Annotated in this window: 58 protein-coding genes (2 of these 58 cut by a window edge); 36 read left to right on the plus strand and 22 right to left on the minus strand. The window is 70.5% G+C overall.

The annotated features are described in order from the left end of the window. Nucleotides 1-1,483, plus strand: the 3' portion of a protein-coding gene (locus tag ABZX12_RS30815) for a heavy metal translocating P-type ATPase (RefSeq protein ID WP_355698874.1). Its footprint begins 653 nt before the window's first position; only the last 1,483 of its 2,136 coding nucleotides appear in the window; the start codon falls outside the window, past its left edge; it ends in the stop codon at nt 1,481-1,483. Here ABZX12_RS30815 and ABZX12_RS30820 read toward each other — a convergent pair. Beyond that, nucleotides 1,422-1,991, minus strand: a complete 570-nt coding sequence (locus ABZX12_RS30820) for a helix-turn-helix domain-containing protein (RefSeq protein ID WP_355698876.1) — start codon at nt 1,989-1,991, stop codon at nt 1,422-1,424. The two genes, ABZX12_RS30815 and ABZX12_RS30820, sit on opposite strands and share 62 nt — an antisense overlap. A gap of 65 nt (nt 1,992-2,056) precedes the next feature. Between ABZX12_RS30820 and ABZX12_RS30825 the strand changes: the two genes are divergently transcribed. Then, entirely contained in the window at nt 2,057-2,356 is a 300-nt protein-coding gene (locus ABZX12_RS30825) for a DUF2218 domain-containing protein (RefSeq protein ID WP_355698878.1), read from the plus strand. 265 nt (nt 2,357-2,621) lie between these two features. Here ABZX12_RS30825 and ABZX12_RS30830 read toward each other — a convergent pair whose 3' ends face one another. Further along, a complete protein-coding gene (locus ABZX12_RS30830; RefSeq protein ID WP_355698880.1) occupies nt 2,622-2,747 on the minus strand; it encodes a hypothetical protein in 126 nt (41 codons plus the stop codon). Between the two features lie 122 nt (nt 2,748-2,869). Here ABZX12_RS30830 and ABZX12_RS30835 point away from each other — a divergent pair, with 122 nt between their 5' ends. The 6 genes from ABZX12_RS30835 to ABZX12_RS30860 all read left to right on the plus strand — a co-directional run bounded on the left by ABZX12_RS30835 (nt 2,870) and on the right by ABZX12_RS30860 (nt 10,750). Beyond that, nucleotides 2,870-4,216: a cytosine permease gene (locus ABZX12_RS30835; protein WP_355698881.1), complete on the plus strand. Its 1,347-nt coding sequence runs from the start codon at nt 2,870-2,872 to the stop codon at nt 4,214-4,216. Nucleotides 4,217-4,228: 12 nt separating this feature from the next. Beyond that, on the plus strand, nt 4,229-5,800 hold the full coding sequence (locus ABZX12_RS30840) for a hydantoinase/oxoprolinase family protein (RefSeq protein WP_355698883.1): 1,572 nt from the start codon (nt 4,229-4,231) through the stop codon (nt 5,798-5,800). Then, nucleotides 5,797-6,870 (plus strand): DUF917 domain-containing protein, encoded by a 1,074-nt coding sequence (locus tag ABZX12_RS30845; protein ID WP_355698885.1) that lies wholly within the window; start codon nt 5,797-5,799, stop codon nt 6,868-6,870. Before ABZX12_RS30840 ends, ABZX12_RS30845 begins: the two co-directional genes overlap by 4 nt. Continuing rightward, a complete protein-coding gene (locus ABZX12_RS30850) occupies nt 6,867-7,976 on the plus strand; it encodes a DUF917 domain-containing protein (RefSeq protein WP_355698886.1) in 1,110 nt (369 codons plus the stop codon). Before ABZX12_RS30845 ends, ABZX12_RS30850 begins: the two co-directional genes overlap by 4 nt. A 168-nt stretch (nt 7,977-8,144) precedes the next feature. Further along, complete coding sequence (locus ABZX12_RS30855) at nt 8,145-9,215, plus strand: DUF917 domain-containing protein (RefSeq protein ID WP_355698888.1); 1,071 nt, start codon at nt 8,145-8,147, stop codon at nt 9,213-9,215. Beyond that, a complete protein-coding gene (locus ABZX12_RS30860; protein WP_355698890.1) occupies nt 9,212-10,750 on the plus strand; it encodes a helix-turn-helix domain-containing protein in 1,539 nt (512 codons plus the stop codon). The genes ABZX12_RS30855 and ABZX12_RS30860 overlap by 4 nt, the downstream gene beginning before the upstream one ends. Here ABZX12_RS30860 and ABZX12_RS30865 read toward each other — a convergent pair. The 3 genes from ABZX12_RS30865 to ABZX12_RS30875 are packed head-to-tail and all read right to left on the minus strand — an operon-like array spanning nt 10,740 to nt 13,764. Continuing rightward, nucleotides 10,740-11,702, minus strand: coding sequence for an aldo/keto reductase (locus tag ABZX12_RS30865; RefSeq protein ID WP_355698892.1), 963 nt, complete (start codon nt 11,700-11,702; stop codon nt 10,740-10,742). The genes ABZX12_RS30860 and ABZX12_RS30865 overlap by 11 nt on opposite strands. Further along, complete coding sequence (locus ABZX12_RS30870; protein ID WP_355698894.1) at nt 11,702-12,451, minus strand: SDR family oxidoreductase; 750 nt, start codon at nt 12,449-12,451, stop codon at nt 11,702-11,704. Before ABZX12_RS30870 ends, ABZX12_RS30865 begins: the two co-directional genes overlap by 1 nt. Beyond that, the gene (locus ABZX12_RS30875) at nt 12,448-13,764 is read right to left on the minus strand and encodes an L-fuconate dehydratase (protein WP_355698896.1); all 1,317 of its coding nucleotides are present in this window, start codon (nt 13,762-13,764) and stop codon (nt 12,448-12,450) included. Before ABZX12_RS30875 ends, ABZX12_RS30870 begins: the two co-directional genes overlap by 4 nt. A gap of 265 nt (nt 13,765-14,029) precedes the next feature. Here ABZX12_RS30875 and folP point away from each other — a divergent pair, with 265 nt between their 5' ends. The 5 genes from folP to ABZX12_RS30900 are packed head-to-tail and all read left to right on the plus strand — an operon-like array spanning nt 14,030 to nt 17,872. After that, nucleotides 14,030-14,842 (plus strand): dihydropteroate synthase, encoded by an 813-nt coding sequence (gene folP / locus ABZX12_RS30880; RefSeq protein ID WP_355699071.1) that lies wholly within the window; start codon nt 14,030-14,032, stop codon nt 14,840-14,842. Further along, a complete protein-coding gene (locus ABZX12_RS30885) occupies nt 14,842-15,567 on the plus strand; it encodes a pyrimidine reductase family protein (protein WP_355698898.1) in 726 nt (241 codons plus the stop codon). Before folP ends, ABZX12_RS30885 begins: the two co-directional genes overlap by 1 nt. 3 nt (nt 15,568-15,570) lie before the next feature. Next, on the plus strand, nt 15,571-16,272 hold the full coding sequence (locus tag ABZX12_RS30890) for a class III extradiol dioxygenase subunit B-like domain-containing protein (RefSeq protein ID WP_355698900.1): 702 nt from the start codon (nt 15,571-15,573) through the stop codon (nt 16,270-16,272). Nucleotide 16,273: 1 nt separating this feature from the next. Then, a complete protein-coding gene (locus ABZX12_RS30895; RefSeq protein WP_355698902.1) occupies nt 16,274-16,891 on the plus strand; it encodes a TetR/AcrR family transcriptional regulator in 618 nt (205 codons plus the stop codon). A 45-nt stretch (nt 16,892-16,936) separates the two neighbouring features. After that, on the plus strand, nt 16,937-17,872 hold the full coding sequence (locus ABZX12_RS30900) for an alpha/beta fold hydrolase (RefSeq protein ID WP_355698904.1): 936 nt from the start codon (nt 16,937-16,939) through the stop codon (nt 17,870-17,872). Between the two features lie 7 nt (nt 17,873-17,879). Here the strand turns inward: ABZX12_RS30900 and ABZX12_RS30905 are convergent, their stop codons facing one another. Together ABZX12_RS30905 and ABZX12_RS30910 are read right to left on the minus strand one after the other, a co-directional pair. After that, nucleotides 17,880-18,524, minus strand: coding sequence for a hypothetical protein (locus ABZX12_RS30905; protein ID WP_355698906.1), 645 nt, complete (start codon nt 18,522-18,524; stop codon nt 17,880-17,882). An 18-nt stretch (nt 18,525-18,542) separates the two neighbouring features. Continuing rightward, complete coding sequence (locus tag ABZX12_RS30910; RefSeq protein ID WP_355698908.1) at nt 18,543-19,520, minus strand: iron-siderophore ABC transporter substrate-binding protein; 978 nt, start codon at nt 19,518-19,520, stop codon at nt 18,543-18,545. 78 nt (nt 19,521-19,598) lie between these two features. Between ABZX12_RS30910 and ABZX12_RS30915 the strand changes: the two genes are divergently transcribed. From ABZX12_RS30915 to egtD, 8 genes are all read left to right on the plus strand, one after another. Beyond that, nucleotides 19,599-20,615 (plus strand): iron ABC transporter permease, encoded by a 1,017-nt coding sequence (locus ABZX12_RS30915; RefSeq protein WP_355698910.1) that lies wholly within the window; start codon nt 19,599-19,601, stop codon nt 20,613-20,615. 32 nt (nt 20,616-20,647) lie between these two features. Continuing rightward, on the plus strand, nt 20,648-21,676 hold the full coding sequence (locus ABZX12_RS30920; RefSeq protein WP_355698912.1) for an iron chelate uptake ABC transporter family permease subunit: 1,029 nt from the start codon (nt 20,648-20,650) through the stop codon (nt 21,674-21,676). Further along, complete coding sequence (locus ABZX12_RS30925; protein ID WP_355698914.1) at nt 21,676-22,449, plus strand: ABC transporter ATP-binding protein; 774 nt, start codon at nt 21,676-21,678, stop codon at nt 22,447-22,449. Before ABZX12_RS30920 ends, ABZX12_RS30925 begins: the two co-directional genes overlap by 1 nt. After that, nucleotides 22,446-23,099, plus strand: a complete 654-nt coding sequence (locus ABZX12_RS30930; protein ID WP_355698915.1) for a (2Fe-2S)-binding protein — start codon at nt 22,446-22,448, stop codon at nt 23,097-23,099. Before ABZX12_RS30925 ends, ABZX12_RS30930 begins: the two co-directional genes overlap by 4 nt. A 160-nt stretch (nt 23,100-23,259) precedes the next feature. Next, a complete protein-coding gene (locus tag ABZX12_RS30935) occupies nt 23,260-24,489 on the plus strand; it encodes a glutamate-cysteine ligase family protein (RefSeq protein WP_355698917.1) in 1,230 nt (409 codons plus the stop codon). Continuing rightward, a complete protein-coding gene (gene egtB, locus ABZX12_RS30940) occupies nt 24,486-25,823 on the plus strand; it encodes an ergothioneine biosynthesis protein EgtB (protein ID WP_355698919.1) in 1,338 nt (445 codons plus the stop codon). The genes ABZX12_RS30935 and egtB overlap by 4 nt, the downstream gene beginning before the upstream one ends. Beyond that, nucleotides 25,823-26,584: an ergothioneine biosynthesis protein EgtC gene (egtC, locus tag ABZX12_RS30945; protein ID WP_355698921.1), complete on the plus strand. Its 762-nt coding sequence runs from the start codon at nt 25,823-25,825 to the stop codon at nt 26,582-26,584. The genes egtB and egtC overlap by 1 nt, the downstream gene beginning before the upstream one ends. Beyond that, nucleotides 26,581-27,546 (plus strand): L-histidine N(alpha)-methyltransferase, encoded by a 966-nt coding sequence (gene egtD / locus ABZX12_RS30950; RefSeq protein ID WP_355698923.1) that lies wholly within the window; start codon nt 26,581-26,583, stop codon nt 27,544-27,546. Before egtC ends, egtD begins: the two co-directional genes overlap by 4 nt. 17 nt (nt 27,547-27,563) lie before the next feature. Here the strand turns inward: egtD and ABZX12_RS30955 are convergent, their stop codons facing one another. From ABZX12_RS30955 to ABZX12_RS30965, 3 genes are read right to left on the minus strand one after another with little or no spacing between them, the layout of a single operon-like run. Continuing rightward, nucleotides 27,564-28,862, minus strand: coding sequence for an extracellular solute-binding protein (locus ABZX12_RS30955; protein ID WP_355698924.1), 1,299 nt, complete (start codon nt 28,860-28,862; stop codon nt 27,564-27,566). Nucleotides 28,863-28,875: 13 nt separating this feature from the next. Beyond that, a complete protein-coding gene (locus ABZX12_RS30960; RefSeq protein ID WP_355698926.1) occupies nt 28,876-29,757 on the minus strand; it encodes a carbohydrate ABC transporter permease in 882 nt (293 codons plus the stop codon). A 10-nt stretch (nt 29,758-29,767) separates the two neighbouring features. Next, nucleotides 29,768-30,670, minus strand: coding sequence for a sugar ABC transporter permease (locus ABZX12_RS30965; RefSeq protein WP_355698928.1), 903 nt, complete (start codon nt 30,668-30,670; stop codon nt 29,768-29,770). Nucleotides 30,671-30,805: 135 nt separating this feature from the next. On the opposite strand from ABZX12_RS30965, the gene ABZX12_RS30970 reads away from it, so the two are divergent. Both ABZX12_RS30970 and ABZX12_RS30975 read left to right on the plus strand, forming a co-directional pair. Continuing rightward, nucleotides 30,806-31,864, plus strand: a complete 1,059-nt coding sequence (locus tag ABZX12_RS30970; RefSeq protein ID WP_355698930.1) for a LacI family DNA-binding transcriptional regulator — start codon at nt 30,806-30,808, stop codon at nt 31,862-31,864. Nucleotides 31,865-31,893: 29 nt separating this feature from the next. After that, nucleotides 31,894-32,616: an alpha/beta hydrolase gene (locus ABZX12_RS30975; RefSeq protein WP_355698932.1), complete on the plus strand. Its 723-nt coding sequence runs from the start codon at nt 31,894-31,896 to the stop codon at nt 32,614-32,616. A gap of 39 nt (nt 32,617-32,655) precedes the next feature. Here the strand turns inward: ABZX12_RS30975 and ABZX12_RS30980 are convergent, their stop codons facing one another. After that, nucleotides 32,656-33,348, minus strand: a complete 693-nt coding sequence (locus tag ABZX12_RS30980; protein ID WP_355698934.1) for a CHAP domain-containing protein — start codon at nt 33,346-33,348, stop codon at nt 32,656-32,658. Between the two features lie 74 nt (nt 33,349-33,422). Further along, nucleotides 33,423-33,881: a CHAP domain-containing protein gene (locus ABZX12_RS30985; protein ID WP_355698936.1), complete on the minus strand. Its 459-nt coding sequence runs from the start codon at nt 33,879-33,881 to the stop codon at nt 33,423-33,425. A 186-nt stretch (nt 33,882-34,067) separates the two neighbouring features. On the opposite strand from ABZX12_RS30985, the gene ABZX12_RS30990 reads away from it, so the two are divergent. Further along, nucleotides 34,068-34,727: an NBR1-Ig-like domain-containing protein gene (locus tag ABZX12_RS30990; RefSeq protein WP_355698938.1), complete on the plus strand. Its 660-nt coding sequence runs from the start codon at nt 34,068-34,070 to the stop codon at nt 34,725-34,727. Nucleotides 34,728-34,867: 140 nt separating this feature from the next. On the opposite strand, the gene ABZX12_RS30995 is transcribed toward ABZX12_RS30990, so the two are convergent. Continuing rightward, nucleotides 34,868-35,788 carry a type IV toxin-antitoxin system AbiEi family antitoxin domain-containing protein gene (locus tag ABZX12_RS30995; RefSeq protein WP_355698940.1) on the minus strand — a complete coding sequence of 307 codons (921 nt, stop codon included), beginning with the start codon at nt 35,786-35,788 and terminating at the stop codon, nt 34,868-34,870. A 178-nt stretch (nt 35,789-35,966) separates the two neighbouring features. Continuing rightward, entirely contained in the window at nt 35,967-36,473 is a 507-nt protein-coding gene (locus tag ABZX12_RS31000) for a MarR family transcriptional regulator (RefSeq protein ID WP_355698942.1), read from the minus strand. 91 nt (nt 36,474-36,564) lie between these two features. Here ABZX12_RS31000 and ABZX12_RS31005 point away from each other — a divergent pair, with 91 nt between their 5' ends. From ABZX12_RS31005 to ABZX12_RS31030, 6 genes are all read left to right on the plus strand, one after another. Then, nucleotides 36,565-37,479, plus strand: coding sequence for an ABC transporter ATP-binding protein (locus tag ABZX12_RS31005; protein WP_355698944.1), 915 nt, complete (start codon nt 36,565-36,567; stop codon nt 37,477-37,479). Next, entirely contained in the window at nt 37,476-39,074 is a 1,599-nt protein-coding gene (locus ABZX12_RS31010) for an ABC transporter permease (RefSeq protein WP_355698946.1), read from the plus strand. The genes ABZX12_RS31005 and ABZX12_RS31010 overlap by 4 nt, the downstream gene beginning before the upstream one ends. Nucleotides 39,075-39,157: 83 nt before the next feature. Next, on the plus strand, nt 39,158-39,538 hold the full coding sequence (locus ABZX12_RS31015) for a PPOX class F420-dependent oxidoreductase (protein WP_355698947.1): 381 nt from the start codon (nt 39,158-39,160) through the stop codon (nt 39,536-39,538). Beyond that, complete coding sequence (gene cbiE / locus ABZX12_RS31020; protein ID WP_355698949.1) at nt 39,528-40,730, plus strand: precorrin-6y C5,15-methyltransferase (decarboxylating) subunit CbiE; 1,203 nt, start codon at nt 39,528-39,530, stop codon at nt 40,728-40,730. The genes ABZX12_RS31015 and cbiE overlap by 11 nt, the downstream gene beginning before the upstream one ends. Next, nucleotides 40,727-41,467 carry a precorrin-4 C(11)-methyltransferase gene (cobM, locus tag ABZX12_RS31025; protein WP_355698950.1) on the plus strand — a complete coding sequence of 247 codons (741 nt, stop codon included), beginning with the start codon at nt 40,727-40,729 and terminating at the stop codon, nt 41,465-41,467. The genes cbiE and cobM overlap by 4 nt, the downstream gene beginning before the upstream one ends. Beyond that, entirely contained in the window at nt 41,464-42,210 is a 747-nt protein-coding gene (locus tag ABZX12_RS31030) for a cobalt-precorrin-6A reductase (protein WP_355698951.1), read from the plus strand. The genes cobM and ABZX12_RS31030 overlap by 4 nt, the downstream gene beginning before the upstream one ends. On the opposite strand, the gene ABZX12_RS31035 is transcribed toward ABZX12_RS31030, so the two are convergent. Next, nucleotides 42,171-42,926, minus strand: coding sequence for a TetR/AcrR family transcriptional regulator (locus tag ABZX12_RS31035; protein WP_355698953.1), 756 nt, complete (start codon nt 42,924-42,926; stop codon nt 42,171-42,173). The two genes, ABZX12_RS31030 and ABZX12_RS31035, sit on opposite strands and share 40 nt — an antisense overlap. A 77-nt stretch (nt 42,927-43,003) precedes the next feature. Between ABZX12_RS31035 and ABZX12_RS31040 the strand changes: the two genes are divergently transcribed. Beyond that, entirely contained in the window at nt 43,004-43,852 is an 849-nt protein-coding gene (locus tag ABZX12_RS31040; RefSeq protein ID WP_355698955.1) for an NAD(P)H-binding protein, read from the plus strand. A gap of 34 nt (nt 43,853-43,886) precedes the next feature. Beyond that, on the plus strand, nt 43,887-44,552 hold the full coding sequence (gene rpe, locus ABZX12_RS31045; RefSeq protein ID WP_355698957.1) for a ribulose-phosphate 3-epimerase: 666 nt from the start codon (nt 43,887-43,889) through the stop codon (nt 44,550-44,552). On the opposite strand, the gene ABZX12_RS31050 is transcribed toward rpe, so the two are convergent. Further along, on the minus strand, nt 44,517-45,728 hold the full coding sequence (locus tag ABZX12_RS31050; RefSeq protein WP_355698959.1) for an MFS transporter: 1,212 nt from the start codon (nt 45,726-45,728) through the stop codon (nt 44,517-44,519). The two genes, rpe and ABZX12_RS31050, sit on opposite strands and share 36 nt — an antisense overlap. 77 nt (nt 45,729-45,805) lie before the next feature. Here ABZX12_RS31050 and ABZX12_RS31055 point away from each other — a divergent pair, with 77 nt between their 5' ends. Beyond that, nucleotides 45,806-46,597, plus strand: coding sequence for an HAD-IIA family hydrolase (locus ABZX12_RS31055; RefSeq protein WP_355698961.1), 792 nt, complete (start codon nt 45,806-45,808; stop codon nt 46,595-46,597). Here ABZX12_RS31055 and ABZX12_RS31060 read toward each other — a convergent pair. From ABZX12_RS31060 to ABZX12_RS31085, 6 genes are all read right to left on the minus strand, one after another. Then, a complete protein-coding gene (locus tag ABZX12_RS31060) occupies nt 46,594-47,331 on the minus strand; it encodes a polysaccharide deacetylase family protein (protein ID WP_355698963.1) in 738 nt (245 codons plus the stop codon). The genes ABZX12_RS31055 and ABZX12_RS31060 overlap by 4 nt on opposite strands. Before the next feature lie 175 nt (nt 47,332-47,506). Beyond that, a complete protein-coding gene (locus ABZX12_RS31065) occupies nt 47,507-47,632 on the minus strand; it encodes a hypothetical protein (protein ID WP_355698965.1) in 126 nt (41 codons plus the stop codon). Between the two features lie 87 nt (nt 47,633-47,719). Then, the gene (locus tag ABZX12_RS31070) at nt 47,720-48,457 is read right to left on the minus strand and encodes an amino acid ABC transporter ATP-binding protein (protein WP_355698966.1); all 738 of its coding nucleotides are present in this window, start codon (nt 48,455-48,457) and stop codon (nt 47,720-47,722) included. Further along, complete coding sequence (locus tag ABZX12_RS31075; RefSeq protein ID WP_355698968.1) at nt 48,444-49,208, minus strand: amino acid ABC transporter permease; 765 nt, start codon at nt 49,206-49,208, stop codon at nt 48,444-48,446. Before ABZX12_RS31075 ends, ABZX12_RS31070 begins: the two co-directional genes overlap by 14 nt. Next, the gene (locus ABZX12_RS31080) at nt 49,208-50,062 is read right to left on the minus strand and encodes an ABC transporter substrate-binding protein (protein WP_355698970.1); all 855 of its coding nucleotides are present in this window, start codon (nt 50,060-50,062) and stop codon (nt 49,208-49,210) included. The genes ABZX12_RS31075 and ABZX12_RS31080 overlap by 1 nt, the downstream gene beginning before the upstream one ends. A gap of 144 nt (nt 50,063-50,206) precedes the next feature. Beyond that, nucleotides 50,207-50,815, minus strand: coding sequence for a DNA-binding protein (locus ABZX12_RS31085; RefSeq protein ID WP_355698971.1), 609 nt, complete (start codon nt 50,813-50,815; stop codon nt 50,207-50,209). Nucleotides 50,816-50,924: 109 nt separating this feature from the next. Between ABZX12_RS31085 and ABZX12_RS31090 the strand changes: the two genes are divergently transcribed. The 3 genes in view from ABZX12_RS31090 to ABZX12_RS31100 are tightly spaced (at most 48 nt apart) and all read left to right on the plus strand, a layout consistent with a single transcriptional unit that may run on beyond the window. Further along, nucleotides 50,925-52,829, plus strand: coding sequence for a VWA domain-containing protein (locus tag ABZX12_RS31090; RefSeq protein WP_355698973.1), 1,905 nt, complete (start codon nt 50,925-50,927; stop codon nt 52,827-52,829). Between the two features lie 10 nt (nt 52,830-52,839). Continuing rightward, nucleotides 52,840-54,132 (plus strand): protein kinase, encoded by a 1,293-nt coding sequence (locus ABZX12_RS31095; RefSeq protein ID WP_355698974.1) that lies wholly within the window; start codon nt 52,840-52,842, stop codon nt 54,130-54,132. A 48-nt stretch (nt 54,133-54,180) separates the two neighbouring features. Continuing rightward, nucleotides 54,181-55,078 carry the 5' portion of an MFS transporter gene (locus tag ABZX12_RS31100; RefSeq protein WP_355698976.1) on the plus strand. 314 nt of this gene lie beyond the right edge of the window, so only the first 898 of its 1,212 coding nucleotides appear in the window; the start codon lies at nt 54,181-54,183; its stop codon lies off the right edge, out of view.

Consider the following 55,078-nt stretch of genomic DNA (forward strand, 5'->3'; position numbering starts at 1 on the left):
GACCGTGGTCGAGGGGCAGGCCGAGGTCGACGAGTCGATGATCACCGGCGAGTCGCGGCCGGTGTCGAGGGCCGTCGGGGACCCGGTGGTGGCCGGAACGGTTGCCACCGACAACGCCCTGCGGGTCGAGATCACCGCGGTCGGCGACGACACCGCGCTGGCCGGCATCCAGCGGCTGGTGGCCGAGGCACAGGCGTCGTCGTCGCGCGCGCAGGCTCTGGCTGACCGTGCCGCAGCGTTCCTGTTCTACTTCGCCTCGATCGCCGGTGTGATCACGTTCGTGGTCTGGGCGTTGCTGGGCAAGCTCGACGACGCCGTGACGCGCACCGTGACGGTGCTGGTGATCGCCTGCCCGCACGCCCTCGGGCTGGCCATCCCGCTGGTGATCGCGATCTCCACGGAGCGTGCCGCGAAGGCCGGCGTCCTGGTGAAGAACCGGTTGGCGCTGGAGCGGATGCGGACGATCGACGCGGTGCTGTTCGACAAGACCGGCACGTTGACGAAGGGGGAGCCGGCCGTCACCGGCGTGGCCACCGTCGAGTCGGTCTCGCAGGACGAGCTGCTGGCGCTGGCCGCCGCGGTCGAGGCGGACAGCGAGCATCCGCTGGCCAAGGCGATCGTCAGGGCGCACGCGACCCAGGCTGCCGGTGCGCGAGCCGGTGGTGGAGCCACCGGCGGCAACGGAAACCTCGTTGCCACGGACTTCCGGTCGCTGACCGGGCGCGGCGTCCAGGCCGTGGTGGACGGATCCGAGGTCGCCGTCGGCGGACCGGCGTACCTGCGGGAGAACGGCCTGGCCGAGCCGGACGGGCTGGAGTCCGAGGTCGCGGGCTGGAAGGACCGCGGGGCCGCGGTGCTGCACGTGGTCCGCGACGGCGAGGTGCTCGGCGCGATCGCGCTCGAGGACGAGGTCCGGGAGGAGTCCCGGCAGGCGGTCGCCGCGCTGCACCGGCGCGGCGTGAAGGTCGCGATGATCACCGGCGACGCGCACCAGGTCGCCGAGGCGGTCGCGAAGGAGCTGGGGATCGACGAGGTGTTCGCCGAGGTGCTGCCGCAGGACAAGGACGCCAAGGTCGCCGAGCTGCAGGCGCGCGGGCTGAAGGTCGCGATGGTCGGTGACGGGGTGAACGACGCTCCGGCCCTGGCGCGGGCCGAGGTCGGGATCGCGATCGGCGCCGGCACCGACGTGGCGATCGAGTCCGCCGGTGTGGTGCTCGCCGCCGACGACCCGCGGGCGGTGCTGTCGGTGGTCGAGCTGTCGCGGGCCAGCTACCGCAAGATGTGGCAGAACCTCATCTGGGCCACCGGCTACAACGTGATCACCGTGCCGCTGGCCGCCGGAGTGCTCGCCTTCGCCGGCGTCGTCGTCTCCCCGGCCGTGGGCGCACTCCTGATGTCGATCTCCACGATCGTCGTCGCCCTCAACGCCCAGCTCCTGCGCCGCCTCGACCTGTCGCCGGAGCGCCTAACCCGTCAAGGGTGACCTTCACCAGGCGCCGTACCGCCGCTTTCGACGGTACGGCGCTTGCGGCTTGCAGCGCGTGGATGCAGTACGTCGCCAGCTCCTTCGCGGGTACGTCGTCGCGCATGGTGTCCAGCCGATCCGCGATGAACGAGACGAGATGTTCGCGCGCGTGGTCGACGTGCGCCGATCGGTGGAGGGATGCGGCGGGCTCGGACGGCGGATGGTCGTGGCAGATGAACGCGTACGCCTCCAGCACGTCCTCGATGCGGTGCGTGCGCTCCCAGATCTCGGCGAGCTGCCGTAGATGGTCCGCAACCTGGCGCTGATGCCAGGCGATCAGGATCGACTCGACGTCCGCGAAGTACTTGTAGAGCGTCGCCCGCCCGATCCCGGACCGCTGCGCGACCTCGGCCATCGTCACCCCGGTCACCCCGCGCTCGGCCACCACCGCGCCGGCCGCGTCGAGCACCGCCGTACGCACAGCCTCCCGGTGACTCGCGACACTGTCGTTCCACAACTTCGGCATGACGTGATCCTAGCTGGACAACCTGCCTATGATCGAGACACTCTGTCTCGAAAAAGGAGGTTCTGATGCCTGCTCTCGAAGCGCGGCTCGACACCGAGCGAGCTGAGCGGTACCTCGGTCAGCTGGCCAGTCATCTGTCGCACGGGCCCGGTGGGTTGACGGTGGTCTCGGCGTCGGCGGAGGAGCTCGTGATCGACCTCGGTACGGCGACGTGGACGATCCGCTCCAGCCCGCGGCAACTGCTCCTGCATCTCCGGGCCGAGGACGCCTCGGTCCTCGAGCAGCAGAGCGCACGCGTCGCGCACCGCGTCGAACAGATCGGCCGTCGCGACGAACTGCACGTCCACTGGAATCCTGCTCGGTAAAGGCAGCCGGGCCGCAAGACTGCTGCGGCCCGGCTGCGTCGAGGGTCAGCTGACGGGGAGGCGGCCGAGCAGGCGTTGCATGGTGGCGATCTCGGTGGTCTGGGCCGTGTGGATCGTCTTGGCCAGTGCGATCGAGGCTGCGTCCTTGCCTGACGTCTCGCGAACTCGACGTCCGCGTCGTTGAACGAGGCTACCGGAGCGGTCGCGCTGGTCTGCTCAGCGCAGTACACCCAACGACGACGGCGTCATCCGGGGCGACGACCGTTCACCCACCACCCGCCGTGCCTTCGCGAACAGCGGGAGGATCGCCGGGGGAGGTGAGGCCGTGCATGGCGAAGACCCCGGCGACCACGGTGAGTATGCCGAGCAACCGCAGCATGCGACCGGCCATCCCGACAAGAGTAGCGAGCTGGGCCGGTTGCACAGTCACCGCCCAGGGAGTGTGCACTCTCCACGGTGAGTACCAGGGACGCCCGTCGTACGTTCGATGAAATCCCAGGGCTGGAGGTTTCGATGGCCGGTACATCTGTAGGTGCGGACGACTACGCGCTCGCCCGGGTCCCCGAGCACGCGCGGTACTCCTGGTGGTCGGTCGCGACCCAGCGCTTCGGGCAGATCTCGGCGCTCAGTCAGTTCCTGCTCGGCGCGACGCTCGGGTTCGGCATGAGTTTCTGGGACGCGTTCTGGGCGCTCACGCTCGGCGCGGTGATCCTCGAACTGGTGGCGATCCTGATCGGCGTCATCGGCACCCGCGAGGGGCTGCAGACGTCGGTGATCGCGCGCTGGACCGGCTTCGGCCAGGCCGGCTCGTCGCTGATCGGGCTGGCGATCGGGATCAGCCTGATCGGCTGGTTCGGGATCCAGTCCGCGGTGTCCGCGGCCGGGCTGAGCCAGCTGATCGGCGTCCTGCCGACGTGGGGCTGGTCGCTCGTGTTCGGTCTCGCGGTGACGCTCGTCGTCCTGCGGGGCTTCCACTCGATGGCCTGGGTCGCGTACGTGACCGTCCCGGCCTTCCTGCTGCTGGTCGGCTGGTCGATCATCAGCGAGCTCTCCGACCACAGCCTCGGCTCGCTGGTCAACGCCGCGCCGGCCGGCCCGCACCTGAGCCTGCTGGAGGGGACGACGCTGGTCGCCGGCGGATTCATCGTCGGTGCCGTCATCACGCCGGACATGACCCGCTACAACCGGACGGTCGGTGACGTGGTCAAGCAGACCGTGCTCGGCATCACCCTCGGCGAGTACGTGATCGGTCTGGTCGGCGTACTGCTGGCGCACGCGATCGGCTCGGCGAACGTGGTCACCATCGTCACCTCGTCGGTCGGCTGGGTCGGCACGCTGGTGATCATCCTCGGCACGATCAAGATCAACGACTGGAACCTCTACAGCTCCGGCCTCGGCGTGGTGAACTTCATCGGCACCGTCTTCGGCCGGCACGTCAACCGGGCCGCCGTCACGCTCGTCGTCGGTGTGCTCGGCAGTGTGCTCGCGGCCGGCGGGATCCTGGACAAGTTCACCGACTTCCTGATCCTGCTCGGGGTCGCGTTCCCGCCGATCGCCGGGATCATGGTCGCGGAGTACTTCGTCGTGAAGCGCTGGCGCCCCGACCTGGACGCCTCCCGGCCCAGCGGCGCGCTGCCCGCGACCGCACCGACCTGGGTGCCGGCGACGATCGTGATCTGGATCGGCGCCGCGCTGATCGGCAAGTACGTCGCGTGGGGCCTGCCGAGTATCAACTCGCTCCTGGTCGGCTTCCTGGCGTACGTCGTCGCGGGCAAGCTCGGCCTGATCCGCGGCGTCGGCACGAGCCGCACGATGGACAGTGAGACCGCCGGCGTCACCGCCGTACCCGCGACAAGCTGAGAGGAACTGCAGATGCGAATCGGCATCGATGTCGGTGGCACCAACACCGACGCCGTGCTGCTGGACGGCACTGGAGCCGGCATCAACGTGCTGGCGGCCAACAAGTCCGCGACGAGTGCGGACGTGACCGCCGGCATCATCGACACGCTGGACCGGCTGCAGGCGGAGCGATCCTTCGACCCAGCACAGGTGCAGGCCGTGATGATCGGCACCACGCACTTCATCAACGCTCTCGTCGAGGCCAGGCGGTTGGCGCCGACCGCGGCGTTGCGGCTCGGGCTGCCCGCCACCGCTTCGCTGCCGCCGCTGGTCGACTGGCCCGAGCGGCTGGTCGAGGCGATCAGCGGCCGCAGCTACCTGGCGCACGGCGGTCACGAGTTCGACGGCCGGCACATCGCCGAGCTGGACGAGGACGAACTGCGCCGGCACGCGGGCGACATGGTCAGTCACGGCGTTCGGTCGGTGGCGATCTCGTCGGTGTTCTCTCCGGTCAGCAACGAGTTCGAGCTGCGCGCGGCGGAGATCCTGCGGTCCGAGCTCGGCGACGACGTGGCGATCTCGCTGTCGCACGAGATCGGCCGGATCGGCCTGCTGGAGCGGGAGAACGCGACCATCATCAACGCAGCGCTGCGCGAGCTGGCCGCTTCGATCGTCGATGGACTGGCCGGCGCCGTCGCGGGTCACGGCATCTCCGCGCCGCTGTACCTGAGCCAGAATGACGGCACGCTGATGGACGTCGACTTCGCCCGCCGGTACCCGGTGGCCACGTTCGCGTCCGGGCCGACGAACTCGATGCGCGGCGCCGCGCTGCTGTCCGGTCTCGACACGTGCGCGGTCGTCGACGTCGGCGGTACGACGAGTGACGTGGGTGTCCTGACGCACGGCTTCCCGCGGGAGGCGACGACCGAGGTCGACGTGGCCGGCGTCCGGACCAACTTCCGGATGCCCGACGTGCTCAGCATCGGGATCGGCGGCGGCAGCCTGGTGGCCGACGGCGGCGACCAGGTGACGGTCGGACCGCGGTCGGTCGGATACCGGCTGACGGAAGAGGCGCTGGTCTTCGGCGGCAAGACCCTGACCGCGACGGACATCGCGGTCGCGGCGGGGCGGGCCGAGGTCGGCTCGGCGGACGCGGTCGCCGACTTGGATCCCACGTTGGTGAAGGCTGCGCTGGCCCGGGTCGCGGCGGACATCGCGGACGCGGTCGAGCGGATGCGGACGTCGCCGGACCCGTTGCCGGTGGTGGCGGTCGGCGGCGGCTCGATCCTGCTGCCGGACGACCTGCCCGGCAGCCTCGCCGTGCACCGGCCGGACAACTTCGCGGTCGCGAACGCGATCGGCGCCGCGATCGCGCAGGTCGGCGGCGAGGTCGACCGGGTGTACGCGATCGATCCGGGCCGCCGGGACGCGGTGGTGGACGAGGCGCGGCAGGAGGCCGTCGACCGCGCGATCGCGGCCGGCGCCGATCCGGCGGCCGTGCGGATCGTGGACTTCGACGAGGTCCCGATCCCGTACCTGCCCGGCAATGCGACCCGCATCCGCTGCAAGGCGGTCGGCGACCTCCGGCTGGGGGAGACCCGATGAAACTCCGGGCCGAGGACCTGGGTGCGCTGGCCCGCGGTGCTGCGGTGCTGGGGACCGGTGGTGGCGGGGATCCGCACATCGGGCGGCTGCTGGCGGAGCAGGCGCTGAAGGAACACGGGCCGGTCGAGATCGTTGCCGTCGGCGACCTTCCCGACGATGCCTGCGTGCTGCCGGTGGCGATGATGGGCGCGCCGACGGTGATGGTGGAGAAGCTGCCGTCGGCGGACCAGATCTCGGTCGCCGTGCAGACCCTGGCGAGGTACGTCGGGAAGACGCCGACCCACCTGGCCTGTATCGAGGCCGGCGGGGTCAACTCGACCGTCCCGGTGATCGCCGCTGCGCAGCTCGGGCTGCCGCTGGTCGACGGCGACGGGATGGGCCGCGCGTTTCCCGAGCTGCAGATGGTGCTGCCGACGCTGGCCGGGATCGAGGCGACGCCGATGTCGATCGTGGACGAGAAGGGCAACCGCGGCGTCTTCGACACGATCAGCAACGAATGGGCCGAACGGCTGGCCCGCTCGGCGACCGTCGACATGGGCTGCTCCGCAATCGTGTCGCTGTACGCGATGACCGGCGCGGACGTCCGCGGATCGTTCGTCGCCGGCACGCTGAGCAAGTGCGTGACGATCGGGCGCGCGATCGAGCATGCGCAGCGAGCCCATTCCGATCCGGTCGCGGCGGTGGTGGACGAGCTGGGCGGCCGGCTCCTGCACGTGGGCAAGGTCGTCGACGTGCAACGCCGTACGACGACCGGCTTCGCGCGCGGTGACGCGGCCGTCGACGGCCTCGACGCCTCGCACGGCCGGCTGCTGGTGCTGCGCTTCCAGAACGAGCACCTGGTCGCGGAGCTCGACGGTACGGCGGTGGCGACGACGCCGGACCTGATCATCGTGCTGGACACCGAGTCCGGCGAGCCGATCACCACCGAGGCGCTGCGCTACGGCCACCGGGTCAGCGTGCTCGCCGCCCCGGCCGACGAACGCTGGCACTCGCCCGAGGGCATCGAACTGGTCGGCCCGCGGTACTTCGGCTACGACCTCGACCCGATCCGCGCCCTGGAGACCGTATGAGCTGGGAGTTGGGGATCGAGCACCTGAGGGATCTCGCGCGCGGCGCCGCGATCCTCGGGACCGGCGGTGGCGGCGACCCGCTGATCGGGCGGCTGCTCGTCGAGCAGGCGATCCGCGAGCACGGCCCGATCACCGTTCTCGACCCGGACGAGCTGGCCGACGACGCCTTCGTGATCCCGACCGCGCAGATGGGCGCGCCGACCGTCATCGTCGAGAAGATCCCGCGCGGCAGCGAACCGGTCGGTGCGCTGCGTGCGCTGGAGAAGCACCTCGGCAAGCGCGCCGACGCGACGATGCCGATCGAGTGCGGCGGCATCAACTCGATGATCCCGCTGCTGGTCGCCGCCCGGACCGGGTTGCCGGTGGTCGACGCGGACGGGATGGGGCGTGCGTTCCCCGAGCTGCAGATGGAGACGTTCTCGGTGTACGGCGTCCCGGGGTCGCCGATGGCGATCGCCGGGGAGCACGACGAGACCGTGGTGATCGACACCGGCCATGACAACCAGCAGATGGAGTGGCTGGCGCGCGGCATCACCATCCGGCTCGGCGGCGTCGCGCACATCGCGGAGTACTCGATGACAGGTGCCGAGGTGAAGCGGACCGCCGTACCGCGGACGCTCTCGCTCGGGCTGTCGATCGGCCGGGCGGTCCGGGAGGCGCGGGCGGCGCACGAAGACCCGATCGAGGCTGTCAGGGCAGCACTGGCCCCGACGCTCTACAACCACCTGCGGGTACTGTTCCGCGGAAAGGTCGTCGACGTCGAGCGCCGCACCGTCGAGGGCTTCGCGCGCGGACGGGCCCGCTTCACCTCGTACGACGGGGCGTCGCGGCTCGAGCTGCGCTTCCAGAACGAGAATCTGGTCGCCGAAGTCGACGGCGAGGTGGTGTGCACGGTGCCGGACCTGATCTGCGTGCTGGAGGCGGACACCGCGGAGCCGATCACCACCGAAGGCCTGCGCTACGGCCAGCGCGTCACCGTGGTCGGCATCTCCACCCCGGAGCTGATGCGCACCCCCGAGGCCCTGGCCGTGTTCGGGCCGTCCTGCTTCGGGCTGGACGTCACGTTCAGCCCTGTCGAGCGCCGCGCGGAGGCGCTCGTCCTCTGACCCTCGGCCCGCCGTGCTGACCCCTCCGCGGCGGGCCGGGGTTCCACCGGACGTCCCGCACTCACCAACCTCGCGGTCCGTCGGCCCGGCACGCTCAGCCCGTGATCCGCGCGGCCGGTTTGGCGCGTTTGCTGAGTGCTGCAGGTCCGCCGGTGGCAGGATCGGCGCATGAGCACGGTCGTCCGAGAGCAGGATCTGACGGCGCTTGTCGTCGGGGTCACGCTGCTCGGCTCCGGTGGTGGGGGCGACACGGGCGCTTTCGGCCGGATGCTGCGTCGGCAGCTCGGTGCGGGAGAGTTGGTTCTGCGCGACGCCACCGACGTACCCGATGTCTCGGTGAGTCCGATCGGCGTGGTGGGAGCGACCAGTGTGTTGATGGAGAAGCTGCCGGGCGGTGGTGAGTTCGACGCCGCGGTGCGGGCCGTCAGCCGGTGGACGGGGACCGAGGTCACCGGCCTGATGCCGCTCGAAGCGGGTGGGCTGAACGGGCTGACGCCGTTGATCGCCGCCCTGGATCTGGGCCTCCCGGTGGTCGACGCGGACCTGATGGGGCGGGCGCTGCCGCGGCTCGATCAGTTCTCTTGGGCAGTCGCGGGCCGCCCGCTGACTCCGTGTGCACTCAGTGAGCCGAGCGGTCAGGTGATCGTCGTGGACAACGTCGACGCCGCCGGCCTCGAGCGGGCCGTGCGGAGCTTCGTCGCCCAGACCGGTGGGTGGGCCGTGCTCGCGCTGGCACCGACAGCGGTGGGGGCCGCGACCGCGGACGCCGTACAGGGGAGCCTGACCCGGGCGTTGGCTCTCGGACGAGCCCATGCCGCCCTCGACTCCGACACCACGCCTTCTGTGGTTGCCGCGGGTCTCGGTGGACGGCTGCTCGGCGCCGGGCGGGTCGAGGAGGTCGCCCGTCATCTCATCGCCGACGGTGGCGCCGCCTTCGGTCGCGGCAGCGTGTGCGTGGTCGATGCCGGCAGCCGTGCGGTCATCAGGATCGAGACCGAGAACGAGTACCTGCTCGCGCTGGTCGACGGCATACCGGTCGTCACCACACCGGACCTGCTCTGCGTGCTCGATCGCCGGACGCTCCAGCCGATCGCGGTGGACGCCATCCGCACCGGCGACGAGGTCGTGGTGGTGGCGCTGCCAGGGCCTGCCTGGTGGCGGCGGCCCGACCGGCTCGCCCACGTCGGCCCGCAGGCGTTCGGGCTGTCGTGTCCGCCGCAACTGCTGGAAGCGTCATGACAGACCTGGGGCCGACGCTGGCCGCGATGCTCAGCTCGCCGGGCTGGAACGACGTGGTCGTCCTCGCCGCCACGGCGATCCGGGAGCCTCGTCTGACCGGCTCCCAGGTGGTGCTGGAGGTCTCTGCGCATCCGGAGCAGCTGCACGGACGGTTGCTCGTCGTACTGCTGGCAGATGACCACGCGGACTGGCGGATCGACGCACTGATCAGCAGGGCCTCCGCTGCCGGCGCGGGTGCGTTGCTGCTTGCGGGTGTGGAGCCTTTGGGGCGCGGTGCGCAGCTCCTGGCGGAGCGGCTGCAGCTGCCCGTGCTGGGCTGCCCGGACCCGCTGGCAGCGCACGAGTACCTGCGTCGCGTGACAGCTGAGCCGGAGGTGCTCCGGTCGGACTTGGTACTGCGAGCTGTCTCGGCGCTGCGGCGCGCGGGCGGCGACCTCAACGCGGTACTGCGGACCACGGCCGACGCACTGGACCGGCCGGTCACGTTGGCGGGAGCTGACGGCGGGACGCTGGCCGGTGAGCCATTGGAGCCGGACGAACGTACGGCGCTGGCGACGGCCCTGCCACGGGTGCCTGTGGCATGGGCCGCGCCGTACCGCGTCGACCTCCCCAGCGGCGCCGTACTGCTTGCGGTTGCTGTGCTCGGCGCCGGGCCGGTGTGCTGGCTGGTGGCGCGGCTGCCCGGTGCGGTGCCGGCCGAGGTCGCCGCCGTGCCTGACGTGCTCAGCGTTGTCGCACCGGCGGTCGGTGAGCGTATGGCGCTCAGACGGCTGGAGCTGGAGCGGGACGCACGTCAGCGGACGTCGTTGCTCGGTGAGCTGCTCCACGGCGAGCCGTCGGAGGCGACGCGGCGGCGTGCGGTGGATCTCGGCTGGCAGCTCGACGGCTGGCACACCGGGATCCGGATCGGGACCGAGGGACAAGTTGACGTCGCCGGTCGGCGAGCCGATGTGGTGGAGGCGTTCGACGCCGAAGGACTAGGGGCTGTTGTGGTCGAGCAAGGCGACGGCTGGTCCGCGTGGATCACCGCTGTCCGGGAACCGACGGCAACCGAGGTGCAGCAGCAGGCCGCCGCGATCCGGCGGGTCCATCGACGACTGGTGCAGACCGTGGACGCGTACGTCGGCGTCGGGCGGGTGCAGCCGGGGCCGAGCGGAATCGCCACGACGCTGGCCGAAGCGGGCGACGCGGCCGGCCTTGCGCGCGGGCGTGCCGAGACCGGCCGGTTCCTGCACGTGGACCGGCTCGGCCTGGCGCAGCTCCTGCTGGCCTGGACCCGCACCGACACGTTCCAGCCCGCCGCGCGGGCCCTACTGGCTCCGATCAAGGACCAGCCCGGAGATCTCGTCACCACACTGGCTGTCTACCTGGACACGGAATCCTCCGTGGCCGAAACAGCCGCAGTGCTGGGCATCCACCGCAACACCGCCGCCGCCCGGATCGCCAAGATTCAGCACCTCCTGGGCGTAGACCTCACCAACCCGGACGAACGGCTGGCCCTGCACCTGGCCTCCCGCACAACCCCTACGGAGTAGGTGCGTCCTCGCGGAGGAGGCCGGCCGACTTCAGGTCCGACCAGAGTGCGGTGGGAACTTCCGTGCGGGCCAGGGCCGCGTTGGTGTGAACCTCTTCGGCGTTGCGGCAGCCGACGGCGATGCCGGCGACGGCTGGGTGTGCCAACGGGAACGCGAGAGCTGCTGCAGGCAGCGTGGTGCCGTGCGACTCACAGATGTCCGCGAGCCTGTTCGCCTTGTCGATCAGCGACTGCGCCGCGGGCTCGTAGTTGAACGTGGTCCCGGCCGCGGGCCGCGGCTGCGACATCAACCCGGAGTTGAAGACGCCCACGGCAACCACCTGTACGTCGTTCTCCACGCAGGCCGGCAGGACGTCGTCGAGGCCGTCGGGGTCGATCAACGTGTAGCGCCCGGCCAGCATGATCACGTCGATGTCGATCTCGCGCACGAACCGGGTCAGCATCGCCGACTGGTTCATCCCGGAGCCGATCGCGCCGATCACGCCCTGCTCGCGCAGCTCGATCAGCGTCGGGAACGCGGTCGCGACCGCCTCCTCGAAGTGGTCGTCCGGGTCGTGCACGAACACCACGTCCAGCCGGTCGGTCCCGATCCGCCGCAGCGAGTCCTCGATGCTCTGCAGGACGCCGTCCCGCGAGAAGTCCCAGCGCCGGCGCCGCGTCGTACTGACGTCGAATCCCTCGTCGTCGGTGGCGGCGTCGGAGGCCTCGTAGATGATCCGCCCGACCTTGCTCGACAACACGTACTCGTCCCGCGGCCGGGATCGCAGGCCGAGGCCGAGTCGTTCCTCCGCGAGCCCGAGACCGTAATGCGGGGCGGTGTCGAAGTACCGCCAGCCCTCCTCCCACGCCGCGTCCACGGCGGCGACGGCGTCCGTCTCGTGCACCTCGCCGAGCAGGTTACCCAGCGGCGCACCGCCGAGCCCGATGCGCTGACCGTCCGGAAAGAGCTTCATCAGCGCGCCGCCGGAAGCCGCAGGTTCTGCATGCCGCCGTCGACCGCGAGCGCCGTACCGGTCGTCGAACCCGACAGCGGGCTGGCCAGGTAGACGATCGCCTGCGCGACCTCGGCGGCCGACACCAGCCGGCCCATCGGCTGCCGTGCCTCGAGCGCGGCACGCTCCGCGGCCGGGTCCGCCGCGACGTCGAGCAGCCGCCCGACCCACGGCGTGTCCGCCGTACCGGGGTTCACGCAGTTGACCCGGATCCCTTCACGCACGTGGTCCGCGGCCATCGCCATCGTCAGCGCGAGGACGGCGCCCTTGCTCGCCGAGTACAACGCGCGGTTCGGCAGGCCGGCGGTCGCGGCGATCGAGCAGGTGTTGACGATCGCGGCCGCGTCCGACTTGCGCAGGTACGGCAGCGCGGCCCGGGTCACGCGCGCGATGCCGACCACGTTCACGTCCAGCACGCGGTGCCATTCGTCGTCGTCGTTCGCGGTCACGTTGCCCTGCGCGCCGATGCCGGCGTTGTTCACCACGATGTCGATCCCGCCGAGCTGCAGCGCGGCAGCCGCGACCGCGTCCCGCACCGAGCCGTCGTCGGTGACGTCGGCGGCGATCCCGGTCAGCGGCGCGGCGACCTCCGGCTTCAGGTCGAACACGACCACCTGGGCGCCGCGGGCGGCGAGCAGTTCGGCGGCCGCGAGCCCGATCCCCGAGGCGCCTCCGGTGACAACCGCGCGGAGGCCGGCGAAATCAGTCACTTCTTCTCCTTGGTCAGGTCGGTCCAGATCTTGCCACCCGGGAACCGGAAGTCGGTCAGCGTCTCGGCGTCCAGCTCGGCGCCGAACCCGGGCCGCACCGGCGCCACGTAGTGCCCGTCCCGGATCACCACCGGGTCCAGGAAGTGCTCGTGCAGGTGGTCCACGAACTCGATCACCCGGTCGTCCATCGATCCGCTCACCGCGACATAGTCGAACATCGACAGGTGCTGGACCAGCTCACACAGTCCTACCCCGCCCGCGTGCGGGCACACCGGTACGCCGAACTTCGCCGCCAGCAGGAGGTTGGCGATGTTCTCGTTCACGCCGGCCACCCGGGCCGAGTCCAGCTGCAGGACCGACAGCGACCCGGCCTGCAGCATCTGCTTGAACACCACCCGGTTCTGCACGTGCTCACCCGTCGCGACGCGAATCGGCGCGATGGCGCGAGCGATCGCCGCGTGCCCGAGGATGTCGTCCGGGCTGGTCGGTTCCTCGACCCACCAGACGTCGTACGGCGCCAGCGCCTCGACCCAGCGGATCGCCTCCGCGACGTCCCAGCGCTGGTTCGCGTCGACCGCGATCCGGATGTCCGGGCCGACCGCCTCGCGGGCCAGCCGCATCCGGCGGATGTCGTCGTCCAGGTTCGCGCCGACCTTGAGCTTGATCTGGGTGAACCCTTCGGCGACGGCCTCGTGGCAGAGCCGGACCAGCTTCGCGTCGTCGTACCCGAGCCAGCCGGGCGTCGTCGTGTACGCCGGGTATCCGCGTTCGCGCAGGACTGCCTCCCGCTCGGCGCGACTGGCCTCGGCCTTGCGCAGGATGTCCAGCGCCTCTTCCGGCGTCAGCGCGTCGGTGAGGTACCGGAAGTCGACCAGGTCGACGATCTGCTCCGGCGTCAGGTCCGACAGCAGCTTCCACAGCGGGACGCCGGCACGCTTGGCGGCGAGGTCCCACACCGCGTTGACGACCGCGCCGATCGCCATGTGCATGACGCCCTTCTCGGGGCCGAGCCAGCGCAGCTGCGAGTCGTGCACGAGCGACTTCCAGAAGCCGCCGAGGTCGGTGAGCGTGGCGTCCAGGTCGAGCCCGAGGACGTGGTCGCGGAGCGCCTCGATCGCGGTCGTCTGGATGTCGTTGCCGCGGCCGATCGTGAACGCGAACCCGTGTCCCTCCAGCCCGTCCCCGGCGTCGGTCCGCAGGATCACGTACGCCGCGGAGTAGTCCGGGTCGGTGTTCATCGCGTCGGAGCCGTCCAGGTCCAGCGACGTGGGGAAGCGGACGTCGTACGTCTCGAACTCGGTGAATCGTGGCATCGAGGACCCGATCTGCTGCGGTGGGCGGTCTGTCGGGACGGATCCTATAGGATATGTGGCACGCGCGATAGATCGGCCCGGACCTGCAGCGCTCACCAAGTCGCCGCCGCGGATGCGGAGCACGCTCGGCACACCCTTGGCGGCAGGCCGGAGCGGGGGTTGGTGAGTGGCTCACGTCCGCCCCGTTAGAGTCGTTGGCGTGACGACGGGCGACGGAGTGCTCCGGCTGGGCAGCCGGTCGTTCGGTGTGGACGAGTTCGCCCTGATGGCGATCGTCAACCGGACCCCGGACTCGTTCTTCGACCGCGGCGCCACCTACGCGACCGACGCGGCGTACGCGGCGATCGACAAGGCGGTCGCCGAGGGCGCCGACCTGGTCGACATCGGCGGTGTGAAGGCCGGGTACGGCGAGCCGGTCAGCGAGGACGAGGAACTGCGCCGGACCGTGGACTTCGTGGCCGGTATCAGGGCCCGCCACCCGGCGCTCGTGATCAGCGTGGACACCTATCGCAGCGGAGTCGCCCGGCAAGTGGCCGCAGCCGGAGCGGATCTGATCAACGACACCTGGGCGGGCGCCGATCCCGACCTGGTGCATGCCGCCGCCGAAGCCGGCGCCGGCCTGGTCTGCAGCCATGTCGGAGGTCTCTCGCCGCGCACCGACCCGCACCGGATGGCGTACGACGACGTGGTCGCGGACGTGATCCGTACGACGACGTCGCTCGCGGAGCGGGCGCTCGCCGCCGGTGTCCGGCGGGACGGCATCCTGATCGACCCGACGCACGACTTCGGCAAGAACACGTTGCAGTCGCTGGAGTTGACCCGCCGCCTGGACGAACTCACGGCGACCGGCTGGCCGGTGCTGGTCGCGGTGTCGAACAAGGACTTCATCGGCGAGACCCTCGAACTGCCGCCGGGGCAGCGCGGCAACGGGACTCTCGCCGCGCTCACCGTCTCCGCCTGGCTCGGTGCCCGGGTGTTCCGCGTGCACGACGTCCCGGCCGCCCGGCAGGCCCTCGACTTCATCGCCGTACTGCGTGGCACGGCGCAGCCCGCCGGAACCCGAAGGAGCCTGGCCTGATGCGTCTGCTCGACGAGCTCAGCGACGAGGAACTGATCGCGGTCTACGAGGTCGCGGACCGGAGCGTGCCGCACCTGCGCGCGAACTTCGTCAGCAGCCTGGACGGCGCGGTCGAGATCGACGGGCAGTCGAAGGCGCTGTCGAGCGACTCCGACAGCCGGGTGTTCAGCATGATCCGGCGGCTCGCCGACGTCGTCCTGGTCGGCGCCGGGACGATCCGCGACGAGGGGTACAACCCGCTCAAGCTGTCCGCGAAGGCCCGCGAGTGGCGGACCGCGGCCGGGCTCGCCGAGAACCCGACGCTCGCGATCGTGTCCTCGCGGCTCGAGCTGAGCCCGGTCAACCCGGTGTTCAGGTCCGCCGTCCGGCCGATCGTGGTGACGCACGCGGCCGCGCCGCCGGACCGGCGGGAAGCGCTGGAGGAGGTGGCCGAGGTGCTCGTCCTCGGCGAGGCCGAGGTCGACCTGCCGGCGGTCGTCGAAGAGTTCTCCGGGCGGGGGTTGCAGCAGATCCTGTCCGAGGGCGGGCCGCATCTGCTGGGTGCCCTGACCCATGCCGACCTGGTCGACGAGCTGTGCCTGGCGTTGGCGCCGATGCTGGCCGGGCCGGGATCGGGCCGCATCACTGCCGGCCCGCCGTCGACGCTGACCCGCAGGATGAAGCTGGGCTCGAGACTGGTCGCCTCCGACGACTACCTGTTCTTCCGCTACCTCCGGGAGGCCTGACCCGTGCCCGTCGTAGCCGCCGCGGTGTGCCCGCACCCACCGCTGCTGATCCCCCAGGTGGCCTCCGGCGCCGCCGCTGACCTCGACCCGCTCCGAGCCGCCTGCCTGGCCGCGATCGAAGCGCTCGCAACAGCAACCACCGTCCTGGTCGTCGGCTCGATCCCCGCGGGCGCCCCTGTCTTCCCGCGGGTGTACGGCGCCGACGCAGGTGGCTCGTTCGGGGCCTACGGGGCGCCTGGTGTGCGGTTCGGGGCCGGGCCGGAGGTTCTGCCGTTGTCGCTGGCGGTCGGTGGCTGGTTGCTCGAGCAGTCGAAGGCGGCGTCGCTGCCGCGTACGTACTGGGCCGTGCCGACGGACGCCGTGCCGGGCGAGTGCGTCCGGCTCGGCCGGGAGATTGCTGACGGCAACGATCGGGTCGGTCTGCTGGTGATGGGCGACGGCTCGGCGCGCCGCAGCGAGCATTCGCCGGTGCACCTGCACCCGCGCGCCGAGATCTTCGACACCACGGTCGCGAAAGCCCTGCAGCACAAGGATCTCGACGTCCTCGAGGCCCTCGACCCGGACCTGGCCGGCGAGTTGCAGGCCGCCGGCCGCGCGCCGTGGCAGGTGCTCGCCGGAGCCCTCGCGGGGACGCCGTTGTCGGGCGATCTCCGCTACGAGGCGGCGCCGTACGGCGTCGGGTACTTCGTCGCGAGCTTCACCTGAGATGACCGATTCACCTGACCCGTCCGGGGAGCGTGCCGGGTATCGGCGCTCGGCGAAGTCGCCCCGAGGTGAGGCCCGGCGGCGTGAGCTGCTGGACAAGGTGGCCGACGAGCTCGGGACCAACGGGCTCGTCGACTTCTCGCTCCGCCGGGCGGCGCGCGCGGCCGGTACGACGCACAAGGTTCTGCTGTACCACTTCGACGGGCCCGAGGACCTGCTCACCCAGGCGGTCCTGCAGCTGCGCGAGCGCCGGATCGACCGTGCCTTGGCCGCCGCGGGGGAGGGCGACGGCCGGTCGCTGGCGGACCGGGTCCGTTCGATGTGGCCGACGCTGGTCGGCGCAGAGTCGTGGGTGCTCGACCAGGCGATCGGGCTCGCGATGTACGACGCCGGGCGGTACGCCGACCTCGCCCGGTCGGCCTCGCATCAGTACCTGCCGGCGTTGCTGTCGCTGTGCCCGGGGGACTGGGACGAGCAGCGCAAGACCGAGGTGGCCGAGCTGATCCTCGCGACGCTGCGCGGCTTCCTGATCGAGTGGCGGACGAGCGGCGACGCGGCCGGGATCGAGGCCGGCTTCGCGGCGCTGGTCCGCGCCCTCGACCGCGAGGAGCGGCCCTAGGCCCTGTCCTGGACAGTTTTGCGAACCGCGTGGTTCACTTCTGGTATGCGCGAGAAGGTGAGCTTCACGAGTGGCGGGGTCACGTGCGCGGCCTGGCACTACCCCGGCGCCAACGGCGGGTGTGTGGTGATGACGGGCGGTTTCGGCGTCACGAAGGAGCCGGGCACGGACCGGTTCGCGGAGCGGTTCGCCGCGGCCGGGTTCGGTGTCCTGGCGTTCGACCACCGGAACTTCGGCGAGAGTGCCGGTGAGCCGCGACAGGTCGCCCGGGTGTCCGATCAGCTGGCCGACTGGCGCGCCGCGATCGCCTACGCCAAGACGCTTCCGGGTGTCGAGCGGGTGGCGATCTGGGCGTTCTCACTCCCCGGCGGATACATCGTGCAGCTCGCCTCGGAAGATGTCGGGATCGCCGCCGCGATCGCCCAGTCCGCCAACGTCGACGGCCCGACCGTGACCCGCAACGCCTCGCGCTACCAGACTCCCGGCAGCGCGCTCCGGCTGATCGGCCGCAGCCTGCTCGACCTGGCCGGCGGTCTGTTCGGCCGGCCGGCCCGTCTGGTGGACCTCGCCGGGCCGCCCGGCACGGTGGCGCTTCTCAACACCCCCGACGCCCAACTGAGCGACGCGACCCTCAACCCGGACAACCGCTATCCCGAGTGGCAGCAGTCGATCGCAGCTCGCTCTGTGTTCCCGGCAGCGCTCTACCGCCCGCTGAAGTACGCGCCTGCTGCCCGCTGCCCGGTGCTGTACGTCGTGTGCGCTGACGACCAGTCAGCCCTGGCAGCCCCGACACTGAAAGCCGCCGCCAGCACTCCGAAGGCCGAGCTGCTGACAGTCCCGGGCAACCACTACGCGCCCTTCCTTGCCGCGCATGATCAGGTCGTCGACGCAGAGCTGGCGTTCCTCACCCACCACGTCCTCTCCGAAGACGAAACGCGGCCGGCCGCCGAGGACTCTCCGGAAACCCAAACCGCACCCTGATCACCTGCTACGCGGACTCGACCGGGATCTCTGGCCAGCGGGGCGCCGTGCCGGCGAGGTCCTCGCGGCCCGCGGCGCGTAGTTGCTCCACCAGTTCGTCGCGGGCAACTCGTACCGCGGCGACCGCGTCGTCGGACGTGGCGTGCGGGCCGGACCAGTTGCACACCGCGTCCCCGGCGTACCAGTCACCCGTGGCGGAGCGGCGTACGTGGGCCGTCGCCAGCCGTGCGGCAGGCAGAGGGCGGTCGGCGAGCTGCACGACCGCGTCGACGGCGATCACGTCGGCGGACAGGTCGAGAAGCGGTCGCAGCTCGACCGCGTCCGTGAGGACGAACTCGTACCCCGCCGGCGCGTGCTCTCCCAACCAGGCGAGCGCCTCCTGCGCCGTGTCGTGCAGCAGGCGGGCGTTGTCCGGATCCGCGAGCGTGTGGACTCCGCACATCCGCGTGTGCGTCGGCCGCAACTCGTTCTGCCAGAGCCGGACCTGCAACTCGTCCCGCCCCGACAACCGCCGCCCGAGAATCCGTGCCAGCCCGACCACGTCGAAGTTCAGCTCGTCAGCCGTCCGCCGCCGCCCCGGCACCGTCGGCTCACCGGGCCGCGTCCCCCGGGCAGTCCACGGACCGACGTGCCACCGCGCGAGAGCCGTCATACCCCCGACACTAATCGGTCAGCCGGCCTTGACCGGTGCCGGGACGTCGAAGCTTTCGGCGAGGTCGGTGAGGATGGACCAGGCGCCCTGGAGGCCGACGCCGGTCATCCAGGTGGTGTCGGAGACCTCGTGGACCTTGGGGGCCAGCGGCTTCCACAGCGGGTTCGCCTTGAACTGGGCGGCGGTCTTCTGGCCGAGGCCCTTCTCGTCGGCGTAGACGGTGACGAAGATCGCGTCCGCGTCAGCGTCCTTGATCCGCTCCGGGCTGATCTCCAGCGCGAAGTCGTCGACGTCCTGCGACTTCGGGCGGGCCAGGCCGGCGTCCTGCAGGACGATGCCGGAGAAGCTCTTCTTCTGGTACAGCCGGGTCGGGCCGTCGACGAACCGGGTGACCGAGATCGTCGGGTTGCCCGCCTTGGCGTTGATCGCGTCGCCGACGGTCTTGGCCGCCTTCTCGTACGCCGTGATCTCCTGCTCGGCGAGCGCCTCCTGGCCGAGCGCCTTGGCCTCCAGCCGGATGTTGGCCTTCCAGGTCGGGCCGGTGGTCTCGGACATGATCGTCGGCGCGATCTTGGACAGCTGCTCGTACTGCTTCTCGTGCCGGACCTTCGCGGTGACGATCAGGTCCGGGTCCAGCTCGGCGATCTTCTCCAGGTTCGGCTCGGCGAGCGTGCCGACCGCCTGCGCCTCGGAGCCGTACGTCGTCCGGTCGTCGCCGAGGTAGTCCGGCAGGCTGCCCTTGATGCTGCGGTACTCGGTGTAGCCGACAACCGGCGTGTCGAGGATCAGCGTGGCGTCGACGAAGCTGGCGTCGAGTGCGACCACGCGCTTCGGCTTCGCCGGGATCTCGGTGCTGCCCATCGCATGCTCGATCGTGCGCGGGAACCCGTCGGACGCGCCGGCGGCGTCCGGGGAGTCCTCGTCCCGGGACCCGCCGCAGGCGGTGAGGGCGAGGGCGGCGACAGCGAGCAGGGCGGTGATGCGGGGCAGGCGCACAGACGTCTCCAAGCAACCGGATCAGGCAACGGGATAAGGTGACTCACGACCTCAGCGAAGTAAGGCAAACCTAACCATATGTCCTCCGCCGCTCCCACTGCGAGCCTGGCCGTCCGGCGTACCGCGGCACTCCTGGCCCTGGTCGTCGTTCTGGTGCTCGCGTTCGCCGCGAGCCTCGCGCTCGGCTCGCGCTGGCTCGGACCGGGCGCGGTCTGGCACGCCCTCGCTGCGGACTCCGGGTCGGACGCCGACGTGATCGTGCGCAGCCTGCGATTCCCGCGCACGACGGTCGCGGTCCTCATCGGGCTCTGTCTCGGGATCGCCGGCGCGTTGATGCAAGGACACACCAGAAACGCGCTGGCCGAGCCGGGCATCTTCGGCGTGAGCTCCGGCGCGGCGTTCGCCGTGGTGCTCGGACTCCAGCTCGGTCTGGTCGAGTCGGTGTCGTCGACCGTCTGGGTCGCGCTGATCGGCGCACTGATCGCCACCTTCGCCGTACAGCAACTGGCCTCGCGCGGCTCCGGCGCCACGCCCGTCGGCCTGGCGCTGACCGGTGCAGCGGTCGCCGCACTGCTCGGCGCGCTCACCTCCGCGATCGTTCTCCTCGACGCCGACACTCTCGACAGCTACCGATTCTGGGCGGTCGGATCGGTGGCCGGCCGCGGGCTGGATGTCGCCGCTCAGGTGCTGCCGTTCGCCGTCGTCGGACTGCTGCTCGCCGCCGTCAACGCCCGTGACCTCGACCTGCTTGCCCTCGGCGACGACGTGGCGGCGGGTCTCGGCCTCTCCGTTCGCCGGGCCCGGCTCGTCGGACTGGCAGCGATCGGCCTGCTGACCGCCGCCGGTGTCGCGGCGTGCGGTCCGATCGGATTCCTCGGCCTGCTCGCCGGCCACGTCGCGCGCCGGATCTTCGGGGCCCGCAACAGCTGGCTGATCCCGGCCGCGGGTGTCATCGGCGCGACCGCGCTGGTGCTCGCGGACCTCGTCGGCCGTCTCGTCGGCGGCGCGGGCGAGGTCCAGGCAGGCGTCGTCCTCGGCATCGTCGGCGCTCCGATGTTCGTCCTCGTCGTACGCCGCCGGGCGGTGGCGCTGTGAAATCTGTGAAATCTGTGAGATCTGTGAGATCTGTGAGGTCACGGACGGTCGTCCTCAGCATCCTGTTCGCGGCGCTCGCGGTCCTGATCGCGCTGGTCTCGCTGAGCGTGGGTACGACGAAGCTCCCGCTCGCCGACGTGGTCGAGGTACTCCTCGGCGGCGGTCGTCGCGGCACGCGGCTCGTGGTGCTGGAGCTGCGGCTGCCACGCGTTGCGACCGGGCTGCTGGTCGGCATGGCGTTCGCGGTGTCCGGTGCCCTGTTGCAGACGTTGTCACGCAACCCGCTCGCCAGCCCGGACATCGTCGGCGTGAACTCCGGCGCGTCCGCCGGGGCGGTCGCCGTGATCGTGCTCGCCGGCACCGGCGGTGGCAACATCTCCGGCGTCGCGGCCAAGGTCGGGATCCCGTTGGCGGCTGTTCTCGGCGGACTGCTCGCCACGCTGGTCGTCGGCGCGCTGTCGGTCCAGCGCGGCGTGGTGGACGCGGGCAGGGTGGTGCTGATCGGCGTCGGCGTCGCGGCCGCGGCGAACTCGCTCGTCGCCTGGCTGCTGGTAGTCGGTGACGTGAACGACGCGGGCCGGGCCGCCGCCTGGTTGGCCGGATCCTTGAACGCGCGCACCTGGAGCGACGCGATCCCGGTGCTGATCGCCGTCGTGCTGCTGTTGCCGGTGACAATGATGTTCAACCGGGACCTGTCCGCGCTGGTGCTCGGTGACGACGTGGCGTCGTCGCTCGGCGTCCGGGTGGCGCGGATCCGGCTGGCGTTGCTGGTGATCGCGACGGTGCTGGCGGCGATGGCGACCGCAGGCGCCGGTCCGATCGCGTTCGTCGCGCTGGTGGCGCCGCAGGTCGCGCTGCGGCTCACCCGGACGGAACGGCCGCCCCTGCTGACCACGGCGATGCTCGGCGCACTGTTCGTCGTCCTGGCTGACCTGTTGGCGCGGAACGGGCTGCACTGGGCGCACGTCGGCCCGTACGAGTTGCCTGTCGGCGTGGTCACGGCCGCGTGCGGAGCGCCGTACCTGCTTCATCTCATCGGTCGCCAGCAGAAGGGACGCTAGTGCACGTCGAGAACCTGACCCTCGCGTACGACGCTGATGTGCCGGTGGTCGACGGCCTGACGCTGGAGGTGCCGTCCGGTCAGCTGACTGCGGTCGTCGGGCCGAACGGATCCGGCAAGTCGACCCTGCTGCGCGGGATGAGCAGACTGCTCGCTCCGCAGAGCGGACGTGTGCTGCTGGACGGCAAGGACATCTACCAACTGCCTGCGCGCGAACTTGCCCGCAAGCTCGGTGTCCTGCCGCAAGGGCCGGTCACACCGGAGGGGATCACCGCTGCCGAGTTGGTGTCGCGTGGACGGCATCCGCATCGCGGTCTGTTCGGGAGGCTCACCAGTGATGACGATGCCGCGATCAACGACGCACTGCGGGCAGTTGAGCTGACAGAGCTCCGTGACCGGTCGGTCGACCAGCTGTCCGGCGGTCAGCGTCAGCGGGTGTGGATCGCGATGGTGCTCGCGCAGGGGACGCAGCACCTGCTGCTGGACGAGCCGACGACGTACCTCGACCTCGCGCATGCCGTGGACGTGATGAACGTGGTCCACGCTGCAGCCACGTCCGGACGGACCGTTGTGGCCGTGCTGCACGACCTCACCCTCGCAGCCCAGTACGCCGACCACCTGGTCGTGATGGGGGAGGGGCGGATCGCCGCGCAGGGCCGCCCGGTCGACGTACTGACCGCGGACTTGCTGGCCGAGGTGTTCGGGCTGAAGGCGACTGTTGTCGAGGTCGGCGGCGCACCGGTCGTCGTACCGGATCGTAGGCTGGCTGGATGACCTGCACCGTGGGCCGTCTGGCGGGCGTACTGGCTGACTCGGTCAGCTGGCTGTCTGTGAGTACGGCGGCGCGTGGCCCGGGCTGGGTTTCGTGTGCGGAGTTGATCGCGGAGCAGGAAGCCGGCGGCGACCCGACGCTGGCGTGGCGCTCGGCTGCGGCCGCCGACTACGCGCGGGACTACGGGATCGAGCCGCCGGTGCAGGTCGCGGCCATGTTCACGCTGATGTGGTACGTCCAGGTGCCGTCTCTGGTCGCCGGGGTCATCGGGGCGGTGACAGGTTTCTCGCCTGAGGTTTCACCGGCGGCCCTCGCGTTCAAGCGACACCCGGTGGCGCACTACCCGGCTGAGGTGGCGCTGCTGTCCGACGCGGTCGTGCCGGTCGAGGAGGCGGCTGCACAGCACACGGCCCACGTCAGCGCGTTCCTCGACTGGTACCGCCCCGGCGTCAAGCTGGGGTCGTTGCAGCGGTTCGGGGCGGCGGACGACGAGGTGCGGGCGGCGATCCGGCTACCGGAGGACGCGCTGTACGCCGACCGGGCCGCGGCGGCGTTCGGGGTGTCGCTGGAGGAGAAACTGCGGACGTCCTGCTGCTACTTCTACGTGTTGCCGAACGTGACCGCCTGTACCACCTGCCCCCGGTTTCGCTGAGAGCGAACCTCCGGGATGGCGAGGTTGTCCGGATCCGGCCGGAAAGTGTCGGTGGCCTCGGGAAGCATGCTCGGCATGAGTCCCAACGCACCCCAGACGTCACCGATGGGTAATTTCCGGTCGGTTGTCCAGCCCTGGACCCGGAGCTAGGTTCGCTGACGTGACCTCGTCCGGTGGTTCTCCGGCGACGACCCCGATCGGCTCCCGGGCCGAGGCGGAGGGTTACGTCGCGATGGTCTGTTTCAAGCACGGTCCACCACGACTGTTCGGCGTCGAGTTGGAGTGGACGGTGCATCACGCGGATGACCCGCACCGGCCGCTCGACGCCGGCCGACTGAGCAAGGCCCTGGGCGTGCACGCCCCGGCGACCCTGGTGCGAGGCAGTCCGCAGCTGCCGCTGAGCCGGGGCGCCCTGGTCACCGTGGAGCCGGGTGGCCAGGTGGAGATCTCCGGCCCCGCGGCGGACTCGATCCCGCGGCTGATCGAGGACACCGCCGCCGACGCCGCCGAGCTGACGGCGCTTCTGCTGGACGCGGATCTGGTTCCGGGCGACTACGGCCTGGACCCTTTCCGCACGCCGCGCCGCATCCTCACCGTCCCGCGGTACGCCGCAATGGAACACGCCTTCCAGCGGCTCGGACCGCACGGGCCGCGAATGATGTGCAGCACCGCCGGCCTGCAGATCTGCCTCGATGCCGGCGAGGTGGACCAGACCGCACTGCGCTGGCGCGCGCTGCACGACCTCGGCCCCGCGCTGGTCGGCCTGTTCGCCAACTCCCGGCGCCGGGCGGGCGCGGACACCGGCTGGGCCTCGGCCCGCACGCAGGCGACCTTCGGCACCTGCGCCCCGTTCACCGAGCCGCCGCCGCTCGACGCCGACCCGGCCGCGGCCTGGGTCCGCACTGCCATGGAGGCGCCGGTGCTCTGCCTGCGGCGGGGCGACACCTGGGACGCACCGTCCGGGCTGACGTTCGGAGCGTGGGCGGACGGGCTGGCGGATGGACAGGTTCCCGACAGGCCGACGTACGACGACCTCGACTACCACCTGTCCACGCTCTTCCCGCCGGTCCGTCCGCGCGGGTATCTCGAAGTGCGCTACCTCGACGCGCAGCCGGGCGACGGGTGGATCGCCCCGACCCTGCTGCTCACCGCGCTGATGTCGGCTCCGATCGACCAGGTGCTGGCCGCGGCCGAGCCCGCCGCCGGGCGCTGGTTCCCGGCGGCCCGCGAAGGCCTGAAGGACTCCCTGGTCCGGCGGGCCGCGCGCGACGTGGTCGCCCTGGGCACCGAGGTCATGGACCGGACCGGCGCGGATCCCGATCTCGTCGCTGCCGTCGCGACCCGGCTGCAGCGCATCGTCGACACCACCCACGGAAGGCGAGCTTCATGAACCACCAACTGTCCGACCTGTCGCCCGAAGGCCTGCGGGCGTTCGTCGGTGAACAGCTCGAGCGCTCGCGGGCGCGGACGGTCCAGCTGACCGACGCGGTCGACACCGACGACCTGGTCAAGCAGCACTCCAGACTCATGTCGCCACTGGTCTGGGACTACGCGCACGTCGGCAACCAGGAGGAGCTCTGGCTGGTCCGTGACGTCGGCGGCCGCGAGCCGCTGCGCCAGGACATCGACGAGCTGTACGACGCGTTCCAGCACGCGCGCGCCGACCGCCCGTCGCTGCCGCTGCTCGGGCCGGCCGAAACCCGCGTCTACGTGAACGAAGTGCGCGACAAGGTGCTGGACGTGCTCGACCACGTGAAGTTCGACAACGGCCGGGAGCTCGTGGACAACGCGTTCGCGTTCGGCATGATCGCGCAGCACGAGCAGCAGCACGACGAGACGATGCTGGCCACCCACCAACTGCGCGAGGGTGCTCCGGTGCTGGACGCGCCGCCGCCTCCCGCAGGCCGGCCGTTGCCGTCGGCCGAGGTGTTCGTGCCGGGCGGCGTGTTCGAGATGGGGACGTCGATCGAGCCGTGGGCGCTCGACAACGAGCGGCCCGCGCACGCCGTCCACGTGCAGCCGTTCGTGATCGACACGGTGCCGGTGACGAACGGGGACTACCTGCGGTTCGTGCTCGGCGGCGGATACTCCGATCCGCAGTGGTGGTCCGAGGCCGGGTGGGCACACGTGCAGAAGGCCGCGCTGGTCGCGCCGCGGTTCTGGTCACCGGCCGACGGCGAGTGGTGGCGGCTGCGCTTCGGGCACCGGGAGCTGTTGCCGCTGGACGAGCCGGTCATGCACGTCTGCTTCTACGAGGCGGAGGCGTATGCGAAGTGGGCCGGGAAGCGGCTGCCGACCGAGGAGGAGTGGGAGTTCGCGGCCCGGTTCGACCCGGAGAGCGGGCGGACGCGGCGGTTCCCGTGGGGTGACGAGTCGCCGGGTCCGCAGCACGCGAACCTGGGGCAGCGGCACCTGCGGCCGGCCCCGGTCGGCGCGTATCCGGCGGGTGCTTCGCCGCTCGGCCTGGAGCAGCTGATCGGCGATCTGTGGGAGTGGACGTCGAGCGACTTCTGCGGCTACCCGGGGTTCCGCGCCTGGCCGTACGACGAGTACTCGCTGGTCTTCTTCGGGCCCGACTACAAGGTGCTCCGCGGCGGCTCGTTCGGCACCGACGAGGTCGTTGCCCGCGGCACCTTCCGGAACTGGGACTACCCGATCCGCCGGCAGATCTTCGCCGGCTTCCGGTGTGCGCGCGACCCGCGCCCCGAGGAGTTGCACGCCTGATGTGCCGCCACCTGGCCTACCTGGGTCCGCCCGTCACGCTCGCCTCGCTGGTGCTGGAGCCGGAGCATTCGCTCTACGAGCAGAGCTGGGCGCCGGCGGACATGCGCGGCGGCGGATCGGTCAACGCCGACGGCTTCGGCATCGGCTGGTATCCCGAACGGGACGCGGCCGTGTCCGGCGGGCCGGTGCGCTACCGGCGCGACGTACCGATCTGGACCGACGAGAACCTGCCCGGTCTGGCCGGCACGATCCGCTCCGGCGCCGTCCTGGCCGCCGTCCGGAACGGGACCGTCGGCATGCCGTACGGTCAGTCCGCGGTCGCGCCGTTCGCGTCGGACCACTGGCTGTTCAGCCACAACGGGCGCATCCCCGGCTGGCCGGAGGCGACGCTCAAGCTGGCCGAGCAGCTACCGGTCGCCGATCTGCTGAGCCTCGGCGCGCCGATCGACTCGGTGTTCCTGTGGGCCCTGATCACCCATCAGCTCGCGGAGGGGGTGCCTCCGGCGGACGCGATCGCCGCGGTCGTGCACGAGGTGGAGACGCTCGCGCCGGGATCGCGGCTGAACATCCTGCTCACCGACGGCGAACAACTCGTCGCCACCGCCTGGACCCACTCTCTGCACGTACGCCGGACCGCCGACTCCGTGACCGTCGCCTCCGAGCCGTTCGGCGCGGGCGACTGGACCGCCGTACCGGACCGCTCGCTGCTCGTGGCCACCGCCACCACAGTGCAGATCACCCGCATGGAAGGACAAGCGTGACCCTCATAGACGTACACCTGACGCCGGACTACGCCGCTCGGGCTCTGCGGGAGGACGTTCGGGCAGGGCTGACGGCCACCCCCAAGTGGTTGCCGCCGAAGTGGTTCTACGACGCGCGGGGGAGTGAGCTGTTCGAGGAGATCACGCGTCTGCCGGAGTATTACCCGACCCGCGCCGAGCGGGAGATCCTGGACGCGCGCGCCGGGGAGATCGCGGCGATCACCGGCGCGCACACGCTGGTCGAGCTCGGGTCCGGGTCGTCGGAGAAGACCCGGCTGCTGCTCGACGGGCTCCGCGACCACGGCACGCTCACGTCGTTCGTCCCGCTCGACGTGTCGGAGTCCGCGCTGCGGGACGCCGCCGACGCCATCAACGCCGACTACCCAGGCCTCGAGGTCCACGGCGTGGTCGGCGACTTCACCGCCCACCTCGACAAACTGCCGGGCGATCCGCCGCGGGTGGTCGCGTTCCTCGGCGGCACGATCGGCAACCTGATCCCGGCAGAGCGCGAGGCGTTCTACCGCTCGGTCCGCGAGGTGCTCGAGCCGGGCGAGTCCTTGCTGCTCGGCACCGACCTCGTGAAGGACCCCGCCACGCTGGTCGCGGCGTACGACGATGCGGCCGGCGTCACCGCCGAGTTCAACAAGAACGTGCTGCGGGTGATCAACCGGCAGCTCGGCGCGGACTTCGACGTGGACGCCTTCGAGCACGTGGCGATCTGGGACGCGGACAACGAGTGGATCGAGATGCACCTGCGCGCTACCCGCGCGCTGCGGGTGCTGATCCCGGAGATCCACCTCGAGGTCACGTTCGACGAGGGCGAGGAGATCAGCACCGAGATCTCCGCCAAGTTCCACCGCTCCGGCGTCGAGGCCGAGCTCGACAAAGCGGGCTTCACCCCGGCCGCATGGTGGACCGACGGCGAAGCCCGCTTCGCACTGTCACTCTGGCAGGCTGTCTAGCTGCTGTTAGCTGCCTGTTAGCTGCCTTGCTTGATCAATCCGTTGATCTTGTCGACGTAGGCCGGCAGGTCGGTGATCGGCTTCTTCCCGCTCAGGATGGGCTGGTAGTTGGCCGTGGTCAGGTCGCCGACCTGCTGGGCCCACTGGGTGGTGAAGCGGACGCCGACTGTCTTCTCGGCTGCCAGGTCGGCCTTGACCGTGTCGACGACCGTGGTCTGCTGCGCCTTCGTCAGCGCGTCGAAGTAGCTGGCCTGGGCCGGGGTGTACGCCGGCGGCGCGACCGGCGAGGCCGGCAGGACCGCGTCCCACACCTTGGTGTTGAGGTACTGCAGCACCTTGAACGTCGCGTCCTGGTCCTTGGTGTACTGCGGCGTGCAGATCCCGACCGAGTCGTAGAGCGTGGTCGGCGTCTGCACCTGCGGGAACGGCGCGAACCCGTACTTGATCTTCGGCTTGTCGGTCTGGAACCCGGCCGCCAGCCACTGCCCGCCGAACGTCATCGGGATCTTGCCGGCCGCGAACAGCGACTGCACGTTCGCCGCGTCGTACCCGGGCGGCGCGACCGACCCGTTCTTGATCGCGGCGGTCAGCTTCTCGACGCCTTCCTTGTACTTGTCGTCGGCCTCGGCCTTCGTCGGGTGGTTCACGTTGTCGGTGAACGGCGCGCCGCCCGCCGAGACCGAATACATGCTCATCGTGAACGGCCCGTCCGGACCGGTCAGCTGGTCGGCGATCAGGCCGTACTTCGCGCCGTTCTTGTTCGCCAGCTTCGCGGCCGCGGCGTACATCTCGTCCCACGTCCAGCCGGCCTTCGGCAGCGGCAGCCCGGCCGCGGTGAACGCGTCGGCGTTGTACCAGACGCCGTACGTGTTCATCAGCGACGGCAGACCGCCCATCTGGCCGTCGGCGGTCTTCCAGTTCTCCATCGCGGACGGGACGAACTTGTCGGCCTTGAAGTCGCCGTCGCCGTTCTGGATCTTGTCCGCCCAGTCGACCAGCAGGCCCTGCGACGTGTACTGCTGCTCGGTGTCGTTGCCGCACCAGAACAGGTCGGGCAGCTTCTTCGCCTGGGTCAGCGAGGCCAGCTTGTCGCCGTACTGACCGCTCGGGGTGTCGAGCAGCTGGACCGTGACCTTGTCGTCCTTGAAGTCCGCCAGCGCCTTCTTGATCGCGGCGTTCGTCTCGGCCGACTCCCACGTCATCACGGTCACGGTGACCGGGCCGTCGCTCGAGCCGCCGGAGTCCGACCCGCTGCAGCCCGTTGCCGCGAGCAACCCCGCGCACGCCAGCGCGGTCACAACCGATGTCCTCTTCACAAGGATTCTCCCTCTATTTCTGGTTCGTGCTGCCGAGAGCGCCGAGGCCCTGGATGAAGTAGCGCTGCGCGGCGAAGAAGATGATCAGCGGCGGCAGCATGTACAGCAGGTTGGTGGCCATGTAGTAGCTCCAGTCCGGCGTCTTCCCGGCGAACGGGGAGATGAAGGACGCCATCCCGACCGACAGCGGCCACTTGCCGGACGAGTACAGGTAGACCAGTGGGTTCAGGTAGTCGTTCCAGGACGCCTGGAACGCGAGGATCGCCATCGTCAGCCAGGCCGGCCGGGTCAACGGCAGCATCACGCTGACGAAGATCCGCAGGTGACCGGCGCCGTCGATCTTGGCCGCCTCGTCGATCGAGTACGGGATGGCCAGGAAGTACTGCCGGGCCAGGAAGATGAACAGCGGGTTCCCGCCGAGGAACGCGGGCACGATCAGCGGCAGCCAGGTGTCGTACCAGCCGATGCTCTTGTACAGCTGGAACAACGGGATCAGGCCGACCACGCCCGGCAGCAGCATGCTGCCGACGAACAGGTAGAACCACGTCTTGCGGCCCGGGAACCGCAACCTGGCCAACGCGTAGCCGGCCATCATCGCGGTCATCACGCCGCCGAGCACGCTGAGCGCGGTGATCACCATCGAGTTGAGGAACAGCCGCGGGAAGTGGATCGCCTGCGGGCCCTTGACGAAGTTGCTCCACTGGAACTCGTGCGGGAGCAGCCGCGGCGGGATGTCGAACACCGCGGTCCGGCTCTTCAGGCCGATCGTGATCATCCACAGCAGCGGCACGATCATCACCGCGCAGATGAACAACGCGACCACGTACCACGCCGTCGTACCGACGACGCGCGGCTTCTTCCTGGCGGGACTGACGGCGTGGTCGACCGCCGGCACCGGGGGAGCTTCAGTCGGGAGTGTTGTCACTGTACGTCCAGAGCGAGGAGAACTTCGCGGTCAGGGCGATCACGGCGATGATGATCACGAACAGCACCCACACCTGCGCCGAGGCGTACCCGAGCTGCGGGATCTTGCCCAGGGTGGGGAAGCCGTTGTTGTAGATCCCGAGCATCAGCACGTTGGTGCTGAACCCCGGTCCACCGCCGGTGAGGATCTTCGGCTGGTTGAAGGTCTGCAGCGCCGCGGTGGTCTGCAGGATCACCTGCAGCAGCACGATCGGGCTGATCATCGGCAGCGTGATCCGGAGGAACACCGACCAGGGGCCGGCGCCGTCGACCTTCGCGGCCTCGTACAGCTCGGTCGGCACCGCCTGCAGTGCGGCCAGGAAGATGATCATCGTCCCGCCGACGCCCCACAGCATCACCAGCACCACGGACGGCATCGCCATCTTCGGACTCTGCAGCCATAGGCTCGTGGGCAGTCCGATCCGGTCCAGGATCGTGTTCAGCAGACCGACCTGCGGGTCGAGCATGAACTTCCAGAGTGTGATCGTCGCGACGGCCGGCAGCACCACCGGCAGGTACGCGAGCGTGCGGACCACCCGCACCCCGGCGAACCGCTGGTTGAGGAACATCGCCAGCGCCAGGCCGAGGACCAGTGACAGCGGGACATAGAGCAGCACCAGATAGCCGGTCGCCCGCAACGACGGCCAGAAGGCCGGGTCGGTGCTGAACAGCCGGCGAAAGTTGCCGAGGCCAACGAAGATCGGGTCGGTCAGCCCGTTGTACTTCGTCAGCGCGAGATAGAACGATCGGATCAGCGGATACCCCACGAAGACCAGAAACCCGATCACCGCGGGTGCGATGAACAGGTACGCGGCCTTCACGTCGGAGCCGGCATTGCGGCTCATGCCACCACGGGTCGTGCGCCTTCGGGTAGCGGATCCGCCGGCAGAGACTGAATTCACCCGGCCTCCTGGACGGTAACGTTTCCAACGTTTTACTGTTGGGTGACGATGCCGTGTCGTGAAAAGGAAGTCAACCCCGTGTCCGAAACGTTTCCAAGCCAGCCGGAGGCTCCCCGGCCGACGATGATCGACGTCGCCCGGCGAGCAGGTGTCGGCCTCGGCACGGTGTCACGTGTGGTCAACGGCGGGCACGGCGTCCGTGACGAGACCGCGCAGCGGGTCCGGGCCGCGATCGACGAGCTCGGGTTCCAGCGCAACGAGGTGGCCCGGGCGCTCCGGCCGGGCAAGAAGTCGACCTCGCTCGCCCTGGTCCTGGGCGACCTGACCAACCCGTTCTACGCGAGCATCGCGAAGGCGTCGCTCGAGGTCGCCGGGCAGTCCGGGTTCGCGGTGGTGCTCGGCAGTGTCGACGAGGACCCCGAAGGTGAGAAACGGGCCATCCAGGAGCTGGTCAGTCGGCAGGTGGCCGGTCTGATGATCGTGCCCGACCAGGGCGACCACGCGTTCCTGCAGGGCGCCGGCGTGCCGGTGGTGTTCGTCGACCGCCCGGCCACCGGGATCGACGCGGACATCGTGATGGTCGACAACGAGGGCGGCGGACGGCTGGCGGCCGAGCACCTGCTGCAGCAGGGACACCGGCGGATCGCGATCCTGCTCGCCCCGTCGTACTACACGATCGGGCGCCGGTTGCGCGGGTTCCGGCGGGCGCACCGCTCGGCCGGGATCGACGTCGACGAGTCGCTCGTGATCCAGCTGCCCGAGGGCAACGCGGAGGCCGCGGAGAAGGCGACCCGCGAGGTGATGCTGCGCCCCGATCCGCCGACCGCGATCTTCGCGTCGACGAACTTTCTCGCCGAGGGTGTGCTGCGGGCGCTCGGCGAGCTCGGCGGCCAGCTCGGCGCCGAGCCCGCGGTGGTCGGGTTCGACGACTTCCGGCTGGCCGACATGTTGCCGACACCGGTGACGGTCGTTGCCTCCGACATCGCCGAGCTCGGCCGCAGCGCGGCGCGGTTGCTGCTCGATCGCGCGTCGGGCACGGACACCCGTCCGCCACAGCGGATCGTGCTGCCGTGCGCGTTGATCGAGCGCGGGTCGGGCGAGCGGCCGCCTTCTGCTGCCGACAGAAAAGCTCGCTGAGCCGCCGCCGTCCTGGCTAGGGTCGCGGTGTGTACTACGAGAGCGTCGGCAGCGGCCGGCCGATCTTCTTCCTGCCCAGCTGGGGTGGCGACGCCGGTGAGGGCCGCGACGTCCACGAGCCGATCTTCGCGGCACGCCCCGGCTGGCGCCGGATCTACGTCGACCCGCCGGGCACCGGCCGGTCCACGGCCGACCCGTCGATCACCGACCAGGACGGCATGCTGTCGGCCGTCGCCGGGCTGATCGACTCGCTCGCCGGTGCCGAGCCGTTCGCCCTCGCCGGTACGTCGGCCGGCGGCCTGCACGCCCGCGGCATCGTCAAGCGCGATCCGTCCCGCGTCCTCGGATTGTTGCTGAGAGCACCGGGCACCGTCATCGACCGCTCCCGCCGCACGCTCCCGACGGACGAGCACCTGCTCCCGTCCGCGGCCCGCGAGCGTCAGCACCGGTACTACGACGCGGCCGAGGCGGCGGCGGACCTCGCCTTTCTCGGGCGGATCCAGGCAGACGTCTCGACGTACGGCCTGCGGGAGGATCCGTCGATCCGCTTCGAGCGGCCGACGATGGTCGTGACGGGCCGGCAGGACACCACGGCCGGGTACGCCGACGCGTGGGCGATCATCGAGGACTACCCGCGCGCGACGTTCGCCGTACTGGATCAGGAGGATCATTTCCTGCCCGGCCCCGGCGCGGCCGTGTATCGCGCGCTGGTCGAGGACTGGCTGGACAGGATCGAGCACCCGGACGCGTGAGGGGCGGGACACGCGTCCGGGTGCTGTGTGAGGGGCGGATCAGAAGTTCGGCCAGGCCCAGCCGAGGTAGTTGGAGAAGTAGGGCAGCGTGCGCGTGCCGATCGCGCCGCTGACGCTGGTGGCCCAGAACGTGCCGTCGCCCTTGGCGACACCGACGTGGCCGTAGGCGCTGATGTTCCAGAAGACCAGAGCGCCCTTCGGCGGGTTCAGGTCGCCGCGGTGGGCGGCGCCGCGGGCCACGGCGTCGTTCCAGTCGGCGATCGCCGAGGCCCAGATCCCGGTCTTCCCGTACGAGTTCTCGGCGGCCATCTCGCAGTACCCCTGGTAAGCGGTCGACCCGTTGCGGGCGGCGTACCAGGCGACCGCCTTGTCGGCGCGCGGGTTGGTCGCGCACAACGGTGCGACCAGGCCGCTGCTGCCGGTGTTGACGTAGGCGTCGGTGATGAAGCCCTTGCCGGGGATGTGGTCCCAGATCAGGCTGCGGCCGAACTTGCCGGTCACCGGCTCGCCGTAGAGCTGACAGTCGATCTCGACCGGGCCGTCCGGCTGGTTGCCGACCGAGCCGAAGCTGGTCGCGTTGCCGGACCGGATGGCGACACCGGTGTTGCTGTCGGTGTCCACGGTCCCGGTCGCGGCACTGGCCGGGAGCACGCCGGTGCCGAGGACCGCGGCACCGGCGAGCAGGGTGATGGCAGAAAGGCGGGCGGTGATGCGCATGAGGGCGGTACGCATGGTGGTGATCCCTTCTGGAGTTGTACTCGCAGGGAATCAAACTGTGAGGGTGTTGTCGCAGTGGGCAACAAGGCTCAGAAGTTGGGCTGCGCCCAGCCGAGGTAGTTGGAGAAGTACGGCAGGCTCCGCTTACCGATCGCGCCGCTGACACTGGTGGCCCAGAAGTTCCCGTCACCGGTGGCCAGCCCGACGTGGCCGTAGGAGCTGATGTTCCAGAACACCAGGGCGCCCTTCGGCGGGTTCAGGTCGCCCCGGTGCGCGGCGCCCCGCCGTACCGCGTCGTTCCAGTTGGCGATGGCCGACGCGTAGACGCCGGTCCTGCCGTACGAGTTCTCGACGGCCTTCTCGCAGTAGCCCTGGTACGCGGTGGAGCCGTTCCGGGCGGCGAACCACGCGATCGCGTCGTCGGCCCGCGACTGCGGCGCGACGGTGGTGGCGACCGGCGCCGTGGTGGTCGAGGCGGTCGCGGGCAGGGCGGCGCCCGCGAGGGTGAGTGTGGCGAGTGCGGCGGTGGCGATCAGACGCTTGACCATGGTGGAAACCCTTTCGCTCTGAACTGCCTGTTGTGTTGGAGAATCACGTCCTTTGTGCAGACAATCAGAGCGTGATCGGATTGTCGCAGTGGGCAACGGAACTGAATCACTGCGGTTTGGTACTTTGTGTAGATAAGTGACGGCGAGAGCGGAGAGTGCGCCGTGCGCCCAGCCCAGGCTCGGTACGTGATCGGAGCGCGTATGCGCGAGCTGCGCGAGGCTGCCGGGATGCCGTTGACCCGCGCGGCCGCCGAGTCCGGCTGGGACAAGGGGCACCTCTCGCGGGTCGAGCGCGGTCACACCAAGCCGAGCCGCGAGTTGATCGAGTGGTATGACGACTCTTTCGGGGCGAACCAGGCGCTGGTCAACCAGCTGATGGAGCTCGACGCCGCCGTCCGCGCGGGACGAGACATGTCGCAGCGAGACATCCGCCGCCACGTACAGCCGGTGCTGCTCGGCGGATCCGTACCGATCGACCACCACCCGGACGACCGGGCGGAGCTGGTGGGGGAGACCGTGCCGGACGGGACGCAGGTGTGTCGGGAGCAGGTCTTCGAGAAGACCTGGATGATCCGCAACAGCGGGGAACGCCCGTGGCGCGACCGCTGGCTCACCCGCCAAGGCGCCGCCGGCGCCCCCGGCTGGCTCCGCTCCCCGAACCGCGCTCCGGTCCCCGACGCCGAACCGGGCGATATCGTCACGGTCGCGATGTCCCTGCAGGCCCCGTGCCAGATCGGCGCCTCCACGGCGTACTTCAAACTCACCGACGAGGCCGGACGCCTCTACTACCCCGGCCTGGAGTCCCCGCCCCTCTACTGCACCATCTTCACCGTCTACGAGCTGTAGCCAGCCGCACTCCGTCGGCCCGGTGAACAGGATGTGGTGGCAGAGAACGGGAAATAGCCTGTTCACAGGCACTGCGCGATGGCAGGTGCCCCTCCATCAGCCCTGGCCGCCGGCGGGTTCGGGATGCAGCGAAGGTGCCCTCAGAGCGCGTAGCGGATCCGATCGGCGGTCGCGCGCGGCTGATCGAGGTCGGCCCAGTTGGTCCGTACGACGCGGTAGCCGCGCGCACGCAGTCGATCCTCACGCCACTTCTCGGCCAGTACGGCGTCCGCCGTGTCGCCGTACTTCACCGCACCGTCGAACTCGACGATCAACCGGGCCGCCAGTAAGAAGTCGACCCGGCCGATCAGGCGACCGTGCTCGTCACGGATCTCGACCTGCAACCTGGCCTTCGGCAGGCCGTGGTTCGCCATCAGGACCCGCAGTCGTGATTCACCGACCGACTCGCTCAACCCGTCGGCGAACCGTGCCGCCGCCCGTGCGGCCGGGGAGCCGTGCCAGAACTGGTAGCGGTCGGCCGTGCTGATCAACGCTTCCGGACTGACAAGCCGCCGGTGGAGGGCGGCGTCCGCGAGCACCACGCCGACCTCGTACGACGACGCGCAGGCGGTCTCGGTGATCGCGCGCGCCGGACCGACCACCCGCAACCCGTCGACAACCGTGATCTCACCCGGCTCGAAGCGCGAACGGTGCACCTCCGCCAATCCGTCGGAACGCGCCCGCCCAGCCGGCTTGGTCAGCTGGACCTTGGCGAGATCGAGGCCCCAGCTGGGCAGGCCGTGCAGAAGTGCGGCGGACTGATGGCTGACTACCGCGCTGTCGCCCATCCGCTCCACGGCCGCGCGAACCTTCAGGAGATGCAGCCGGCGCGCCTGCTCCCACGGCGGCTCCGCGGCGGACCGGTTGCCTGGTTCGACGTACACATCCCTGGACAGGCGCGACCATTGCCCGGACCTCAGCCGGCGGCGCAGTTCGCTGTCGCTGTAGCCGGCCGCCATCGCATCTGCTCGGGTGAACCAGCCGGACCGGGCGGCGGCGAGCACACTCAACTTCGGGTTCATACGTGGGAAGGTGCCGCTGTTCAGGTCCCGGTGGGCGCTGGATTGCCGAGCTGTGGACAACCGGAACCCGGGGGGTTGCACCCCAAGCGGTGGCGTGGGACAGGAAATAGCCTGTGCGCACCCACCAGTTCCTGTTCAAGCCCTTGGTTGTGGCGGGGGCGCGGGCAGGGGCAGGGGGTCAGGGGGTGTTGTAGTCCGCGGCGATCTCGGCGTCGATTTCGGCCTTGCGTTTGATCCAGCGTTCGCTGAGGCCCTTGACCTCTTCGCCGATGAAGTCGATGAAGCCCAGCGAGATGCGGATCCGGTGGTGGGCGTCGGTGCCGTCGCCGGACGCGTCCAGGACCTTGCGCAGGGAGTCGGACCAGCGGATCAGGGAGGCGTTCTCGGTCATCATCGTCTGGTACCAGGCGTCGTCCTGGACGACGTACACGTCGCGGCGGCTCCCGGGCTCGCGCTCGCGGGTCGCCAGGCGCAGCTGCAGCAGGTAGTTGACCGCCCCGGACACGGCGGCAGGGCTCGCCTGCAGCTGGTCGGAGAGCTCGGCGGCCGTCATCCGCCCGGTCTCGCTGGACAGGATCGCGGCGAACACCCTGGCCGCCATCCGCGGCCAGCCCGTCTCGGCGAGCAGGTTGCCGAACTGCTCGGTGTACCGCCGGACGGCGTCGTCGTCTCGCTCTGCGCTCACGGACCCATCATCTCCTCCCCGGACCGGCTGACGTGTCAGAAACGCGTTAGGAAGATTCACAAACTTCTGAATGAAGTGTACGTTATGAATCATGACATCAGCCATCGTGGTCTCCGGACTGCACAAGTCGTACGGGAGTACGCACGCCCTCGACGGTCTCGACCTGGAGGTCGCGACCGGTGAGGTGCACGGCTTCCTCGGGCCGAACGGCGCCGGGAAGTCCACCACCATCCGCGTCCTGCTCGGTCTGCTGCGCGGTGATGCCGGAGATGTCTCGCTGCTCGGCGGGGACCCGTGGCACGACGCGGCCACGCTGCACCGGCGGCTGGCGTACGTGCCCGGTGACGTGAACCTGTGGCCGAACCTGACCGGCGGCGAGGTGATCGACCTGCTCGGCCGGCTCCGCGGCGGGCTGGACGAGAAGAAGCGCGACGATCTGCTGCGCCGGTTCGACCTCGACCCGACCAAGAAGGGCCGGACGTACTCCAAGGGCAACCGGCAGAAGGTCGCCCTGGTGGCCGCGCTGGCTTCGGATGTCGAGCTGCTGATCCTGGACGAGCCGACCTCCGGCCTGGACCCGCTGATGGAGGAGGTCTTCCGGCAGGTCATCGAGGAGGAGCGCGCCCGCGACGGCGACCGCACCGTCCTGCTGTCGAGCCACATCCTGTCCGAGGTCGAGGCACTGTGTGACCGAGTCAGCATCATCCGCCGCGGCAAGGTGGTCGAGAGCGGCACGTTGTCCGACCTGCGCCACCTCACCCGGACGTCGATCCAGGCCGAGCTGACCGCATCGCCGAACGGACTCGCCCAGCTGCCCGGCGTCCACGACCTCGACATCGAGGGCAACCGGGTGCGCTGCGAGGTGGACACCGCCCAGCTCGACGCGGTGATGCGGCAGCTGTCGGCAAGCGGCATCAAGAGCCTGGTGGCGCAGCCGCCGACGCTGGAAGAGCTGTTCCTGCGGCACTACGACGGCGACCTCGAGCCCGAGGCGGCCGTGCGATGAACGACTTCGTCGGTACCGGGACGCTGGTCCGGCTCGCGCTGCGCCGGGACCGGATCCTGATCCCGATCTGGATCGTGGTGTTCGTGATGTCGGCGGCAGGGTCGGCCAAGGCGTCCATCGACCTGTACTCCGACCAGAACGCGCTGGTCGAGGCCGCTCGGACGTCGAACGCGTCGCCGGCCCTGGTGTCGCTGTACGGCCGGATCTTCGACGAGTCGTCGCTCGGCGAGGTCTCGCTGTTCAAGCTCACCGCTTTCGGCGCGCTCCTGGTCGGGCTGCTCGGCGGCATGCTCGTCGTCCGGCACAGCCGTAGCGAGGAGGAGTCCGGGCGGCTGGAGTTGCTGAGCGCCGGCGTCCTCGGTCGGTACGCCGCTCTCGCCGCCGCCCTGATCGTCTCCGGGGCAACCGCGATCGTGCTCGGCCTGTTGACCGCGCTCTCGTTGATGGGGAGCGGCCTGGACACGAAGGGCTCGTTGGCGTTCGGGCTGATGTGGGCCGCGGCCGGACTGGCGTTCGCAGGTGTCGGCGCGGTGACGGCACAGGTCACCGAGAGCGCCCGGGCCGCGAACGGGCTGACGGCGATCGTGCTCGGTGTGTCGTACGTTCTCCGGGCCATCGGCGACTCGTCGGCCGACGGCAGCACGCAGTGGGTGTCGTGGCTGTCGCCGATCGGGTGGTCCCAGCAGGTCCGCGCGTACGCCGGTGACCGGTGGTTCGTCCTCCTGTTGCCGGTCGTGTTCCTGGCGCTGATGGTCGCGGCGGCGATCGCACTGATCCGGCGGCGCGACGTTGGTGCCGGTCTGGTGCGTCCGCGTCCCGGACCGCCGCGCGGTGCGGCGTCCTTGCGTTCGCCGCTCGCACTGGCCTGGCGGCTGCATCGGGGGTCGCTGTTCGCGTGGGGTTTCGCGTTCCTGCTGCTCGGTCTGCTGGTCGGCAACATCGCCAGCAACGTCGACGGGTTCGTCACCAGCGACAGCGCGAAGGAGATGGTGCAGAAGCTCGGCGGCGTGGAGGGCATCACCGACGCGTTCCTGGCGACCGAGCTGGGCATCATGGGGCTGCTGGCGTCGGCGTTCGGGATCCAGGCGGCCCTCCGGCTCCGGTCGGAGGAGACCGCGCTGCGGGCCGAGCCGCTGCTGGCGACCGGTGTCACCCGGGCGCAGTGGCTCGGGAGTCACGTCGTGATGGCGCTGTTCGGCACCGCCGTCCTGATCCTCGTCGCCGGTCTGGGGTCCGGCGTCTCGAGCGGTGCGTCGCTCGGCAACATGGGCCGTCAGGTACCGAGGATGCTCGCCGGGGCCGCCGTACAACTGCCGGCGATCTGGCTGGTGACCGGGCTGGTCGTCCTGCTCTTCGGTCTGGCGCCGAAGCTGGTGACCGGTGGTTGGGCGCTCTACGGCCTGTTCTTGCTGATCGGCCAGTTCGGCGAGGTGTTCAACCTGCCGCAATGGATGATCGACCTCAGCCCGTACGGTCACACGCCGCGGCTGCCCGGCGGTGAGTTCTCCGTCACGCCGGTGCTCTGGCTGACCGCGATCGCCGCCGCGCTCACGCTGACCGGCTTCGTCACGTTCCGCCGCCGCGACATCGGCTGAATCCGGATCGCGCTGGTCTGAGGGGTCCAGCGCCCACGGGCCCGCCCGGCACCTCGCCGGGCGGGCCTGTTTACGATCGCTGCGTGTTCAGTGAGCGGCTGGTGGACTTCTGGAGTGAGCGGCACCTGTGCGTGCTGAGTACGGCGCGCGCGGACGGGACCGTGCATGCGACGCCGGTCGGGGCGACGCTGGACGTCGAGGCGGGGCTGGTGCGGGTGATCTGCTCCGGTACGTCGTACAAGGCGCGCGCGATCCGGCGGCTGGGTGCGGCGGCGGTCGCGGTCACCCAGGTCGACGGCCGGCGCTGGAGCACGATCGAGGGCCGCGCCGTGGTGAGCGACGATCCCGCGCACGTCCGCGAAGCCGAACGGCGCTACGCCAAGCGCTACCGGGAGCCGCGTGTCAATCCGCAGCGCGTGGTCATCGAGATCACCATCACCAAGGTCCTCGGCAATGCCGGCTGACCCCGTCACCGTCATAGGCATCACCCCCGCCGGCTGGCCCACCCTCTCCCCAGCCGCCCGCGAGGCCATCCAGTCCGCCGAAGTAATCCTCGGTAGCGCTCGCCAACTATCCCTCCTCCGAGCGGGATCCTTCGGGGCCGTGCGCGTCGCCTGGGGATCGCCGCTGTCCGAGGCCTTGCCTCGGTTGCTGGAGGAGCACCGAGGACGGCGGATTTGTGTGTTGGCCAGCGGGGATCCGACGTTCTACGGGATCGGTACGACGCTGGTTCGGTTGCTGGGGGCCGACGCGGTGCGGGTGATTCCGCAGCCGTCGAGTGTCTCGCTGGCGTGTGCGCGGCTGGGCTGGGCGCAGGATCAGGTGCAGGTTGTGAGCCTGGTGAGCAACCCGGTCGAGCGGCTGCATCCGCAGCTCCAGCCCGGGCGGCGCGTGCTGATTCTCAGCCGCGGTGCGCGGACCCCGGCCGAGGTGGCCGCCCTGATGGTCGCCCGCGGCTACGGCGCCGGCGAGTTCACCGTCCTCGAACAGCTCGGCGGCCCGGCCGAACGCGTCCGTACGGCGACCGCGGCCGACTGGTCCCACGAGGTCGATCCGCTCAACGTGATCGCGATCCGATGCCCGGCTGACGCTCCCGTCTCGTCCACCGCACCCGGTCTGCCCGACGACGCGTACGAGCACGACGGCCAGCTCACCAAACGCGAAGTACGCGCCGTCACCTTGTCCCGCCTCGCGCCCGTCCCCGGCCAGCTGTTGTGGGACATCGGCGGCGGAGCAGGCAGCATCGCGATCGAGTGGTCGCGGCACCACCCGTCCTGCCGCGCGATCGCCGTCGAACGCGATCCCGACCGGGCGAAGCGCCTGGAGCGGAACGCGGCCGCGCTCGGGGCCGCTGTGGACGTGGTGGAAGGCGCCGCGCCGGCGGTCCTCGACGGTCTCGAGCCGCCGGACGCCGTCTTCATCGGCGGCGGGGCGACCGCGGCAGGCATGTTCGAGGCCTGCTGGAACGCGCTGAAACCCGGCGGCCGCCTGGTCGCGAACGGCGTCACGCTGGAGACCGAGTCCCTGATCGCCCAGTGGTACAAGGCCGTCGGCGGCGATCTCGTCCGCCTCGACGTACAACGAGCCTCCGCCGTCGGCACCATGACCGGCTGGCGACCCGCCATGCCGGTGACCATCTGGAGCGTGACCAAATGACGGTTCACTTCATCGGCGCCGGCCCCGGAGCCGCCGACCTGATCACCGTCCGCGGGCGCGATCTGATCGCCGCGTCGCCGGTCTGTCTGTACGCCGGCGCGCTCGTCCCGGTAGAGCTTCTCGAGCACTGCCCGCCCGGCGCCCGCAAGGTCGACACGGCGAACCTGACCCTCGACGAGATCATCGCCGAACTCGCCACCGCGCACGCGGCCGGCCTCGACGTCGCCCGGCTGCACTCCGGCGACCCGTCCGTCTTCAGCGCGATGGCCGAACAGCTGCGCCGCCTCGACGCGCTCGAGATCCCGTACGACGTGACGCCCGGCGTGCCGGCGTACGCCGCCGCCGCGGCGACTCTCGGCCGTGAACTGACCGTCCCCGAGGTCGGGCAGACCGTCGTGCTCACGCGGATCGGCGGCAGCGCCAGCGCGATGCCGGACGGCGAGGATCTCGCGACACTGGGCGCCGGCCGGGCGACGATCGTCCTCCACCTCGCCGTCCAGCAGATCGATCGCGTCGTCGCGGAGCTGGTGCCGAACTACGGCGCCGACTGCCCGGTCGCCGTCGTCGCGCGGGCCTCCCGCGACGACGAGGTGATCCTGCGCGGCACGCTCGCCGACATCGCGGAGCAGGTCAAGGCGGCGGGTGTTCGCCGTACGGCGGTCATCATCGCCGGAAAGGTGCTGTCCGCAACGGCTTTCCGGGACAGCCATCTGTACTCGGCCGACCGCAGCCGATGAAGGTCCTGCTGCTCGGCGGAACGGGGGAGGCCCGCGAACTCGCGGCTGCGCTGGCCGGCGTCCCGCGGGTCGAGGTCGTGTCGTCGTTGGCGGGACGAACTTCGGACGCACGGTTGCCTGTCGGTGAGGTGCGGGTCGGCGGGTTCGGCGGCGCGAGCGGCTTGGCGGGTTGGTTGCGGGAGCATCCGGTCGACGCGGTGATCGACGCGACGCATCCGTTCGCGGCGACGATGACCGCGAACGCACTCGCGGCGACTCGCGAGGTGGGTACGCCGCTGGTCGTACTGCGTCGGCCGGGCTGGACGCCGGCGCCCGGCGACAACTGGCACTGGGCCGACTCCACCTCGGCGGCCGCCACCTTGCTGCCGCAGATCGGCACCCGCGCTTTCCTCACCATCGGGCGGCAAGGCCTCGACGCCTTCGCGAACGCCGGCCTGTGGATGCTCGCCCGGTGCGTCGATCCGCCGGACCCGCGACCGACCTGGTGTGAACTGATTCTCGCCCGCGGGCCGTTCGCCCTCGCCGACGAGCAGGCGATTCTCCGCGAGCATCGCATCGACGTCCTGGTCACCAAAGACAGCGGCGGCCCCGCCACAGCCGCGAAACTCACCGCGACCCGTGAGCTCGCGATCCCGGTCGTCGTGATCCGGCGCCCGCCGTTGCCGGTCGGGCACGAAGCGGTCGAGACGGTCGAGGACGCCGTTCAGTGGGTGATCCGGGCGAGCCATTCGCCGAGGACGTGACGCTCGCCGTCGGTCAGCATGCCGAGCTCCGCGAACCGCGCCCGCAACGCATTCGCCGCAGCCACCGCACCCGCGTCGGCCCGCGCGACCGCCCGGATCTCCGTGTCCGCCGCACCCGCTGTCGCTCCGTCCGCCGCGCGCGGGAACGCCGGAGCGGTGGTGATCGCCGCGACCACGGCCTGGAACATCGCGTCGGCCAGGCGCGGGTCGCGGCGGTCGGCCTCTTCGGCCAGCAGGGCCAGTACGGCGCCTGAGCCGGCCGCCTGCACCATCTCGGCGGCCAGGTCCTCGTCGACCCGCAGGCGTCCGGCGGCGGCAATGTTGCGGATCCGGGTGCGCAGGATCGCGATTCCGGCCTCGGCCGCCGCGGGACGCTTCCCCGGCGGCGTGTCGGCGTACATCAGCAGGAACAGGGCCGGGTTCGCCAGCCCGAACTCGATGTGCAGGTCCCAGCCCGACCGGAGGTCCGCGATCGGGTCGGTGGTCGGATCGAACGGCGGCTTGTCCGCGAGGTACGTCGCGAACCCGTACTCCAGCACCGCCGCGAGCAGCCCGTCCTTGTCGCCGAACAGGCGGTAGATCGTCGGTGCCTGCGTCCCCGCCGCGGCCGCGACCGCCCGGGTGGACACGGCGTCGCGCCCGCCGCCGGCCAGCAGCCCGGCAGCGACCTCGACGATTTGCGCTCGCATCCGGTCCCGCCCGCTCGCATCCTCCACGCGCCAACCGTAGCGGTCCGCGCGTTCTGTTAACAGTGATAGCGTATATCCGTATCCACTGATAACAAGGAGTTCGAATGATCATCGTTACCGGAGCGACCGGGCGCCTCGGCCGTGCTGTGGTCGACCGCCTGACCGAACGCGTCCCGGCCGCTCAGCTCGGGGTGAGCGTGCGTGACCCGGACAAGGCCGCGGATCTCGCGGCTCAGGGCATCCGGGTCCGGCGTGGCGACTTCGACGATCCCGACTCGCTGGCGTACGCCTTCGAGGGCGCTCGTCAGGTGCTGGTCGTCTCGGGTCCGGCCGACCCGGCGCCGCATCGCGTCGCGATCGACACGGCCAAGACCGCCGGCGCCGAGCGCGTCCTGTACACCAGCCATCAGGCCGCGAACCCGGACTCGCTGTTCATCGCGACCCGTGGCCACGCCGCGACAGAGCAGGACCTGCTGAACTCCGGCGTTCCGTTCACGGCCCTGCGCAACGGCTTCTACGCGAGTACGCCGGTCTTCCTGGTGCGGTCCGCGCTGGAGACCGGCGAGCTGATCCTGCCGGAGGACGGGCCGTTCTCCTGGACCGCGCACCGGGACCTGGCCGACGCGGCCGCGATCGCCCTGACCGAACCGGGGCGCGTCGACGGCATCACGCCACCGCTGACCGGCCCGGAACTGTTCGACTACGCGGACGTCGCCGCGATCGCCTCGGACCTCCTCGGGCGGAAGATCACCCGGATCACGGTGCCGGACGAACAGTGGCGACAGGTCGCGCTCGGCCGCGGCCTGCCGGAGTTCCTCGTCGACCTGACCCTGGGCATCTTCGCGGCCGCGCGGCGTGGCGAGTTCGCGGTCGTCGATCCCGCCCTGCCCGCACTGATCGGTCGCCCCGCCACGACGCTGCGTGAGGTGCTCGCCGCCGAGCTCCCCACCTGACACTCACCGGTCGGCGGCTCGATAGATTGACGCCATGGGGATTCAGATCGCGCCGAGCATCCTGTCCGCCGACTTCGCGCGGCTGTCCGACGAGGCGGCCGCGGTGTCGAATGCCGACTGGCTGCACGTCGACGTCATGGACAACCACTTCGTGCCGAACCTGACCCTCGGAATGCCGGTGGTCGAATCGCTGGCCAAGGCGACCGACATGCCGCTCGACTGTCACCTGATGATCGAGGACCCGGACCGCTGGGCGCCCGGGTACGTCGAGGCGGGCGCGTCGAGCGTCACCTTCCACGTCGAGGCCTGCCGGGCGCCGATCCGGACCGCGCGGGAGATCCGCGCCAAGGGCGCCCGCGCCGCGATGGCGCTCCGGCCGGCCACCCCGATCGAGCCGTACGAGGACCTGCTGTCCGAGCTCGACATGATCCTGATCATGACCGTCGAGCCCGGCTTCGGCGGGCAGAAGTTCCTCGACGTCTGCGTACCGAAGATCCGCCGCACCCGGCAGTTGCTCGACAAGCACGGCCTCGACCTGTGGATCGAGATCGACGGCGGCGTCTCGGCCGAGACGATCGAGCGCTGCGCCGAGGCCGGCGCCGACGTGTTCGTGGCCGGCTCGGCCGTCTACGCCGCCGACGACCCGAACGCGATGGTCGAGCAGCTACGCGGTCTCGCCGAGCAGTCCGCCGGTCGCTAACTCAGGCTCCACCTCGGGCGGCACCCGCAGCAGCAACACGGTCGAGATCGCCGCGAGCACGGCGGCCAGCAGCCACACGTACCGCACGCCGAAGCCCTCGATCACCGCACCCGCCACCGCGGATCCGATCGCCGCACCGCCCATCGCCGCGCTGCCCATCCACCCGAACACCTCGGTCCGCGCCACGTCCGGCGTCAACGCGCCCAGCCGCTCGTACAGCGCGCCGATCGCCGGCGCCAGCGTCAGCCCCGACACCGCCAACGCGATCCCGAGCGTGACCGGCGCCGAGGTCGCGAAAACGCACAGCAGCATGCCCGCCCCGACCAGCGCGGCCCGCCGCCACAGGTACGACGTACGGCGGCCCGGCAGCGCGCCCGCGACGGCGCCGCCGACCAGGCTGCCGAACGCCCAGACGGCCTCGAAGATCCCGGCGATCAACCGCTGCCCGTGGTCGTCGGCGAACGCGACGATCGCCAGCGAGATCCCGTTGAACGACATGATCCACAGGCCGAACGCGAGGATCAGCGGCAACCGATGCCGATGCCACAGCAGTTGCCGCGCGGTCAACGGCACCGCGGCGTGATCGTCGTGGGGGAGCGGCCTGGGTTGTCGGAGCGCATACCACCAGATGAAGAGCGCGGACATCGCCGCCGCGAGCAGCACCCCGAGCCGCGGACTCGCCACGCTCACCGCAGTCGCGCCGAGCATCGGCCCGACCATGAACAGCAGCTCCTGCGCGGTCGCGTCCACGGCGTACGCCGTCCGCAGCGCCGGGCCCTGCACCACTCGAGGCCAAGCTGCCCGCAACGTCTGCATCACCGGCGGAACCAGGGCTCCGGCGATGATCGTGAGCACCGGGAGCAACCGGTACAGCCCGGCGGGCAGCAGTGCGATCGCGAGCAGCGCGACGCTCCACGACAGCCCGGTGATCAGCAGCACGCCGCGCGGGCCCCGGCGGTCGGCGGCCCGGGACCACAGCGGCCCGGCGATCGCCATACCGACCGAATACGCCCCCGCGACGACGCCTGCCCAGCGGAACGAACCGCTCGCGTCCTTGGCCAGGAACGCGACGGGCACCATCGTCGCCAGCACGGGCAGGCGGGCGAGCAGCGACGACAGCAGCAACGCGGTCACGCCGTGCGTCCGCCACAACTCTCGGTACCCGCCCAGGTTCATGCCCTCATCCTGAACGCCGCCACCGACACTTTCCGCCCCCGTCCCTGCGCCCCAGTCAGGCAAATTACGATGACGGGATGACCGACCCCAAACCGGTGGAGACCTGGCTCACCGACATGGACGGCGTCCTCGTGCACGAGGAGCGCGCCATCCCCGGAGCCAGTGACTTCATCGGAGCGCTGCAGGCGTCCGGCAAGAAGTTCCTGGTGCTCACCAACAATTCGATCTTCACCCCGCGCGACCTGCGCGCCCGCCTGCTTGCCGCGGGCATCGACATCCCTGAGACGTCGATCTGGACGAGCGCGCTCGCCACCGCGCAGTTCCTCGAAGACCAGCGTCCGCGCGGGACGGCGTACGTGATCGGTGAGGCCGGGCTGACCACGGCGCTGCACGAGATCGGGTACGTGCTGACCGACCGCGACCCGGACTACGTGGTCCTCGGCGAGACCAGGACGTACTCGTTCGAGGCGATCACCAGGGCGATCCGCCTGATCGCGGAGGGTGCGCGGTTCATCGCGACCAACCCGGACCCGACCGGCCCGTCGCAGGAGGGCCCGCTGCCGGCGACCGGCTCGGTGGCCGCGCTGATCACCCGGGCGACGGGCGTCGCGCCGTACTTCGTCGGCAAGCCGAACCCGTTGATGATGCGCAGTGCGCTGAACCGGATCGAGGGGCATTCCGAGACCACCGTGATGATCGGCGACCGGATGGACACCGACATCATCAGCGGTCTCGAGGCAGGCCTGCGCAGCGTGCTCGTGCTGTCCGGTTCGACCGGCGAGCACGAGGTCGAGCGCTTCCCGTACCGCCCGACCCGCGTGGTCCAGTCGATCGCCGACGTCGTACCGCTGGTGACGGCCCTGGCCTAACAGGTCAGCGTGCGGAACCCGTAGCCCTGCGCCTTGAGCGCCTTCAGGATCGCCGGCAGCGCGGCCAGGGTCTGGGTGCGGTTGCCGCCGCCGTCGTGCATCAGGATGACCGAGCCGTTCTGCACATTCTCGAGCACGTGCCGGACGATCGCCGGGGCGCCCGGCTTCGTCCAGTCCCGCGAGTCGACGGTCCACACCACGAGATCCTTGCCGAGAGCCTTGGCCTGTTGCCGGACGGCCGCGCTCACCCCGCCGTACGGCGGGCGCAGGCAGCCCGGCGTACTGCCGGTCTGGGCCTGGATCACCTGGTCCGTCGACGTGATCTGCTGCCGGAAGGCCGCCGTTCCGAGGTGCCGGAGATCGGCGTGCGTCCAGGTGTGGTTCTGCACGCTGTGGCCGGCGGCGTGGATCCGCTTGGTCAGCTCTGGATGCTTCCGGACGCTCTGGCCGACCTCGAAGAATGTCGCCTTGGCGTCGTACGTCGCGAGGATGTCGAGCACCTTCGGCGTGTACGCGAGGTCAGGACCGTCGTCGAACGTCAGGACGACGTACTTCGCCGGCAGTGGTGTCGCGGTCGGTGCGACCGGGGCCGCCGACGCGGGTGGAGTGGGCAGGGGCGACTGAGCCGATGGCTTGGCCGGGGACTTCGCCGCCGCGACGACCACCGTGCCGATCACCGCGCTCACCAGCATCATCATCGCCAGGCCGATGACCCTGTTCCCCGTGCGCGTCAAGCGAATGTCCATCTTCCCCCCAGGGCGGTGGGCGGCCACATCCTCACAATGACCTGACTGCATCTTTGGCCAACTGCCGCCGAAAACCAGCGCCCACGCCGCTTCCGCGTCAATTAATCACGCATAGCGGACGCTCAGGCGCACCACATCCGGTAGAAGACGTACCCGCGAGCCTTCAGGGTGCGCCGTCGTGCAGAAGGATCACCGACGAGCCTGGGCGCGACCAGTCGCGGGGATCGACGGTCCAGAGCCGGATCTTCTTGCCGAGCGCGGCCGCACGGCTGTAGACCCTGCTGTGCACGGCGCCGTACGGCGGGCGCAGGCAACGCGGTCACCACCGGGATATCGGCCGACCAGTCACCAAAGTCCCGTCGCCAGGGGTAGGTTCTCAGAGCACCTGCGACAGGAACTGACGGAGCCTCGGTGACTCGGCGGCACCGAAGATCTGCTCGGGTGCGCCGGATTCGACCACGATGCCGTGGTCCATGAAGGCGACCTGGTCCGCGACCTCGCGGGCGAAACCCATCTCGTGGGTGACCACGACCATCGTCATCCCGGTCTCGGCGAGGTCGGCCATCAGCGCCAGCACACCCTTGACCAGCTCGGGGTCGAGCGCCGAGGTGGCCTCGTCGAACAGCATCACCTCGGGCTCCATCGCCAACGCCCGCGCGATGGCGACCCGCTGCTGTTGGCCGCCCGACAGGTTCCCGGGCCGGGCGTCCGCCTTGCGCTCGAGGCCGACCAACTCGAGTTGCGCGCGGGCCGCGGCGCGAGCCGCCTCCACGTCGAGCTTCTTGAGCTTGCGCAGCGGCAGCGTGATGTTGTCGACCACGCTCTTGTGCGGGAACAGGTTGAAGTGCTGGAACACCATCCCGATCCGGCGCCGCAGGGCGTCGGGATCACCCCGCAGTACCGACTCGCCGCCTAGCATGACGTCGCCGGCGTCCGGTTCGAGCAGCCGATTGATCGCGCGCAGCAACGTCGACTTGCCGGACCCGGACGGGCCGATCACGCACGCGGTCTGCCCGGCCGGTACGGCGAGGTCGACGCCGCGCAGCACCTTGTTGCTGCCGAAGGCCAGCTCGACGCCGGACACCTCCAGGCTCGTGGCCTCAATGGTTCGCATGGGCGAGCTCCTCCAGCTTGACGTCCTCCGGCCCCGACGGTTCGGCGGGCCGGCCTTCGCGCAGCCGCTTGTCGAAGTGGTTCACCAGGTGCGTGAGCGGCACGGTGATCACCAGGTAGAAGATGCCTGCCAGCAGCAGCGGAGACAGGTTGCCGTTGGTCGCGGCCGCGTCCTGCCCGATCCGGAACAGCTCGCGCTGGCTCGCCAGCAGCCCGAGGAAGTAGACCAGGCTGGACTCCTTCACGAGCGCGATGAACTGGTTCACGAGCGCGGGCAGCACCCGCCGTACCCCTTGCGGGATGACGACCAGCCGCATGCCGCTGGTGTAGCTGAAGCCGAGCGCCCGGGCGGCCTCGAGTTGGCCTTTCTCCACGCTCTGGATGCCGGAGCGGAAGATCTCGCCGATGTACGCCGCGGCGATCAGCGAGAGCGCGAGGATGCCCAGCGGGTACGGGTTCGGGCCCCACCAGTGCCGGGTGATCGGCGACAGGCCCTGGCCGATCAGCAGGATGGTCAGGATCGCGGGCAGGCCGCGGAAGATGTCGGTGTAGATCTTCGCGGGCCAGCGCAGCCAGCGCTTCGTGGACAGGGCGAGGACCGCCACGACCATGCCGAGCAGGGTGCCCAGCACGACCGAGGCAGCCGCCAGGATGAGGGTGTTGACCAGTCCCACCTTCAGCATCTCGGGCAGAACCGCCTTCATCGACTCCCAGTCGAGGAAGGTGTCACTCAGGGTGGACCAGATGTCCATCAGGCTTTGGGAGCCGTGAACTTGACCGATCCGCTGCCCGGCTTGAAGTTCGCCGGTACGGCGCGGCCCGGATAGTACTGCTCGACGAGCTTGGTCCAGGTGCCGTCGGCGATGACCTCGTCGAGCGCCTTGTTCACGGCCTCGCGGAGCTTGTCGTTGTTCTTGGCGACGGCGAACGCCATCGGCGCGTCACTGAGCTCCTTCGCGGCCAGGATCACCGTGCCGCCGCCCTGCTCCTTGGCCATCTTCTCGCCGATCTCGGCCGGTGAGACCCAGGCGTCCGCCGTACCGGCCTTGAGCTGGCCGAGCGCGGCGTTGTAGTTCGGCACCCGGACCGGGTTCAGGTTCTTGCCGGTGGCGTAGTCGTCCTGGACGGTGCCCTGCACCACCACGACCCGCTTGCCGGTGAGCTGGTCGAACGACGTGATCCCGGAGTCCTTCGTGGTGTTCAACCCCAGGTAGCCGAAGTCGTACCCGTTGCTAAAAGCAACCGTCTTCTTGCGCGCCTCGGTGACCGTGATCGATGAGCTGCCGAGGTCGAACTGGCCGCCGTTCACCTGCGACAGCAGCGCGGAGAAGTCGGTCCCGACGAACTCGGGCTTCAGGTTCAGCTTCGCCGCCACCGCGGTGATCAGGTCGTTGTCGAAGCCGGTGAACTTCCCGTCCTTCACGTACACGTTCGGCGGCGCGTCGGTGAGCGTGCCGATCCGCAGCGTGCCCGCCGACATCAGGCCCAGATCCTGGCCGCCCGCCGCGGCGTCGTCCCCGTTGCTGCCACAGGCAACCATCGCGCTCGCCAAGGTGATGGCTCCGACCACTGCGACAACCCGCCGAAAAGCGCCGAACGCGCGCACAACTGTCTCCTCACAACGTCAACGAAGGCAGGGCGGCTCGCCGCTGCCGCAGCAAGCCAACACCAGCGCTACGACGCGCATTCCGTGTCGACGAAGGGTGAGACGGCGCCGAATGTCTACTCGGGTTGTGCTATATCAGAGCGATCAGCCGTGATGCTGGTCATAGTGCGCGAGCGCGTCCGCGGTCCGACCGGTGCCGTAGGCAAGTAACAGCTCGGCCACCCCGGGTGACACCGCGGCCGCCGCGGTGGCTGCCCGCTGGATCTCGTCGGCGGACGCGACCGCGCGGAAGAGATCCTGGATCTCTCTCACGACGGCGCGTGCGGACGGTGCTTGCGCGTCGGGTGGCCCGCCGGGAATCGTCAGCGGCCGCACGAACCTGGCCGGCGGATCGACGGGCGGGCCGGCCGCGGCCGATCGCTGGAGGTGGGCCGTCGTCGGCCGGGTGTAGGCGCTGGTGGCGGCGCGGATGCCGTCCAGCTCGTGCGCGATGTGCTCGGGCTCGATGCCGCCGGCCACCGCCAGGTCGGCGAGCTCGGAGACGGCCCGCAGCCGGGACACGACGGCCGGATTGCCGATCTTCACCCGCTGCGCGCTGACCAGCTGCGAGAGCATCGGCGCGGACAGCCCGATCACCTGGGCGAGCCCGCCCTGGGTCAGGCCGAGCGTCGCGGTGATCCGCCGGACCACCTCGCCGAGCGGCTCGCCGTACAACTCGACCTGCTGCTGCAGGTTCTGCGCCGTCTGCTCCATGCAAAGATCTTCGCATTTGCGAACCCGAATTTCCAGCCTGGAACCGACTTGACATTTGCGATAGCAAACTGCCAAGGTTTGCGGCAGCGAATCTCAGCGGAGGACAACGATGACGACTCACCAGGCTCACCGCCGCCCCGCGGTGTGGGCGCTCCTCGCCGTCACGCTCGCCGCCGTCCTGGGCGGTCTGACGGCGCCGACGGCACTGGCCGACCCGGCCCCGAGCGGTGGCAAGCTCGTGCTCGTGCTGGACTCGTCCGGCTCGATGGCGGAGCCCGCCGGTGACGGGCAGACCAAGATCGCGGCCGCGCGGACAGCGCTGACGAGTGTGGTGCGCAAGCTGCCGGACGGCGCCGAGGTCGGACTCCGTGTGTACGGCGCGACCGTGTTCAAGCGCACGCAGGCCGGCGCCTGCACCGACACCCAGCTCACCGTTCCGATCGGCACCGGCAACCGGCCGCAGCTGCAGGCAGCCATCGCCAAGTACAAGCCCTATGGCGAGACGCCGATCGCTTACGCGCTCCAGCAGGCCGCCACGGACGTCGGCCCGGTCGGCCAGCGCACGATCGTCCTCGTCTCCGACGGTGAGGCCACTTGTGCACCCGAGCCGTGTGCGGTCGCCCGGTCGATCGCCCAGCAGGGCATCGATGTGAAGATCGATGTCGTCGGGTTCCGGGTCGGCGGGAAGGCGCGCAGCCAGCTCCAGTGCGTGGCTCGCGAAGGGCGCGGCGACTACTACGACGCCGACTCGACCGTCGACCTGGAGGCGGGGCTTGACCGATTGTCCACCCGGGCGTTCCGGCCGTTCCGGCTGTCGGGCACGCCGGTGCGCGGGGCCGCGCAGCAGGAGGGGGCACCGGTGCTTGCCCCCGGCCACTACCTGGACACGTTCGGCACCGACCGGACCGCGAAGTACTACACGATCAAGCGGACGATGGCGAAGTCGACGCTGCGCGCGGGGATCAGCTTCCGCCGGCCGGTTCCCGGCGGCACCGTGATCGAGGCCGCGGTCAAGCTGAACACGCTGAGCGGTGAGGCGTGCGGCTGGAGCTATCCGCTGTCGTTCGAGGGCGAGCAGGGCATCGCCACCGGCTCGGCGTCGAGCTGGACCGGCGACTACCCGAAGGAGTGCGAGACCGACGAGCAGCTCGTGCTCACGGTCTCCGGCGGCAAGGACTACGCCCAACTGAAGTCCGCGCCGTACGAGCTGCGCGTCGACGAGGAGCCGGCCGTCGAGTCCACCGCGAACCTGCCGGCCGAGGCGGGTGACCCGACGTGGACACCGATGCCGGGTTCGACGCCGCGCGAGATCGTCCCGGGCTCGAGCTTCGCCGACGCGCCGCTGGTCGCCGCCGGTAGCTACAAGACCACGCTGATGCCCGGAGAAATCCAGCTGTACAAGGTGAAGGCGGACTGGGGCCAGCGGATCCAGGCACAGGTGTCCGTGCCGCAGCTCGGCGCGGCGACCGCGAAGGCAGTGGACGTGGGGCGGTATGTCGACCTCGACGTGATCTCGCCGACCGGTGAGGACGTGTACGCCGTGTTCGCGAAGCAGGTGCCCGGAGGGGCCGGCAAGCGCACGGTGCTCGACCCGAACGGCACGGTCAAGGCGATCACCACGAAGGAGATCCGGTACCTGAACCGCGACGGGGCGAACAACCAGGACACCGGGACCTCGCTGCCGGGGGAGTACTACGTCGCGGTGTCGATGACGCGGAAGACCGACGACACGGCCTTCACCGTTCCGATGACGCTGACCGTCGGCTTCGTCGGCACTCCAGGCACGGGCAAACCGACGTACGTGGACGGCGCGACGCCGGTCGCCGGCGAGTCCGTGACACCGAGCACCACGCCGTCCCAGGATCCGGGTCAGCCCAACCAGGCGAGCGGTCCGGTGCAGGGGCGCGTCGACGGCGACGCCGGTCCGCCGGTCGCGCTGGTGGCGGGCTTGGGCGGTGGGGGCCTGCTGCTCCTGATGGTCGGCGTGCTGCTGGTGGTCCGGCTGCGGCGGTAAGTTCTGGGCGGTGGAGGCGTTTGCGGGCCGGTATCGGCTGATCGACCTGATCGGGACGGGCGGGATGGGCTCGGTCTGGCGGGCATGGGATCTCCGCCGGGCGACCTTCGTCGCGGCGAAGGTTCTCGGCCAGCACGATGCGGCGACGCTGCTGCGATTCGTCCGGGAGCAGTCGCTGCGGATCGAGCATCCGCACGTGGTCGCTCCGCACGGGTGGGCCGCGGACGACGACCGGGTCGTGTTCGCGATGGACCTGGTGCGCGGCGGTTCGGTGGCGACCCTCCTCGGCGACCACGGCCCGCTGCCCCCGGCGTACGTAGCCGTCCTGCTGGATCAGCTGCTGCACGCGCTGTCCGCGGTCCATGCCGCCCGCGTCGTGCACCGGGACGTGAAACCGGCCAACCTGCTGCTCGACGTCACCGGGACGGGGCGGCCGCACCTGCGCCTGTCGGACTTCGGCGTCGCCGGTCTGCTCGACGAGCCCCGGATGACCCGCCACAGCACGGTCCTCGGGACGCCCGGCTACCTCGCACCCGAGCAGCTCACGGGTGCGGACCCCGACCCGCGCCAGGACCTGTACGCCGTCGGCGCCGTCGCCGTCGAACTCCTCACCGGCGAGCGCCCCGGCGCGACCGGCCCCCTCCCGGAGCTCGGCGGGCCCTTGGGCACCTTCATCAGCACCCTCACGGCGACCGACCCGTCCGACCGGCCCGCCTCCGCCGCCGCAGCCGGCCGCCTCCTCGCCGAAACCGGCACCCTCCCATCACCAGGCACCGATCCCTGGGCCCACACCCCCGACGCCCCAGAGGTCTTCGACCAACTCCCACCACTCCCACCCAACTGGGCCCCCACCCCACCACCCGACCAGCCAACCTCGGCCACCCGCACACCGGCAGGCCAGACCACACCGGCAGACCAGACCGCACCGGCCGGTCAGGCCATGCCGACCGGGCAGGCGGCGCCGGTTGGTCGGGGGACGCCGGTTGGGCCGGTCGGGCTGGTTGGGCCGTCCGCGCCGTCCTCGCCGTCCTCGCCGTCCTCGCGGGGTGTGCCGGTTGGGCAGGTTGCGCCGGTCGGGCAGGGCGCGCCGTCCGGCCAGAGTCCGGCGATTGGGCAGGTTGGGCCGACTGGACAGGCCGCGCCGTCCCTGCGGGGCATGCCGGTTGGGCAGGTCACGCTCGTTGGGCAGATTGCGCCGTCCGGGTCGTCCGGGCGGGGTCGGGTGTTGTGGGTGGTGGCTGTGGCTTGTTTGGCTGGGGGGATCGGGTTGTTGGGGACGGCCGGCTGGCTGCTCTTTCGCTGAGCGGTAATTCGCCGGACCTGGGGCGTGTGGCGTGGAAGACTTCTGGTGATGGATCCGTCAGTGGTCACCGCGCCGACGACGGGTCGGCTGCGGTTTCTGATCGCCGCGCTGGCGATCACGACGACCGTCGGGTACGGCGTGCTCACGTACGCGTTCAGCGCCCTCGTCGGCCCGATGAGCCACGAGCTGTCCATCTCCACCACCACCGCGGTCGGCGCCTCCACGATCGCCGTGCTGGTCAGCGGCCTCATCTCGATCCCCGTCGGTCGACGGCTGGACGTCCGGGGCGGGCGCGGTCTGATGACGTCCGGCTCGGCCCTGGCCGCGGCCGCCGTCCTCGGCTGGTCGCAGGTCCACAACACCGTTCAGCTGTACGCCGTCTTCGTCCTGATCGGCGTCGCCTGCGCGATGGTCCTCTATCCGCCCGCCTTCGCCGTCGTGGTCGCCGTCGCGGCCCCGACCGCCCGGACGAATTCGATCCTCACGATCACGATGGTCGGCGGACTGGCCAGCTCGATCTTCATCCCGCTCACCGGTTACCTCGCCCACAGCCTCGGCTGGCGCTCCGCCCTCGTCGTCCTGGCCGGCATTCTCGCCGTCACCACAGTCCCGCTGCACTACCTCGCCGTACCGCGGCAAGCGCCACGGCCGGCCACCATGCGGCACCCGAAGTCACCGGCCAGGGTCCTGCGCGATCCTGGGTTCTGGCTGCTCGGCGGCGCATTCGTCGTACACAGCGCGGCGCTGGCCGTGATCGCCGTCCACCTGGTCCTCTACCTCGTCAGTCTGGGCCACCCGCCGGCGCGGGCGGCGAGCCTGGCGGGGCTGCTCGGCCTGATGTCGGTGACCGGGCGGCTGGTGGCCAGCGTGTCCGCCCGGTGGTTGCCGATGGCGACGATCACGGCGCTGATCCTGGTCGTCCAGGGAGTCGCGGTCGCGCTGCTGC

Source organism: Kribbella sp. NPDC003505, from assembly GCF_040610875.1.
GTDB lineage: Bacteria > Actinomycetota > Actinomycetes > Propionibacteriales > Kribbellaceae > Kribbella.

What these genes read in the sequence shown, in the direction of transcription:
- ABZX12_RS30820 (WP_355698876.1), bottom strand. Translation starts at nt 1,991, where the DNA reads ATGCCGAAGTTGTGGAACGACAGTGTCGCGAGTCACCGGGAGGCTGTG.
- ABZX12_RS30825 (WP_355698878.1), top strand. Translation starts at nt 2,057, where the DNA reads ATGCCTGCTCTCGAAGCGCGGCTCGACACCGAGCGAGCTGAGCGGTAC.
- ABZX12_RS30830 (WP_355698880.1), bottom strand. Translation starts at nt 2,747, where the DNA reads ATGGCCGGTCGCATGCTGCGGTTGCTCGGCATACTCACCGTGGTCGCC.
- ABZX12_RS30835 (WP_355698881.1), top strand. Translation starts at nt 2,870, where the DNA reads ATGGCCGGTACATCTGTAGGTGCGGACGACTACGCGCTCGCCCGGGTC.
- ABZX12_RS30840 (WP_355698883.1), top strand. Translation starts at nt 4,229, where the DNA reads ATGCGAATCGGCATCGATGTCGGTGGCACCAACACCGACGCCGTGCTG.
- ABZX12_RS30845 (WP_355698885.1), top strand. Translation starts at nt 5,797, where the DNA reads ATGAAACTCCGGGCCGAGGACCTGGGTGCGCTGGCCCGCGGTGCTGCG.
- ABZX12_RS30850 (WP_355698886.1), top strand. Translation starts at nt 6,867, where the DNA reads ATGAGCTGGGAGTTGGGGATCGAGCACCTGAGGGATCTCGCGCGCGGC.
- ABZX12_RS30855 (WP_355698888.1), top strand. Translation starts at nt 8,145, where the DNA reads ATGAGCACGGTCGTCCGAGAGCAGGATCTGACGGCGCTTGTCGTCGGG.
- ABZX12_RS30860 (WP_355698890.1), top strand. Translation starts at nt 9,212, where the DNA reads ATGACAGACCTGGGGCCGACGCTGGCCGCGATGCTCAGCTCGCCGGGC.
- ABZX12_RS30865 (WP_355698892.1), bottom strand. Translation starts at nt 11,702, where the DNA reads ATGAAGCTCTTTCCGGACGGTCAGCGCATCGGGCTCGGCGGTGCGCCG.
- ABZX12_RS30875 (WP_355698896.1), bottom strand. Translation starts at nt 13,764, where the DNA reads ATGCCACGATTCACCGAGTTCGAGACGTACGACGTCCGCTTCCCCACG.
- folP (WP_355699071.1), top strand. Translation starts at nt 14,030, where the DNA reads ATGGCGATCGTCAACCGGACCCCGGACTCGTTCTTCGACCGCGGCGCC.
- ABZX12_RS30885 (WP_355698898.1), top strand. Translation starts at nt 14,842, where the DNA reads ATGCGTCTGCTCGACGAGCTCAGCGACGAGGAACTGATCGCGGTCTAC.
- ABZX12_RS30895 (WP_355698902.1), top strand. Translation starts at nt 16,274, where the DNA reads ATGACCGATTCACCTGACCCGTCCGGGGAGCGTGCCGGGTATCGGCGC.
- ABZX12_RS30900 (WP_355698904.1), top strand. Translation starts at nt 16,937, where the DNA reads ATGCGCGAGAAGGTGAGCTTCACGAGTGGCGGGGTCACGTGCGCGGCC.
- ABZX12_RS30905 (WP_355698906.1), bottom strand. Translation starts at nt 18,524, where the DNA reads ATGACGGCTCTCGCGCGGTGGCACGTCGGTCCGTGGACTGCCCGGGGG.
- ABZX12_RS30915 (WP_355698910.1), top strand. Translation starts at nt 19,599, where the DNA reads ATGTCCTCCGCCGCTCCCACTGCGAGCCTGGCCGTCCGGCGTACCGCG.
- ABZX12_RS30930 (WP_355698915.1), top strand. Translation starts at nt 22,446, where the DNA reads ATGACCTGCACCGTGGGCCGTCTGGCGGGCGTACTGGCTGACTCGGTC.
- egtB (WP_355698919.1), top strand. Translation starts at nt 24,486, where the DNA reads ATGAACCACCAACTGTCCGACCTGTCGCCCGAAGGCCTGCGGGCGTTC.
- egtC (WP_355698921.1), top strand. Translation starts at nt 25,823, where the DNA reads ATGTGCCGCCACCTGGCCTACCTGGGTCCGCCCGTCACGCTCGCCTCG.
- ABZX12_RS30965 (WP_355698928.1), bottom strand. Translation starts at nt 30,670, where the DNA reads ATGAGCCGCAATGCCGGCTCCGACGTGAAGGCCGCGTACCTGTTCATC.
- ABZX12_RS30980 (WP_355698934.1), bottom strand. Translation starts at nt 33,348, where the DNA reads ATGCGTACCGCCCTCATGCGCATCACCGCCCGCCTTTCTGCCATCACC.
- ABZX12_RS30985 (WP_355698936.1), bottom strand. Translation starts at nt 33,881, where the DNA reads ATGGTCAAGCGTCTGATCGCCACCGCCGCACTCGCCACACTCACCCTC.
- ABZX12_RS30995 (WP_355698940.1), bottom strand. Translation starts at nt 35,788, where the DNA reads ATGAACCCGAAGTTGAGTGTGCTCGCCGCCGCCCGGTCCGGCTGGTTC.
- ABZX12_RS31005 (WP_355698944.1), top strand. Translation starts at nt 36,565, where the DNA reads ATGACATCAGCCATCGTGGTCTCCGGACTGCACAAGTCGTACGGGAGT.
- ABZX12_RS31010 (WP_355698946.1), top strand. Translation starts at nt 37,476, where the DNA reads ATGAACGACTTCGTCGGTACCGGGACGCTGGTCCGGCTCGCGCTGCGC.
- cbiE (WP_355698949.1), top strand. Translation starts at nt 39,528, where the DNA reads ATGCCGGCTGACCCCGTCACCGTCATAGGCATCACCCCCGCCGGCTGG.
- cobM (WP_355698950.1), top strand. Translation starts at nt 40,727, where the DNA reads ATGACGGTTCACTTCATCGGCGCCGGCCCCGGAGCCGCCGACCTGATC.
- ABZX12_RS31030 (WP_355698951.1), top strand. Translation starts at nt 41,464, where the DNA reads ATGAAGGTCCTGCTGCTCGGCGGAACGGGGGAGGCCCGCGAACTCGCG.
- ABZX12_RS31040 (WP_355698955.1), top strand. Translation starts at nt 43,004, where the DNA reads ATGATCATCGTTACCGGAGCGACCGGGCGCCTCGGCCGTGCTGTGGTC.
- rpe (WP_355698957.1), top strand. Translation starts at nt 43,887, where the DNA reads ATGGGGATTCAGATCGCGCCGAGCATCCTGTCCGCCGACTTCGCGCGG.
- ABZX12_RS31050 (WP_355698959.1), bottom strand. Translation starts at nt 45,728, where the DNA reads ATGAACCTGGGCGGGTACCGAGAGTTGTGGCGGACGCACGGCGTGACC.
- ABZX12_RS31055 (WP_355698961.1), top strand. Translation starts at nt 45,806, where the DNA reads ATGACCGACCCCAAACCGGTGGAGACCTGGCTCACCGACATGGACGGC.
- ABZX12_RS31070 (WP_355698966.1), bottom strand. Translation starts at nt 48,457, where the DNA reads ATGCGAACCATTGAGGCCACGAGCCTGGAGGTGTCCGGCGTCGAGCTG.
- ABZX12_RS31075 (WP_355698968.1), bottom strand. Translation starts at nt 49,208, where the DNA reads ATGGACATCTGGTCCACCCTGAGTGACACCTTCCTCGACTGGGAGTCG.
- ABZX12_RS31085 (WP_355698971.1), bottom strand. Translation starts at nt 50,815, where the DNA reads ATGGAGCAGACGGCGCAGAACCTGCAGCAGCAGGTCGAGTTGTACGGC.
- ABZX12_RS31090 (WP_355698973.1), top strand. Translation starts at nt 50,925, where the DNA reads ATGACGACTCACCAGGCTCACCGCCGCCCCGCGGTGTGGGCGCTCCTC.